This window comes from Helicobacter muridarum (assembly GCF_000765805.2).
GTDB lineage: Bacteria > Campylobacterota > Campylobacteria > Campylobacterales > Helicobacteraceae > Helicobacter_A > Helicobacter_A muridarum.
On the sequence record NZ_JRPD02000006.1, the window covers coordinates 1 to 57,671 of the forward strand.

Annotated in this window: 50 protein-coding genes (1 of these 50 running past the window's edge); 27 read left to right on the forward strand and 23 right to left on the reverse strand. The window is 32.6% G+C overall.

The features are described from left to right. The first annotated feature begins 309 nt into the window (after positions 1 to 309). The 4 genes from LS73_RS03950 to LS73_RS03965 all read left to right on the forward strand — a co-directional run bounded on the left by LS73_RS03950 (position 310) and on the right by LS73_RS03965 (position 4,422). Positions 310 to 963 (forward strand): CoA transferase subunit A, encoded by a 654-nt coding sequence (locus tag LS73_RS03950; RefSeq protein WP_034558697.1) that lies wholly within the window; start codon positions 310 to 312, stop codon positions 961 to 963. Position 964: 1 nt separating this feature from the next. Beyond that, on the forward strand, positions 965 to 1,630 hold the full coding sequence (locus tag LS73_RS03955) for a 3-oxoacid CoA-transferase subunit B (RefSeq protein ID WP_034558699.1): 666 nt from the start codon (positions 965 to 967) through the stop codon (positions 1,628 to 1,630). Between the two features lie 13 nt (positions 1,631 to 1,643). Continuing rightward, a complete protein-coding gene (locus tag LS73_RS03960; RefSeq protein ID WP_034558701.1) occupies positions 1,644 to 2,828 on the forward strand; it encodes an acetyl-CoA C-acetyltransferase in 1,185 nt (394 codons plus the stop codon). A gap of 232 nt (positions 2,829 to 3,060) precedes the next feature. Beyond that, positions 3,061 to 4,422: a short-chain fatty acid transporter gene (locus tag LS73_RS03965; RefSeq protein ID WP_034558703.1), complete on the forward strand. Its 1,362-nt coding sequence runs from the start codon at positions 3,061 to 3,063 to the stop codon at positions 4,420 to 4,422. 704 nt (positions 4,423 to 5,126) lie between these two features. On the opposite strand, the gene LS73_RS03970 is transcribed toward LS73_RS03965, so the two are convergent. The 7 genes from LS73_RS03970 to LS73_RS04000 form a co-directional block, all read right to left on the reverse strand. Next, positions 5,127 to 6,107 (reverse strand): iron-sulfur cluster assembly scaffold protein NifU, encoded by a 981-nt coding sequence (locus LS73_RS03970; protein WP_034558403.1) that lies wholly within the window; start codon positions 6,105 to 6,107, stop codon positions 5,127 to 5,129. Positions 6,108 to 6,222: 115 nt separating this feature from the next. Next, positions 6,223 to 7,392, reverse strand: coding sequence for a NifS family cysteine desulfurase (locus LS73_RS03975; protein ID WP_034558280.1), 1,170 nt, complete (start codon positions 7,390 to 7,392; stop codon positions 6,223 to 6,225). A 193-nt stretch (positions 7,393 to 7,585) separates the two neighbouring features. Then, positions 7,586 to 9,643 carry a bifunctional indole-3-glycerol phosphate synthase/phosphoribosylanthranilate isomerase gene (trpF, locus tag LS73_RS03980; RefSeq protein ID WP_052089692.1) on the reverse strand — a complete coding sequence of 686 codons (2,058 nt, stop codon included), beginning with the start codon at positions 9,641 to 9,643 and terminating at the stop codon, positions 7,586 to 7,588. Positions 9,644 to 9,863: 220 nt separating this feature from the next. Continuing rightward, positions 9,864 to 12,893, reverse strand: coding sequence for a translation initiation factor IF-2 (gene infB, locus LS73_RS03985; protein ID WP_081955597.1), 3,030 nt, complete (start codon positions 12,891 to 12,893; stop codon positions 9,864 to 9,866). Further along, complete coding sequence (locus LS73_RS03990) at positions 12,872 to 13,156, reverse strand: DUF448 domain-containing protein (protein ID WP_052089693.1); 285 nt, start codon at positions 13,154 to 13,156, stop codon at positions 12,872 to 12,874. The genes infB and LS73_RS03990 overlap by 22 nt, the downstream gene beginning before the upstream one ends. A gap of 6 nt (positions 13,157 to 13,162) precedes the next feature. Beyond that, complete coding sequence (gene thrB, locus LS73_RS03995; RefSeq protein WP_034558282.1) at positions 13,163 to 14,059, reverse strand: homoserine kinase; 897 nt, start codon at positions 14,057 to 14,059, stop codon at positions 13,163 to 13,165. Between the two features lie 587 nt (positions 14,060 to 14,646). Further along, complete coding sequence (locus LS73_RS04000) at positions 14,647 to 16,734, reverse strand: 6-hydroxymethylpterin diphosphokinase MptE-like protein (protein WP_138069984.1); 2,088 nt, start codon at positions 16,732 to 16,734, stop codon at positions 14,647 to 14,649. A gap of 89 nt (positions 16,735 to 16,823) precedes the next feature. Here LS73_RS04000 and LS73_RS04005 point away from each other — a divergent pair, with 89 nt between their 5' ends. The 8 genes from LS73_RS04005 (at position 16,824) to LS73_RS04040 (ending at position 26,417) form a co-directional block, all read left to right on the forward strand. Then, complete coding sequence (locus tag LS73_RS04005) at positions 16,824 to 17,555, forward strand: hypothetical protein (protein ID WP_052089698.1); 732 nt, start codon at positions 16,824 to 16,826, stop codon at positions 17,553 to 17,555. Positions 17,556 to 17,604: 49 nt separating this feature from the next. Continuing rightward, a complete protein-coding gene (gene trpS, locus LS73_RS04010) occupies positions 17,605 to 18,582 on the forward strand; it encodes a tryptophan--tRNA ligase (protein WP_034558284.1) in 978 nt (325 codons plus the stop codon). A gap of 21 nt (positions 18,583 to 18,603) precedes the next feature. Continuing rightward, entirely contained in the window at positions 18,604 to 18,789 is a 186-nt protein-coding gene (locus LS73_RS04015; RefSeq protein ID WP_034558285.1) for a hypothetical protein, read from the forward strand. 59 nt (positions 18,790 to 18,848) lie between these two features. Continuing rightward, on the forward strand, positions 18,849 to 20,222 hold the full coding sequence (locus LS73_RS04020) for a TrkH family potassium uptake protein (protein WP_034558287.1): 1,374 nt from the start codon (positions 18,849 to 18,851) through the stop codon (positions 20,220 to 20,222). A gap of 33 nt (positions 20,223 to 20,255) precedes the next feature. Further along, positions 20,256 to 20,906, forward strand: a complete 651-nt coding sequence (locus LS73_RS04025) for a potassium channel family protein (protein ID WP_034558289.1) — start codon at positions 20,256 to 20,258, stop codon at positions 20,904 to 20,906. Between the two features lie 65 nt (positions 20,907 to 20,971). Further along, entirely contained in the window at positions 20,972 to 22,087 is a 1,116-nt protein-coding gene (locus tag LS73_RS04030; protein ID WP_233708785.1) for a glycosyltransferase family 2 protein, read from the forward strand. A gap of 355 nt (positions 22,088 to 22,442) precedes the next feature. Continuing rightward, on the forward strand, positions 22,443 to 22,640 hold the full coding sequence (locus LS73_RS04035) for a hypothetical protein (RefSeq protein ID WP_138069985.1): 198 nt from the start codon (positions 22,443 to 22,445) through the stop codon (positions 22,638 to 22,640). A gap of 585 nt (positions 22,641 to 23,225) precedes the next feature. Further along, the gene (locus LS73_RS04040) at positions 23,226 to 26,417 is read left to right on the forward strand and encodes an efflux RND transporter permease subunit (RefSeq protein ID WP_034558291.1); all 3,192 of its coding nucleotides are present in this window, start codon (positions 23,226 to 23,228) and stop codon (positions 26,415 to 26,417) included. A gap of 113 nt (positions 26,418 to 26,530) precedes the next feature. Here LS73_RS04040 and lptA read toward each other — a convergent pair whose 3' ends face one another. Further along, positions 26,531 to 26,995, reverse strand: a complete 465-nt coding sequence (gene lptA, locus LS73_RS04045) for a lipopolysaccharide transport periplasmic protein LptA (RefSeq protein WP_233708784.1) — start codon at positions 26,993 to 26,995, stop codon at positions 26,531 to 26,533. 21 nt (positions 26,996 to 27,016) lie between these two features. Further along, on the reverse strand, positions 27,017 to 27,586 hold the full coding sequence (locus tag LS73_RS04050) for a hypothetical protein (RefSeq protein WP_052089700.1): 570 nt from the start codon (positions 27,584 to 27,586) through the stop codon (positions 27,017 to 27,019). Between the two features lie 129 nt (positions 27,587 to 27,715). Here LS73_RS04050 and LS73_RS04055 point away from each other — a divergent pair, with 129 nt between their 5' ends. Beyond that, on the forward strand, positions 27,716 to 28,909 hold the full coding sequence (locus LS73_RS04055) for an MFS transporter (protein WP_034558293.1): 1,194 nt from the start codon (positions 27,716 to 27,718) through the stop codon (positions 28,907 to 28,909). Positions 28,910 to 29,018: 109 nt separating this feature from the next. On the opposite strand, the gene LS73_RS04060 is transcribed toward LS73_RS04055, so the two are convergent. The 7 genes from LS73_RS04060 to LS73_RS04090 form a co-directional block, all read right to left on the reverse strand. Then, positions 29,019 to 29,480, reverse strand: a complete 462-nt coding sequence (locus LS73_RS04060; protein ID WP_081955598.1) for a DMT family transporter — start codon at positions 29,478 to 29,480, stop codon at positions 29,019 to 29,021. 82 nt (positions 29,481 to 29,562) lie between these two features. Then, on the reverse strand, positions 29,563 to 31,617 hold the full coding sequence (locus LS73_RS04065) for a mechanosensitive ion channel domain-containing protein (RefSeq protein WP_052089703.1): 2,055 nt from the start codon (positions 31,615 to 31,617) through the stop codon (positions 29,563 to 29,565). A 66-nt stretch (positions 31,618 to 31,683) separates the two neighbouring features. Continuing rightward, positions 31,684 to 32,661, reverse strand: a complete 978-nt coding sequence (gene prmC, locus LS73_RS04070) for a peptide chain release factor N(5)-glutamine methyltransferase (RefSeq protein WP_233708783.1) — start codon at positions 32,659 to 32,661, stop codon at positions 31,684 to 31,686. After that, complete coding sequence (locus tag LS73_RS04075; RefSeq protein ID WP_034558294.1) at positions 32,658 to 33,878, reverse strand: M48 family metallopeptidase; 1,221 nt, start codon at positions 33,876 to 33,878, stop codon at positions 32,658 to 32,660. The genes prmC and LS73_RS04075 overlap by 4 nt, the downstream gene beginning before the upstream one ends. A 136-nt stretch (positions 33,879 to 34,014) precedes the next feature. Next, positions 34,015 to 34,446, reverse strand: coding sequence for an acyl-CoA thioesterase (locus LS73_RS04080; protein ID WP_104692299.1), 432 nt, complete (start codon positions 34,444 to 34,446; stop codon positions 34,015 to 34,017). A gap of 249 nt (positions 34,447 to 34,695) precedes the next feature. Continuing rightward, entirely contained in the window at positions 34,696 to 35,322 is a 627-nt protein-coding gene (locus LS73_RS04085) for a hypothetical protein (protein WP_034559764.1), read from the reverse strand. Positions 35,323 to 35,393: 71 nt separating this feature from the next. Continuing rightward, positions 35,394 to 35,924: a lecithin retinol acyltransferase family protein gene (locus tag LS73_RS04090; protein WP_052090014.1), complete on the reverse strand. Its 531-nt coding sequence runs from the start codon at positions 35,922 to 35,924 to the stop codon at positions 35,394 to 35,396. 197 nt (positions 35,925 to 36,121) lie between these two features. Here LS73_RS04090 and LS73_RS04095 point away from each other — a divergent pair, with 197 nt between their 5' ends. The 5 genes from LS73_RS04095 to LS73_RS04115 all read left to right on the forward strand — a co-directional run bounded on the left by LS73_RS04095 (position 36,122) and on the right by LS73_RS04115 (position 39,288). Then, positions 36,122 to 36,670, forward strand: a complete 549-nt coding sequence (locus LS73_RS04095) for a hypothetical protein (RefSeq protein WP_034557731.1) — start codon at positions 36,122 to 36,124, stop codon at positions 36,668 to 36,670. A gap of 198 nt (positions 36,671 to 36,868) precedes the next feature. Further along, positions 36,869 to 37,633 carry a hypothetical protein gene (locus tag LS73_RS04100; RefSeq protein ID WP_052089569.1) on the forward strand — a complete coding sequence of 255 codons (765 nt, stop codon included), beginning with the start codon at positions 36,869 to 36,871 and terminating at the stop codon, positions 37,631 to 37,633. 140 nt (positions 37,634 to 37,773) lie between these two features. After that, positions 37,774 to 38,073, forward strand: coding sequence for a HypC/HybG/HupF family hydrogenase formation chaperone (locus LS73_RS04105; protein WP_034557728.1), 300 nt, complete (start codon positions 37,774 to 37,776; stop codon positions 38,071 to 38,073). Between the two features lie 82 nt (positions 38,074 to 38,155). Continuing rightward, the gene (locus LS73_RS04110) at positions 38,156 to 38,344 is read left to right on the forward strand and encodes a hypothetical protein (protein ID WP_034557725.1); all 189 of its coding nucleotides are present in this window, start codon (positions 38,156 to 38,158) and stop codon (positions 38,342 to 38,344) included. Continuing rightward, positions 38,344 to 39,288: a hypothetical protein gene (locus LS73_RS04115; RefSeq protein ID WP_052089568.1), complete on the forward strand. Its 945-nt coding sequence runs from the start codon at positions 38,344 to 38,346 to the stop codon at positions 39,286 to 39,288. The genes LS73_RS04110 and LS73_RS04115 overlap by 1 nt, the downstream gene beginning before the upstream one ends. A gap of 140 nt (positions 39,289 to 39,428) precedes the next feature. Here LS73_RS04115 and LS73_RS04120 read toward each other — a convergent pair whose 3' ends face one another. Next, positions 39,429 to 40,730: a hemolysin family protein gene (locus LS73_RS04120; RefSeq protein WP_081955544.1), complete on the reverse strand. Its 1,302-nt coding sequence runs from the start codon at positions 40,728 to 40,730 to the stop codon at positions 39,429 to 39,431. A 283-nt stretch (positions 40,731 to 41,013) separates the two neighbouring features. Between LS73_RS04120 and ychF the strand changes: the two genes are divergently transcribed. Further along, positions 41,014 to 42,114 (forward strand): redox-regulated ATPase YchF, encoded by a 1,101-nt coding sequence (ychF, locus tag LS73_RS04125; RefSeq protein WP_034557722.1) that lies wholly within the window; start codon positions 41,014 to 41,016, stop codon positions 42,112 to 42,114. A 51-nt stretch (positions 42,115 to 42,165) separates the two neighbouring features. After that, entirely contained in the window at positions 42,166 to 43,290 is a 1,125-nt protein-coding gene (locus LS73_RS04130; protein ID WP_034557720.1) for a hypothetical protein, read from the forward strand. A gap of 804 nt (positions 43,291 to 44,094) precedes the next feature. On the opposite strand, the gene LS73_RS04135 is transcribed toward LS73_RS04130, so the two are convergent. Together LS73_RS04135 and LS73_RS04140 are read right to left on the reverse strand one after the other, a co-directional pair. Beyond that, complete coding sequence (locus LS73_RS04135; protein WP_233708837.1) at positions 44,095 to 45,153, reverse strand: Mur ligase family protein; 1,059 nt, start codon at positions 45,151 to 45,153, stop codon at positions 44,095 to 44,097. Positions 45,154 to 45,619: 466 nt separating this feature from the next. After that, positions 45,620 to 45,907, reverse strand: coding sequence for an acylphosphatase (locus tag LS73_RS04140; protein ID WP_034557716.1), 288 nt, complete (start codon positions 45,905 to 45,907; stop codon positions 45,620 to 45,622). 206 nt (positions 45,908 to 46,113) lie between these two features. Here LS73_RS04140 and LS73_RS04145 point away from each other — a divergent pair, with 206 nt between their 5' ends. The 4 genes from LS73_RS04145 (at position 46,114) to LS73_RS04160 (ending at position 50,746) form a co-directional block, all read left to right on the forward strand. Beyond that, complete coding sequence (locus tag LS73_RS04145) at positions 46,114 to 46,845, forward strand: (Fe-S)-binding protein (protein ID WP_034557713.1); 732 nt, start codon at positions 46,114 to 46,116, stop codon at positions 46,843 to 46,845. A 66-nt stretch (positions 46,846 to 46,911) separates the two neighbouring features. Next, complete coding sequence (locus LS73_RS04150) at positions 46,912 to 48,375, forward strand: LutB/LldF family L-lactate oxidation iron-sulfur protein (RefSeq protein WP_034557712.1); 1,464 nt, start codon at positions 46,912 to 46,914, stop codon at positions 48,373 to 48,375. Then, positions 48,368 to 49,024 carry a LutC/YkgG family protein gene (locus tag LS73_RS04155; RefSeq protein WP_034557709.1) on the forward strand — a complete coding sequence of 219 codons (657 nt, stop codon included), beginning with the start codon at positions 48,368 to 48,370 and terminating at the stop codon, positions 49,022 to 49,024. Before LS73_RS04150 ends, LS73_RS04155 begins: the two co-directional genes overlap by 8 nt. A 576-nt stretch (positions 49,025 to 49,600) precedes the next feature. Beyond that, positions 49,601 to 50,746, forward strand: coding sequence for a hypothetical protein (locus tag LS73_RS04160; RefSeq protein ID WP_138069986.1), 1,146 nt, complete (start codon positions 49,601 to 49,603; stop codon positions 50,744 to 50,746). 176 nt (positions 50,747 to 50,922) lie between these two features. Here LS73_RS04160 and LS73_RS04165 read toward each other — a convergent pair whose 3' ends face one another. The 3 genes from LS73_RS04165 to LS73_RS04175 are packed head-to-tail and all read right to left on the reverse strand — an operon-like array spanning position 50,923 to position 53,598. Beyond that, positions 50,923 to 51,222, reverse strand: a complete 300-nt coding sequence (locus tag LS73_RS04165; protein WP_034557704.1) for a hypothetical protein — start codon at positions 51,220 to 51,222, stop codon at positions 50,923 to 50,925. Between the two features lie 56 nt (positions 51,223 to 51,278). Beyond that, a complete protein-coding gene (locus LS73_RS04170; RefSeq protein WP_034557701.1) occupies positions 51,279 to 51,974 on the reverse strand; it encodes a response regulator transcription factor in 696 nt (231 codons plus the stop codon). Next, entirely contained in the window at positions 51,952 to 53,598 is a 1,647-nt protein-coding gene (locus LS73_RS04175) for a sensor histidine kinase (RefSeq protein WP_052089567.1), read from the reverse strand. Before LS73_RS04175 ends, LS73_RS04170 begins: the two co-directional genes overlap by 23 nt. Before the next feature lie 116 nt (positions 53,599 to 53,714). Between LS73_RS04175 and LS73_RS04180 the strand changes: the two genes are divergently transcribed. After that, positions 53,715 to 55,460, forward strand: coding sequence for a M3 family oligoendopeptidase (locus tag LS73_RS04180; protein ID WP_034558120.1), 1,746 nt, complete (start codon positions 53,715 to 53,717; stop codon positions 55,458 to 55,460). A 248-nt stretch (positions 55,461 to 55,708) separates the two neighbouring features. Here the strand turns inward: LS73_RS04180 and LS73_RS04185 are convergent, their stop codons facing one another. Then, positions 55,709 to 56,206: a peptidylprolyl isomerase gene (locus LS73_RS04185; RefSeq protein ID WP_034557698.1), complete on the reverse strand. Its 498-nt coding sequence runs from the start codon at positions 56,204 to 56,206 to the stop codon at positions 55,709 to 55,711. A 159-nt stretch (positions 56,207 to 56,365) separates the two neighbouring features. Here LS73_RS04185 and LS73_RS04190 point away from each other — a divergent pair, with 159 nt between their 5' ends. Both LS73_RS04190 and LS73_RS04195 read left to right on the forward strand, forming a co-directional pair. Next, positions 56,366 to 57,346: a hypothetical protein gene (locus tag LS73_RS04190; protein WP_052089566.1), complete on the forward strand. Its 981-nt coding sequence runs from the start codon at positions 56,366 to 56,368 to the stop codon at positions 57,344 to 57,346. A 172-nt stretch (positions 57,347 to 57,518) separates the two neighbouring features. Continuing rightward, positions 57,519 to 57,671: the 5' portion of a TolC family protein gene (locus tag LS73_RS04195; protein WP_104692173.1), read on the forward strand. 1,434 nt of this gene lie beyond the right edge of the window; 153 of the gene's 1,587 nt are visible here — the first part of the coding sequence; its start codon is at positions 57,519 to 57,521; its stop codon lies beyond the right edge, outside the window.

A 57,671-nucleotide genomic window follows, 5' to 3' on the forward strand; every position in this document is an offset into this window, starting at 1 on the left:
AAAATCTTGACTTGCTTCAAGATTACTTTGCTTTATTATCTACCTAAAATTAGATATTTCTTAAGATCATATATCTAGCTTGCATATGAGCTAGATATATTGCGTAATCAAGATACAACCTTGTTAAAAATATCTGATGTCATATTTTAGAATCCTATGTTCTTTTTAGTGCTTCTCTAGTTTGTTTGCTAAGTGTAATAATTTATGCAAATGAATACATAAATTGGTTTTATAGTTATGATTTAAACTTTAAATATTGTAATTTTATGCTAGATTGAGAATTATCACACTAAAAAGTAAGGATCAGACATGAAACTTATATCAAGTAAAGAAGCCGCTGATCTTATTCCTCATAATTGTGTATTAATGATGGGCGGTTTTTTGGGATGCGGAGCACCACATCATACTATTGATGCTATGATAGAGGCAAAAATACAGAATCTTTGCTTGATTGGCAATGATACGGCGTATGAAAATTATGGTTGCGGTAAGCTAATTGCCACAAAGCAAGTTAAGAGTTTGATTGCTTCTCATATCGGGACTAATAAGGAGACAGGTAGGCAGATGAGTGCTGGGGAGCTTGAGGTAGTGATAGTTCCGCAAGGGACTTTAGTAGAACGTATTAGGGCTGGAGGAGCTGGGCTTGGCGGCATACTTACCCCAACTGGAATTGGAACTGATATACAAAATGGTAAGGATATTATCAAGGTAGACGGAAAGGAATATTTACTTGAGAAACCATTAAGAGCAGAAATAGCCTTGATTTATGCCACATATGCGGATAAGTATGGCAACCTATCATATAAGGGCACGACAAGGAACTTCAATACCGTAATGGCGTTAGCAGCTGATTTAGTAATAGTGGAGGTAGAGGAAATCTTGGATACTGCATTAAATCCAGATGAGATTATAATCCCTGCTACATGTGTTGACTACATCGTAGATATTAATAAGGGGAAATGATATGGGTGAATTAAATAGAGATCAAATTGTTAAGATTATTGCAAAACGTGTAGCAAAAGAGCTAAAAAATGGCTATTTAGTGAATCTTGGTGTTGGTATTCCAACTGCTGTAAGTAACTATGTTTCAGATGATATGAAAGTTATTTTGCATGCTGAGAATGGCATGCTAGGGCTTTGGGAAGATGATGATTTTTCAAGACATGTCATAAGTCCGGCAGGCACTTATTCATCTTTGCATGATGGAGGCATGTTTTTTGATTCGGCTTTTAGCTTCTGCCTTATTCGTGGTGGACATGTGGATGTTACCATTCTTGGGGCATTAGAGGTAGATGAAAAGGGAAATCTAGCAAATTGGATTATACCCAATAAGCTAGTCCCAGGCATAGGCGGGGCCATGGATCTGGTTGTAGGTTCAAAACAAGTTATTGTAGCTATGGAACATACATCTAAGGGTAAAAAAAAGATTTTAAAACAATGTAATTTGCCACTTACTGCGGTAGGGCAGGTTAATTTGATTGTTACAGAAAAAGGTGTTATGAAGGTTACAGATAAGGGTATTGTTTTGCTTGAGATATTTTCTACATCTTCGCTTGAAGATATACAAAGCAATACAGAAGCTACTTTGATAGTTCCAGATGATATAAAATATGTTGATATAAACCTATAAAAAGGGGGTTATTATGAAGAAAGTTGTAATAGTTAGCGCGAAACGCAGTGCAATAGGTTCTCTTGGAGGAACTCTTAAAGATGTAAATGCATGCCAATTAGCCACAAAGGTTTTATCTGCAACCATTCAGGCTGTAAATCTTGATAAGAGCCTTGTTGATGAGGTAATACTTGGGAATGTAATATCTGCTGGTTTAGGGCAGAATCTAGCTAGGCAGATTGGCTTATATGCTGGGCTAAGAGAGGATTCTACTGGCTCTTGTGTAAATTATGTATGTGGTTCTAGCTTAAAGGCATTAATGTTTGCTTATCAAAGTGTAACTCTAGGGGAATCAGAAGTCGTTGTTGCTGGTGGCGTAGAAAGTATGAGCAATGCTCCATACATTGTAAGAAATGCACGTTTTGGCATTAGAATGGGCAATACAGAGTTTATTGATAGCAACTTAAGCGATGGACTTACTTGTGCTATAAATCACTATCATATGGGAATCACTGCTGAAAATCTAGCAGATAGCTACAATATTAGCCGTCAAGAGCAAGATGAATTTTCGCTAGCATCTCAGCAGAAGGCAGCAAAAGCAAGAAATGATGGGAGATTTAAAGATGAGATTGTGCCTATTGAGGTGCAAAATAAAAAAACAACAAATATATTTGACGCAGATGAGTTCATAAAAGAAAACACTACCAAAGAAAAATTAGCAGCATTAAAGCCAGCTTTTAAACAAGGTGGTAGCGTAACTGCTGGAAATGCGCCCGGAGTTAATGATGGTGCTGCTATGCTTTTGCTTATGAGTGAAGAAAACGCTAAAAAATTTGGACTTAAGATTCTAGCAAGCATCGAATCTTTTGGCGTTGCTGGAGTAGATCCTGCTGTGGTAGGGCTAGGACCTATCAAAGCCACACAAAAGGCATTAAAAAAGGCTAAATTATCTATCAAAGATATTGATTTGATTGAATCTAATGAAGCCTTTGCCGCGCAAAATATCGCTGTAGCTAGGGAGTTAGGCTTTGATTATTCCAAGCTCAATGTAAATGGCGGTGCTATTGCGCTAGGGCATCCAATTGGCGCAAGTGGTGCTAGGATTGTAGTTACTCTATTGCATGAGATGATAAAACGTAATAGTAAATATGGGCTAGCTACACTTTGTGCTGGAGGTGGGGCTGGTATCACAGCAATATTTAAAAGGGATAATACATAAGGTGCTAGATTGCCTTTTGTGATAGTGTGATTATTGCTAGCAGTAGTAGGAATCTATCCTATAAATTGCTTATATGTGATTGTTAGCGTATGTAGTTGTAATGGTTGTTATTGTAATTGCATGATATTAATCTCATAAGTTATTATATTGATACTTAAGATAGATATTTTCTTGCTATCTTGCTACCTTTTAGAATCTATTGTTCGATGTGCATCTTAATAGGATAATTGTTATGTTTTTGATACGAAAGCTTACTCATTACTTTGTGCTATTAGCATCTAGATTTTTGCCAGATCCATTTGTGCTTGTAAGTATGCTAACTTGCTTTGTATTTGTGGTAGGCATTTTTCTAACCAATCAAAGCCCTATTCAAATGCTTAATCATTGGGGTAATGGAATATGGGGATTACTTGCTTTTTCTATGCAAATGGCTTTAACTCTTGTGCTTGGACGTGCTGTTGCTAGTGCTCCTGTAATTTCTCGCATATTAAACACTCTTGCCTCTATGCCAAAAACACCAAGTGGAGCAATCATACTTGTAACAATGGTTGGTATGATTGCTAGTTATATAAATTGGGCATTTGGTCTTGTCGTTGGCGCAATCTTTGCTAGAGAGATAGCCAAAAATGTCAAAGGTGTGGATTATAGGTTATTAATAGCTTCTGCATACTCGTCATTTATAATTTTTCAAGGCGGATTATCTAGCTCTGTTGCGCTTATTCTTGCGCAAGGCGGAGAGACCTTATATAAAACTACTGGGGGTATTTTAAGCGACCCCATACCTGTTAGCGAAACTATTTTTGCTACTTATAATATTATCATCATTGTGATTATATTTATTCTATTGCCAATAGTCCTAGCCTCAATACATCCTAGCAAAGAAGATACCATACAGATAGATTCTGCATTGCTTGAAGATAAACAAGATATTGAAGTCATTAGTCATAAAGATGACCACACTATAGCACAGAAGCTTGAAAATAGTCGCTTACTATGTTTTTTTACAGGTGCATTTGGGATTGTATACTTGGTTATGTATTTTTACAATGGTGGAACATTGGGGCTAAATATAGTCATAATGATATTCTTATTTGTTGGAATCTTGCTACATAAAACCCTTATTGACTATGTAAAAGTTATATCAAACTCTACAAAAAGTTCTGCTGGCATCATACTACAGTTTCCTTTTTATGCTGGTATCATGGGCATGATGGTTGGTAAATCTCCTGATGGAGATTCCCTAGCTAGCGTTATTTCTATTATCTTTAGTAATATATCCACACAAGAGACATTTCCATTATTTTCATTCCTTAGTGCTGGGATTGTAAATATTTTTGTGCCTTCTGGAGGTGGGCAGTGGTCTGTGCAAGGTCCTGTAATGATTGCTACAGCACAATCACTAGGGACTAATCCATCAGTTGTAGCTATGGCAATTGCATGGGGAGATGCTTGGACAAATATGATTCAGCCATTTTGGGCTCTGCCTGCGTTAGCAATTGCTGGGCTCGGCGCAAAGGACATTATGGGTTATTGCCTTATTACATTAATACTATCTGGCATAGTCATTTCGTTCGTATTTTATTTTCTTGTGTGATTGTTATTTTGCAAAGTATTGTTTAAAAGCAATATGAGGAAAGTATTAAGGAAATGGCGTATAATTGTGAGGGTTAGAGGCGTTACCAATGCGTTGTAATTTAACAAAACACTTAAACAATAAACTCTTAAAGCCTTAAAAGGCAAAAGATGAGTGGGAGATGAATTGCTTACTCACCATTTAGGTAGCTTGTATTCTTTGCATTATGGGCAAAATTAAAGTGTAATATTTGCTATAGTGCTTTTCTACCATTTCTTTCTACCCTCTACTTTCTTTGGTTGTCATTTTGCTTTTTTTGTCCTTTGTTATTGTGTGTGGCAAATAGAAATTTCTTATTGTTTGTTTTTCCAGCAAAGCGTAGGAACTTTGCTTCGCTTGTTTTCTATTTAGTCGTTTTTATCGGAACATAGAAACTTCCTTCTCGCTCGTTTTAAGTTATGATTAACCTATTTAGATTCTAAACATTAGCTTCTAAACAAAAGTCTTGTTAATTAGCTAAAAATACGTTAAGAACATATATACAATACTTAACTTTAGTTTGTCGCCCACGCAACTTAAAATGGGGGGGGGGGGGTAATTCACCATTTGCAAGAATCTTATGTGCTTTTCTATGATTGTGCAAATTAAAAATATAGATTGAAATGAGGATTTACATCATTGTCGCAATAGTTTGGCGCATTGTGTGGGCACAATGCTAATCGCTCTTAAATTGGCAAAACTCTTATGTTTTCTGCTAAATGCTGCTTTAGCACTTCTTCTATGGCATATAATGTTCCAGTAGCAGCACTAGCACAGCCATCGCATGCGCCCATATAACGAATGTATATATCGATGAAATCATCACTTGAATCTTTAATATCAAGTATTTCCATATCTCCGCCGTCCATCATTAACATTGGACGAATATGCTCATCTATTGTTTTATCCACTGCTTTTACCTTTTGTGCTATTGTCATATCCTTGAAAGATAGTTGATTATTTGCCATTTGGTTTGCTCTATTTTTCAAGGCTTCTCTATCTATTTCACCTCTAACATCAGCCAGAATATCCACCAAATAATACTCTCGTTTTTCGTGCCCGCCAGGTTTAATGCAAGATTTGCAAAATCCACCAGCTTTAGTATATTGAGTAATTTCTTCAATGCTCTTTAAATCATTAAGCTTTATAATTTCCTTGATAGTTGAGAGACTAACCCTTGCGCATTCACACACAATTATTTCTTCTTCAAAGTCTTCAGCATCTTTACCTAAATAGATTCCAGCAGCTTTCTTTATGACATCATAAGCCATTACCGAGCAGTGCATTTTTTGTCCAGGGACTGCAGGCGTATCAGGATCATCACGCAAGGCATGTTCGACATCTATATTAGTAATTTTGACTGCTTCTTGCACCCTTTTGCCAATACATAGCTCTACCATCATATCGCTACTAGCAATAGCAGTTCCGCAGCCAAAACTCTTGAATTTTGCTTCAATTATTTTATCATTCTTATCCACAAGCCAATATAGTCTTACTGCATCACCACAAGATTCCGCACCATAGTCAGCCACTATTAGCTTTGCATTTTTTTCATCTGCATCTTTTTGCGTAAGCACTCCTAGGTGTGTAGGATTATCCATTCTTTCACTAACTTTATTTGAGTAGGCGTCCCAAAGCGCGCCTCCAATTAAATCATTCTTTGCCATTATCTTTCCTTAATTTTTGATTTTATTATTTCTAAATCATGAAAATCTTGACTTGCTTCAAGATTACTTTGCTTTATTATCTACCTAAAATTAGATATTTCTTAAGATCATATATCTAGCTTGCATATGAGCTAGATATATTGCGTAACCTAGATACAGCTTTGTTAAAAATATCTATTGTATAGTCAATTTCTGCTTGCGTTGTGAAACGACTAAGCGATAGTCTTATTGCTGTGTGTGCTAACTCTTTGTCTGCACCAATAGCAACCATAACAGGATTAGCCTCTAGATCCTCACTAGCGCACGCACTACCAGTAGATGCAGCTATGCCTGCTTTGTTCAAATCCCATAGCATTGCCTCTCCCTCTATGCCTCTTAGACTTATAAGTGTAGTATTTGGCACTCTGTGAATCTTATTGCCAATTACAAATACATCTTTAATCTTAGTTAGAGCATCTTCTAGAGAATCTCGTAGTTTTCTTACTATTGAATTCTCAAAATCTAAGAAATCAACAGATAGCTTCATAGCTTCTCCCATACCAACAATATAGGGGACATTCAAAGTTCCACTACGTCTACCACGCATATGCTCTCCACCATGTAGTAGCGGTGTAAGCTCAATCCCCTCACGAATGTATAGACCGCCAATTCCCTTTGGTCCATGGAATTTGTGCGCGCTAAAACTTAGAAAATCTACTTGTGCCTTTTGCACATCTACTGGGATTTTCCCAATAGCCTGCACTGCGTCAGTGTGGAATAAGATACCTTTTTCTTTGCAAACCTCTCCTATTTCTTCGATTGGGAATATAAGTCCTGTTTCATTATTAGCCCACATAATTGTTACTAAAGCTGTTTCATCTGTAATTGCTTGTGCTACTTGGCTAGCAGTAATTACGCCATCTTGGTTGATTGGCAATCTTGTAATTTTCACTCCTAGGCTTTCTAAAAATGAACAAGTAGCACCAATTGCTGGGTGTTCGACTTCTGTTGTTATTATATGATTTTTGTTTTTATTGTGAATAAGATCAAAATACACACCTTTTAGCACCCAATTATTTGACTCTGTGGCGCAACTTGTGATAATTACATCATCTTTATCATTTGCATTAATGCTTGCATATATCTTCTCTAAAGCATCTTGTATTGCTGGATGTATCTCTGTCCCGTATTTGTGTAGGCTGTTTGGATTGCCAAATTTATCACAGAAGTAAGGTTGCATAAGTTCCTTTACTTGCGGATCCATCATTGTGGTGGCATTGTTATCTAAGTATATCCTTCCTTTCATTGTATTGCTCCTGATTGCATATTGTTATTTTATTCTTAATTAATAGTATTGCTAATTAGTTGAAAATATACCAAAATTTTACACATTTTAATTGATAAGTGAGAATAAAACATTTCAAAACTTTAAATGTGTAAAATAATTACACATTTGATTTTGACTATAATGGACTCTAAAATGCACTAGACTATTTTTGTTATGATTTTAGTCTAGTAGAGATTCTGTATCTCAATTCTTTGGGATTAAAGATTGATTCTATGGTATCAAAGAATGCATTTAGTTTTGATATATCCTTTATTCCTCTTTCACTTTCAAGCCCAGAACAAATATCTATTAGCATTGGATTGAGATTTAAGATATTGATGAGATTTTTCTCATTTATTCCACCAGCTAGCCATAGATTGTTTGTAAATTGTGGGAGATCTTGTGTAATTTGTAAAATCATATTTGTATCTATGGCGACATTTTTTCCTTGACTGCTGTCTATAAGAGTAAAGTATTGTGTTTGCAAAGATTGTTCTGTATTTTTGGCTTGTATATCAAGTAAAGACATAGCCTTTAGGGCATGATAACATGGAAAATAATTTTCTTGGCTATTTATATTCTCTTGCGTAGCATTAGCGTTGCTTGTTTTTTCTTGTGGTTTATTATTCTGATTTGTTATGCTTTGTTTATTACTTGATATCTCGTTCTCATTATATGGCTCATGTAACTGCAAGGCATCTAGGAGTCCTTCTTGCAATAATTTTAAGCCAATTTGTAATGAATCTTTTCTCACTACCCCAATTCTTAGCGGAAACCTCTTAGTATATTCACTATGATTTGCAAGCCCACCTTCATTAATCATTTTATTTGATTTAAGACTAGAATCACAGCCATATGTCAAGTCCCTAGATAATATATAGTTTCTTATTTTTTCATTTGCTTTTTTCACAAAGTCATTATCAACAAATCTAGGGCTTTCTTCGATTAATATAAATCCAATTAAATCTGCCTTATCTAGCGCATTATCAAGAAAATCTAGATTGTTAATGCCGCATATCTTTATAAGCGGGATTTGTGCTTTTATTATTTCATTACTGGCTTGTGGTTTATTTTGTGTGTTTTCTTGTTTTGTGTTACTATAAGATTTAGTATTTGCTCTTTCTTCATTTTTTAGATGGAATCTAAGTAGCAGCTCTTTATAAAATGGCATATAACGGTATTTGCATTTTGATTTTATACTGCCTTGCTTTAGTGCTTGTTGGAAGAGTGTAACGCTTTGGTTTTGTTGGTCTATTTGTTTGCTTTGCTTATTTTGGCTTGTATTCATAACAGATGACACAAGGAAGCTTCCACACAAAATCCCATTAAATCCACTATTAGCAATTATGTAGCATTCATTGGCATTTGTTATACCTGATTCAAATATTACTGGTATATTGCTTGGAATATGTGATCTAAGCTTTAGGGTATTCATTTTGTTGATATTAAAGCTACGCAAATCTCTGCAATTAATTCCAACAATAGCACCTCTTAAATCAAGCTTGGATATAAAGTCCCATTCTGTTTCATTGTGGATTTCAAGTAATGGTGTGAGATTAAATTTTATTATCTCATCATAGATTCCTTTAAATTGTTCAAAATTATTTAGGAATATCCCTGCAATAAGTAGCACCATGTCTGCACCAGCAAGATAGCTAACCTCAATCTCTTCTTTACATAGAATAAAGTCTTTACGCAATATGCAACTATAAGGGATTGCAGATTTTACGTTTTGCAAGTCTTTGATACTACCTTGGAAGTAGTCTTCTTCACATAAAATAGAAATAGCATTTGCACCTTGTCTTATATACTCTTTAGCTAGATTAATTGGATTTGGTATAGAGGAAATCTTGCCATGTGTTGGGCTTGCACGTTTTATCTCTGCAATGATAAAAGTAGATTCTTGGCTTTGCATATTATTTTGATTTTTTGCAAAATCTTGTTTTATATCTTTTGATATGCTTTTTGTCTCTTCTTGTGTATTGTAAGAGTTTAAGTCTAATTTCTGCGACATATTGTTAATTATGTTATTTATTTCTTTTTGGCTTGTTGTATCTGATTGTAATATTGTTGGCTTTACTAATGGTAGCTCTCTTTGTGTTGGAATCTCATACCCTAGATTAAAGCCTAGCGATTTCATTCTTGATAGCTTGGTTTGACATATTTTCTCTAGTATTTTAATATCGCTAAATTGATTTTTGTTTTGTTGCTTAGTATCTTTTGTTAGCATGTTTAACCTTTATGCAAATTTGCTAATTCTATCTTAAAGTCTTTGTTATATCTGTTTCGTTCTTGTTTGATTGTAAATTTTTATGATTAGCAGCAATAACATAAAGGCTTTTTTACAACATATGGATAGTTTTAAGCACTTTGCAATATTATCTGTTGTATTTAATTAAGACTTTATGCTAATGAGTTGTCATGAATGAATGGCTTTATTTTGTGTAAGCTTATAGCGTTCTTTGTTTTAATATCTCCTTAAAGACTTCCACCTCGTCTTGCACCACGATATCGTTAAACCCATCTAGCATAATTCCACATTCATAGCCCTTTGTAACTTCTTTTACATCATCTTTGAATCTTTTTAGGCTTGCTATCTTACCATTCCACACGACAACACCATTTCTTAATACTCTAACGCTCAAATTTCTCTCTACCTTGCCATCTAGCACCATGCAACCTGCAATAGTCCCAATTTTTGCTACTATAAATGTCTCTCTTACGCTTAAGATTCCAACAACTTCCTCTTCTGTTATTGGCGACATTAATCCACTTAATAGAGCCTTCATGTCATCTATTAAGTCATAAATTATTGAGTAGCTCTTTATTGTAATCCCTAAATCTTTGGCAAGATGTTTTATATCACTTGTAGGACGCACATTAAATCCTAAAACGATGCAATTATTACTTGCGTTTGCTAGATTGATGTCGCTTTGGGTTATGCCACCAATACCAAAGCTAATAACATTTATTTCAACCTCTTTATTGTTCAAACTTTCAAGGCTAGCCTTAATTGCTTCAAGACTTCCTTGTGTATCAGCCCTAAGCACTATTGGTACACTCTTTATTTGCCCTTTTGCTACCATAGAGCTTAATTCATCAAATGTAACCTTTGTGCTTCTGCTTAGCTGCTTCTGACGCAAGTAAGCACTTCTTTTATTTGCTATCTCTCTAGCAATAGAATCATTTTCTACAACCTGTAATAATGCTCCAGCTGATGGAACTTCAGATAATCCAGTAATTTGTGCTACACCGCTTGGTTCAAGCTTAGTAATTGACTTGCCCGTATCGTCTCTTAATGTTCTAACTTTTCCATAAGCAGTATCAGCTACAATACATTGTCCAATCTCTAAAACTCCCTGTCTAACTATGATAGTAGCCACAGATCCCTTACCAACTTGCTGGCTACCTTCTAGCACAATAGCTTTTGCCTTTGCCGTTTTACTTGCTTTTAAGTCTAGAATCTCAGCTTGTAAAAGAATAGTTTCAAGTAAAACATCAACACCTTCACCTGTTTTTGCGCTAATTGGAATGAACTCATAATCTCCTCCCCAATCTATAGGCGTAAATCCTAGCTCGGCGCATTCAGATTTTAACTTGTCTAGGTTTGCTCCTTCTTTGTCTATTTTATTCATAGCTATGATAATTTGCACATTGGCTGATTTTGCATGATTTAGAGCCTCAATACTTTGTTGTTTTACGCCATCGTCTGCGGCAATAACAATAATTGCGATGTCTGTTACTTGTGCCCCACGGCTTCTCATTTGTGCAAAAGCCTCGTGTCCGGGAGTATCAATGAAGCTAATCCACTTGTCGTTTTTCTGCACCATATATGCCCCTATGTGCTGTGTGATGCCTCCTGCCTCGCTATTTACTATGCGAGAATTGCGGATATAATCAAGCAGTGATGTTTTACCATGGTCTACATGTCCCATAATAGTAACAACTGGCGGTCTATGTGTTAAATCGGATTCTAAGATCTCATCTTGATCGCTATCTAATGGGGTATTTTGTTGTATTGTTACATCAATATTGTATTCGCCTGCTAGAATCTCAATTGTATCCTTGTCAAGAAAATCATTCTTTAATACTTTCATACCAAGTAAGAATAGCTTTCCTAACACATTTCCTAATTCTAAATTAGCTTTTTCTGCGAATTCATATACTCTTATTTCTTCTGGCAAAACAAGTGATGTTATTACATCATTATTTCGTTTTGCTTTCTGCTCTTTGCTCTTTCTGCTCCTGCCTCTTGATGGTCTTGCAATTGATCCTTCTTTTATCCAAGGGCTATAATGGCTAACTTTGATTTTTTCATCAATCTGATTTTTCTTGTTTTCTTTTTCCTCAAGATTTTCTTGGGGTGATTCATACATATCAATTAGCATAATTTCATCTTGTTCATAATCATAGCCACTAACCCCCATATCTCTTTCCATATTAATGATTTGGTGAGATTGTTGCTTTTGCTGTTTTGCGGCGGTTTTTTCCTTTTTCTTTTTTGTTTTGCCTTTATGTTCTGTATGTTTTAAACTATCTAATATTTGTGCGGCTTCTCTTTCTTTTTTTGGATCATTAGATTCCGGTTTTTTGTTATTTTTCCTAATAACTCTAACTAAATTAATCTTTGGCTTTTTATTTATGCTTGGATCAAATCCCTGTGGCAAATTACCTAGTGTTTGCATATCTTGGCTTGTGGATACAGGAGATGTATTTTTATTGTTTGTCTCGTTTATTTTAGAATCTTCTAAACTTTTTTTCTTGTCTATTTCTTTAGCAGGTTTTATAGATTCTGTCTTTATACCCTCATCATTATTTATAGCCGTTGTCATTTCGTCTTTATTTTCTTGTATAGCTAATTTTATATCCTGCCTTGTTATATCTGTATATGCTTGATTTTCTCTATCTTCTTTATCTAAGTTAGAATTTATCTGATTAGATTTTATATCTTTTATATCTAGTTTGCTTTCGTTATGTTTTCCTTTGCTAATTATATTTGGCTTTCCTGCTTTTTTTGGCTCATTAAAAATCACAGGAGTAACCTCTGTTTGTAATATAGTTCCCTTTATATTGGCAGTTTCATTTGCTCTAGCAGATCTTGCTTGTTTGAGCTCTTGTTGTGCATTAGATGCTTCATCATCTTTGATCTGGCTTACATCTATCTTAGATTCTAAATTATCAGTTTTGCTTATTACATTAATTGCATTCTGTGATGTGTCTTTTTCTTTGGTAGGTTCTTGTGTTGGAATCTTTTCTTTGCTATATGCTTTCTTAGGAGATTTTGGTTTGGATTTACTAGGCTTTTTATATCCATCTGGCAGCTTGCCAGTCGTTATATATTGATAGAGAATATTAGATTCTTCTTCTGTGAGATTTGTAGAAACACTTTTTACGCTTATTCCAATCTCTTTTGCTTTTTCTAGCACATCTTTTTCTCTTGTGATTGCTGCCTCTAATGCTATTTCTTTGATACTTGCCATATTTGTGTTATCTCCTTAAGTTGTTCCTTGATGTCTTCATTATGTTTGATATATTTTTTTATATGGTTAACTGTTTTTGGCTTAATAAGACATTCATTGCATATATAAAAACTCCTTCCAATTCCATTATATGGTGAAAGTTTAGTTTCTCCTGCCTTAAATCGTATAAGTTTACTTTGTAAAAATCTATTTTTACATGTTATACACATTCTTATACTTTTTGCAGAATAGAATCTAACTATAACACTTTTTTCTTTTTTCAATACACTCTATCCTTTTTCAAGCTTTATTCCATCATTATCAAAATCTACCCCTATTGTTCTAAATCTCGGAAAATTTTTCCTTAGTTTGCGTTCTAATTTTTTAGCTTCATCTGCATAGCAAAGACTAAATATTGATGATCCGCTACCTGATAGAGAGCTCATTAATGCCCCATTTTCTAGAGCAAATTTCTTAATATTAAAAAGAATTGGGAAAGTCTCCATGCGCTGGGATTCGTGTAGTCTATCTTTGGAGCTCTCTTTTAATAATTCCCATTTATTTAACGAAAATGCTAGGCTTAATACACATGAACGAGATAGATTATATACGCAGTCCTTTATAGAATACTGTTTTGCTAGTATGCTGCGAGATTTCTTGGTTGCCATAGGGTGATTTGGTATTACTATTATTGCCTTTATACTGTTTGGGATTCTATGCCTAATAGACATTACTTGATTTTTGCCATTGTCATCATTGTATATTAAGCTTGCATTAAATCCACCCATAACAGCAGGGGTAATATTATCTGGGTGTTTCTCATATTGCAAGGCAAGATTTAGTATTTCTTGTTTATTTGGAATAAAATCTGCCATTTTATAAGCAGAGAAAATAGCTCCAACAATGATCGCACTCGAAGATCCAAGTCCTCTTGAGATTGGTATCTTATTGTGAAATGTAAAATGAAATTTAGAATCTCCCCCAAGACTAGTATAGACTTTGGTAAAAATTTTAACAAACATATTATTTTCAGCAAATTTTATAATACGCTCACCCTCACCACAGATTTTTATTTTTTGCTCGCTTGATTCTGTAATGCTAAAGTGATTTCTAAAATTAAGAGACAAACCTAAACAATCAAATCCAGAGCCTAGATTCGCACTTGTTGCTGGCACAGAAAAATGCAAGTTTATCTCCTAGTCAAGAAATATTATCAAATTGTTATTATAGCAAATATCGCGCTATGTCGTTAAGTTTCGCTATAAATATAATAATGAACAAGAAACAAATAGCCCAATATTAAAAACACAACAAAATGCGACTAGAGCTATGAATCCAATAGTCTTTGCCCACCATACATCAGAGCCTAAAATTCTGGTTGATAGATTAACTTTATTATATCTTTTTTTGCGTTTTTTTGGCTTATTTGAGATAATACTTATTATATATAAAATAAGAATGATTACACAACTTGCAAAACTTAGAATTATTTGAGAATTTATAGATATGCTAAGTGCCTTAGTATCTACATTATCCATTGCTAACAATAGCAAAGTAACCAAGCAAGAAATAATCCATGCAATAAGCAATCTAAAGCTAAATATCATGTATCTTGAGAAAACATATATTAATAGACATATACAACAAAATAACGCTACTATTATAGTATACATAAAGGGAGCGGATTGTAGCATTATGGAAATTTTAGAAATGCTAACTGTGCTTAGAATGGAATATAATATGCTCATCGCTACCTTTCCATTAAGATATAATGCTAACTGCATTCAATTTTGTTTATGCCTATATCTTGCGTTATACATGCAATCACATCGCAAAACCACTGCTTAAAAGATGTCTTCATTATATAATATGATTCCGTATTGCCTACAAATAAGTTTGCTTGTAGCATACAAAAGCATAAATGTAATATACTTCCCTCAACAAGTATTACTCCCTTGCGCATATTGTTATTTGCAATAAGGTTTTGTAATGATGATTCTATGCCATCAATGATTTCATATAAATCTCTTATATTTCTTACTTCCCTATCAAGAAAAATATAAATTTGTTTGACTAATGTATTGATTGGTTTTAGAATTTCATGTTTATCTAAGTTAAGTGCAAATGGCGAAAAGTTGTTTTTTAATTTGCTTATCGCTCTTTTTTTATCAATTTCTTGTAAGAAAAATTCATCTTCATTTAAGCTTAAAGCCCCTGATATTTTTGCTCCGTATCCTATATTAATAGTCATATTTGGCTTATATAGCTTAATGCTAGATTCTATATTTTTTATACTTAGATAAAATAAATCATTGCTATACACTTCTAAGCTTTTGTTTGATTCCACCTTGAAGCAATCATGTGGAATCTCATTTGCCTCATTTCCATAAAAACTATTTTTTGCATGTTTGCTATAGCCTCTAATGTATCCGCAATCAATGCCGCACAGTATCACATCGCTACCAATTAATGTTGCTAGAGCAACTCCAGCATTGCCTACAAATGGCGCACCAAAATCAAGAACAAATGCCCCAGAATCCAAATACGCGCTAGCACTGCCTGCACGCATGAAAGCAAAGCTCTCCTTAGCTAGATTCACAGCTTTGCAATCTGTCATTTGTCCAAATATTAGCGGTATGTCTTCTAGGTTTGCTTCTTTCAATACATCTGATAGATAAGATACTCTCTCTATTTCTATTTGAAAATCTGGTTTAATGCCATGATGTCTTAGCACCTTTAGGGCTGTGCCACAACTAAAAATAATCATTCTATTTTTATATACTTTTATAAAGTCTATGCATAAATCAAGGCTCGCACCATTTCCAACTACACAAATTGGAGCATTTACACGTTTGGCATTATTATTTAATATGTTGCATGATTTTAGATTCTCCAAAGCATTGCTAAAGCCTATTTTTTCATCTTCAAATGTCCCCCAACCACGTAAAGCAACCTTTGTTTCTTTATCTATTGTCTCTTTTAATTTTTGTGTGTTGCTGCTTGTATATTGCTTTAATTCAAGTTTTATAGAATTATTTGTAAGTCTCTTAGAGTGTAAAAAGGTCGATACTATTGGGATAGAAAAATCTTTGACAAAAATTAAACAAGAATTCGCTCCAACTTTACTAAATAATAGCTCATAATCTAAAAAATAAAGCGATATTCTAAATAAGTCGATATGTTCTTCATATATAATTATTGAGTGGAAATAAAAGCCTTGTAAAAGCAAATCATGTAAAAATAATCCTCCCATTAAGCCATATATTGTTGTTTGTGGCAGAAATTTGGAATCAGAAAATGATTTGTTTATATTATTGCTTGCTAATTTGTTTATATGTCCTGCTAAATCCTCTTTAGACATAATATCTTGCGGATTTATTTGATTGTTGCTAGATTGCATTAGTAGATTTTGTATAGCATCTAGTGATATTTTTAGAATCTGGTTGCCATATTTTCCTGTTATATGAAACATATCTTCATCAAAAAAGGCTGTTTTCATACATAACGGGAAGTTGCATTTAATATGCCATTTGGGATTTTGCATTGGATTCTTGGCTAAATCTGCATGGGCATCTAGCATAGCAGATATTGATTTTTCTCTTGTATTCTTGCCTATTGATTGTATATTCTTTGTATTTTCTATTAGTGGATACTGAAGGTTTTGGCTAGGTAGATGTATGATATTATATCCTAATGAATCTATATGTAGATTATATACCAATGGTGCTTTTTCTAGGGCTTTGAATATCTTTGCATTGTATTGTTGAAAGAACTTCATATTATTATGATAGTTGATTTGGATTTGCTCCTTAGTATATCTAGTATATATGGTTTCTTGATTATTTTGACTAGAGTAATGCACAATGCCCTCTTAGTGTTGTTATTTTATCGCAAATAAAAATTGTAACATAATAATATATGTGTTTTTGATTGTTTTATGGGGGTTTATGCTTGAGGTATTTTAGTGGATTTGGTTTATGTAATGAATCTTATATTTTTATTCCTATAATAAAGAGCTTTGGCTTTAGATTAGGTGAGTTTGATATTGTGGGGTTTGATTATGGTGCGCAAATAGCATTAGAATATGCCAGTAATCTTATTGATAATAATAGAAGAATAGGGAAGCTGCTATTAATATCGCCTTGTATTTATTTTCATAATTTAGGCTTTAATCAAATATTAAATATGAGAGTATCTCAAAGTAATTTGTGTTTTGATTCTAAAATAAATGATGTAATGTCTTATATAGATAGTAAAGCGATTTATGATATTGCTAATAATGAATCGAATCTATGTAAAACCACCTCAAATCAAATTATCACTCATGTTTGTTCGAATTTAGAAACCCCTCATATAGAATCTTGTCTAGCTAGTTTTAGGCATAATCCAGTTGAATATATGAGTATTATTTATAAGCATTATGGACTTTTTGCTAATGATGATTTGCTTAACTATAAGAGGTTTGAGGCATTTTTTGTTATGCCAAATATTAGCGATTTAGAGAATTTGTTAAGCTATAAATGGACTAAAATAGAAAAAGTTGCTCAAAAAGTAAAATCGATAGTGGTTTTTTGTGGAAAAAACGATAGAATCATCAATGCAAATTTTATTTCGAGTTTTTTTTCTCATTTTGGTTATTGTTTTTTGCTAGATTCTTGTAGTCATGCGCTAAGGCGATGCTAATTTGAGTTATTAATAATAAAAGCTTATATTCTCTAACGAGGCTTTAGGAATGAAAAAGAGAGCATTCTCTGGCATACAACCAACAGGAAAGTTACATTTAGGAAACTATCTTGGTGCAATTAGAAATTGGGTAAATAATCAAGAGCAATATGAGAATATTTACTGTGTTGTTAATTCACACGCAATCACAGTATATCAAGAACCAAAAGAGTTGCAACAAAGAACAATTGAGTTATTTGCTATGCTTATTGCTTGTGGATTGGATTTTAAGTATTCCAAACTATTTGTACAAAGTAGAATTGATTATCATGGTGCTCTTGCATGGATTTTAGATTGCAATATTGCCATCGGGGATATGAATCGTATGACGCAGTTTAAAGATAAGTCGCAAAAGAATCCTAAAAATATCAATGTTGGTTTATTTAATTATCCTGCTTTAATGGCAGCAGATATATTGCTATATCAAAGTGATGTTGTGCCAATAGGCGATGATCAAAAACAACATTTAGAGCTTACACGTGATGTTGCAATGCGATTTAATGAGAGATATGGAGAATGTTTTATAGTCCCAGAGCCAATCATTCCACAAGTTGGAGCAAGAATTATGTCGCTTGATAATCCAGAATCAAAAATGAGTAAATCAAGCAGTTCTGATAATGGAATCATATATATGTTGGATTCAAAGGATTCTATTGTAAAAAAGGTTAAACGCGCAACTACAGATAGTCTTAGCGATATTTGCTTTGATTCTAATCGAGCTGGGCTTTATAATCTCTTATGTATTTATGAATGCTTGACAGATAAGTCAAGAAATGAAATTGAGAAGAGTTTTAAAAATTATGCAGAATTAAAAATTGCATTGGCTGAAGAAATATTTAGTAAGCTAGAGCCAATTCAGCATAAATATTATGAGCTTACTAAGGATCCAAATCACATTTGGCAGCTTTTGGTGCAGCATGAAGAATATATTAAGGATATTGCAAGTGCTACATACCACAAGGCTAAGTCTTTAGTTGGCTTAATTTAATCTTTAATTTAGGAGTTATATATGGACGATATTGTTAAGGAAGATATTTCTACGATTATAGGGCAGATTCAGGATTATTTAGATGAGCTTGAAAGTCATTTTGAGAAGTTAGAGTCTAAAAGTGCAAAGAATTCCGAGACCATTCGTAATATGATTGAGGAAATGAGATTGAATCTTGAAACATTGCAGGATTTCCAAGATAACTAGAATTATTTTGTAATGATTGAAATGTGTATATTTGCATATACAAAACTTTAAGGTAATATATGCAGCTTCAAAGCATTAAGGTTTTATTCGTAGGGTATATAGCAATGATATTGCTAGGCACGTTTTTATTGACTTTGCCGCCTATGTTTTCTAGTCATGTAGGTTTTTTAGATGCTTTTTTTACTAGTGTGTCAGCAATTACCTGCACGGGATTAATCATTAAAGATACTTCGCTTGATTTTACATTGTATGGGCAGATAGTTATACTTGTGCTTATACAACTGGGCGGATTTGGCTATATGACCATAGTAGGAATTCTCTACATAGTCATTAAGAAGAAATTAAGCACATCAGAAAAAAACGTTATAAATGTTGTTGAGAATCTCAATAATAATTCGCTAAGTGGCATAGAAAAAGCAGTGCTTAATGCTCTTTTCTTTGTGCTTCTTGTTGAGTTTGTTGGTGCGCTTATCTTATCTCTATACTTTTGCTGGAAGCTAAACGATATAAAAATGGGTATTTGGGCTGGTATATTCCATTCTATTGCAGCTTTTAATAATTCTGGATTTACAATATTTAATAATAGTCTAATTGATTATCAAGCAGATATTTTTGTTAATATTGTAGTTGCTTTACTTGTTATTATTGGTGGCATTGGATATGTTTCTACGCTTGAGATTTCAAGATTCTTTTATTCACAGCTTAATCATAAAGTTTTTCGCAGAGATGCTTTTGTCGCTAGGCTAAGCCTTAATTCGCGAGTTGTAATAGTAGTAAATACTTTGCTTGTAATATTTGGTATGCTTAATATACTTATCTTTGAGTGGAATAATCCAAAAACTCTTGCAAATATTCCGTTTTGGGAAAAAATTATTAACTCATTTTTTACATCTATTTGCTACCGCACTGCTGGCTATAATATATTTGATATGAGTGGGTTTAATGATAGCACTATGTTTTTCTCTGTATTTTTTATGATGATTGGCGGTAGTCCAGGTGGCACAGCTTCCGGGATTAAGGTAACTACATTTGCTGTTTTAATTGCGCTATCTGTTGCGATTATCAAGAATAGAAAAGAAACCATTCTTTTTAATCGCACCATTTCTCAAGAGATAGTATCAAAAGCCTTTAGTGTATTTGCGATTGCAGCCATATATCTTTTGGTGGCTACATTTTTGCTTTCAATATTTGAGCCAGACATTCGTTTCTTGCCTTTATTTTTTGAAACGTCTTCAGCATTTGCTACAGTTGGAATGTCTATGGGAGATGGTGGCGTTCTTAGTCTTTGCTCCAAGTTTGATACAATCGGATTATGTATTATTATGGTTTTGATGTTATCAGGTAAAATTGGAGTTTTAAGCTTTACTCTTATATTTGTGGGTGGAGCAAAGCATAGGCATATACAATATCCACAAGAGAAGGTATTGATATAGAACATTGATATTATTTATTAAGGAGATTGCCATATGGCAAAGAGTTATGCTGTATTGGGGTTAGGTAGATTTGGCTATAACGTAGCATTAGGGCTTGTTGAAAATGGTGAAAATGTTATTATATGTGATAATAAAGAATCTAGCTTTATTAGTTTACGTGATAAGGCAGAGCAAATTTATGTATTAGATTGCACAGATAAGATGGCGTTAAAAGAAGCTGGTGTAAGCGATCTAGATATAGTAATAGTAAGCATTGGGGAGCATATTGAGGCTAGTATTTTAACTGTTATGGCATTGCAAGAGCTCAATAATAAAAAAATAGTTGCTAAGGCTATTTCTCATACGCATGGCAAGATTTTGGAAAAATTGGGTGTAGACGAGGTTATTTATGCCGAAAGACAGGCAGCTAAAAGACTATTGAGTGAAATTACTGAATTTCATATCGAGGATATTGAGCTAAGCGCGAATATGAGGGCATGCAAGGCTGTTGTAGTGAGGTATTTTGTAAAAAGAAGTGTAGGTACAATTAGAGAGGAAGATAATGTTAAAATAGTTGCAGTTCGTAGAAATGATAAGTGGGATATAGATATAGGATCAGATTTTATTTTACAACGAGGCGATGTTGTACTTTTTTTAGGTTCCAAAGCCGATGTAGATAAACTTATGAAGACCATTGAAGCCTGATTTGATAATGTAATTATGTCTATTAAGGAATGACTACATAAATGCTAATGCTTAGGAGAATTTAAATGATTGCTGAAATGATTAAAAGTGATGATAATGCAAAGACTTTAGTAATGCAACATGACACTCATAGCAACACTCCTATTTTATATTTAGTATTGCCTGCTTTTAACGAAGAGGAAGTTATAGAAAAAACTTTAGACGTATTATCAAATAAACTTTGTGCATTGATTGCTGAAGGTATCATCGCTATTCAGAGCTCTATTGTAATCATTGATGATGGAAGTAGGGATAGAACTTGGGATATTATTAAGAATAAAGCTAAAATCAATGCGCAACCTCTTCAATCAATTAACAATTATGATATTCAATTAAACAATAGTTCTATAAATTCTACCAAGATAAATATTCAATCACCACATATAGTCGCTCTCAAGCTTTCCCGTAATTTTGGGCATCAAAATGCTCTTTTAGCTGGTTTGCACTATGCTACTAATAAATGTGATTGCTCAATTAGTATGGATTGCGATTTACAACAAGATGAAGAAAAAATATTTGAATTTATAGAGAAATTTAATCACGGCAGTGATATTGTGATGGGCGTTAGAAATGATAGGCAAGGAGATTCTGGATTCAAAAAGTATAGTGCGCTTGGGTTTTACTGGTTAATGCAATCATTAGGCGTAAAAATCGTAAGAAATCATGCTGATTTTAGATTGCTAAGCAATAAGGCATTGCAACATTTAGCAAGTTATACAGAGTTTCATTTTTTCTTGCGTGCTCTAGTGCTTGATATGGGATTTAAACAAGATGTTGTGTATTTTGATGTCAAACCTCGTTTTGCAGGAAGTTCTAAATATTCATTATCAAAGATGCTTGCATTTGCATGGAATGGTATTACTAGTTTTTCTATTAAGCCCTTGCGTATAGTTAGCACGCTTGGAGCTATGATATTCTTGTTATCAATATTTTTTGGTTTGTATGCATTATATGTTAAATTCTTTACCAATAATGCTGTATATGGATGGGCATCCACTTTGATTCTACTTTGCTTTTTTAGCGGATTGCAGTTGTTGAGTTTGGGAATTATTGGAGAATATATTGGAAAGATGTATCAAGAAGTTAAAGCTAGACCAAAGTATTGTATAGATGAAATCTTAGATTCTAAAAGGATTGAATAAATGCTAATATGTTTTTACTTGCCATATAAATTCAAGATTTCATATTGCAAAGTTTAGAATATCGAGCCATTATTATTGAGAGTTATAACTTAAGCAATCTACACTATCGTATTAAGCAAACTTTGTGTTAAATAGTGTAAGTGTCCGATGCTAATTTTTGTAAGGATAAATATATATTTTATATTATTCTTCATATTTGGTTTTGATTGTGCCTAGCGCATAATTTCATATATTATGAATACATAAATCTATTAATAAAAGAGCAAGGAAAAAGATTCTATTCTTGCTGTTATGTCTTACCTGATATTAGTCATTTTGTCATTCTGAACCTGCTTTAGCAGGTGAAGAATCTCTATTGATTAGATGTTTCACATTTTGCAATGCTCAACATGACAAGAGGGTGGTAGCCATTCTTAAGGCTTTATCCACAGAATCTTTAACTCGCTCTTTAAATTTTTCACTTTCGCTTTGTTCAAGTTCAGTATATAAAGTAGTGGTTCAATATAATAATGTGGCGGGCAGCTCAATAGGTAAAGTAATTACTACTAAATAACAAGAGTTTAGCAACTAAACAACAAAAATGTATCTTAAATAACAAGGAATTTGATAAATACGACTTTCTTCACATTGATACAAAGCATTTTACGCAAAGAACAAAGATTAAGATTTTGGTTAGCTTTGAGAATCTATAATCCTTGCAAATGTCAATATACTATATTACTTGATGATACAATTTACCTAGACTTAATATATTAGGCTTATTATTTAAAAGACAAGCAAATTATTGCTTTTTATATTTGTAGAGATAAAGAATTTAGCCCATTTATAAAAAAGCACTTTTGGAGAGAAAAGATATTTTGTAGCAATGGATTCTTTGTTTGTAATCATAAACAAGCAAATCGGCAAACAAATCATAAAAACAATTAAACTTACAATAGGAAATCCAGGATAATTACTTGCTATGCCTTTATTTAGCCTAACTGCTAAAGTAACTAGGCTAAATGCTTGGGAGGGGAAATATATTTTTTAATTCTCATTTCTAAATTAATTCTACTTTAATATTAAAATACGAGCTAAATATAAGCTTACTAGACTAGATTGCCTTATTAATCTCTAATACTACAAAAAAAGGATAGGGATGATAGATTCCATTATTTCTTATAGTGTCAAGAATAGAATTATTGTTGTGCTTATGGTTATAGTGCTTACAGGGATTTCTTTATTTTCTATCCAAAAGCTTAGGCTTGATGCTTTGCCAGATTTGAGCCCACCGCAAGTTGTTATTGAGATTAATTTCCCTAGTCAAGGACCAAAGATTATTCAAGATCAAGTAACCTATCCTCTAGTTAGCGAGCTTATGGCGATTTCTGGTGTAGAAACAGTGCGTGGAATTTCTGGTTATGAAAGTGGGCTTATTTATGTGATTTTCAAAGATAAGACGGATTTATATTGGGCTAGAAGCAGGATATTAGAGCAGCTAAATCAAGTTCAAAATATTCCTTCAAATGTAAAAATTACATTGGGCAGTGATTCTACAAGTGTGGGATGGGCATATCAATATGTACTTAATTCTACAAGTAAAAATCTAGCAGAATTAAAGAGCTTACAGGATTTTTACTATAAATATGCTTTGCTTGGTATTGATGGGGTAAGTGAAGTGGCTAGCATAGGCGGATTTCTGCAAAACTATGAAGTTAGAATCGATAATTCCAAGCTACTGCGTTATGATTTAAGCTTGAAAGAAATAGTAGATTCTATATCTCGTGCAAATAATGATAGCGGTGGAGGCGTAATTATAGAGGGCGGATTTGAGAAGATTATTCGAGCAAATGGTTATATAAAGAATGAAGAGGATTTAGAAAAAACATTAGTCAAAATGCAAGGCAATATTCCAATTACATTAGGAGATGTAGCAGATGTTGTCCTTGTTCCAAAGCCTAGGAGAGGTGTAGCAGATGTAAATGGCAATAGAGAGGTTGTAGGCGGTATTGTCATGGTGAAATATAATGGTAATACATATGATACGCTCAATAAAATCAAAGAAAAAATCGCATCGCTAAATGCCAATAATCCAGAAGTGCAAATAGAATCAGTTTATGATAGGAGCGAGCTTATACAAAAGGCAATCCTTAGCCTAATCTCTACACTAATTGAAGAAAGCATTATTGTTTTAATTGTAAGTTTAATATTTTTGTTACATTTAAGAAGTGCGTTAGTAGTGGTTATCACATTGCCATTGTGTGTGCTTTTCAGTGCACTATTAATGTGGATATTTAATATTGAATCTACCATCATGAGCTTAGGTGGTATTGCTATTGCTATTGGTGCTATGGTTGATGCTGCTATTGTAATGATTGAAAATGCACATAAGAATCTATGCCTATCAAACCAGAAAAATGGCAATTCTACATTGCCTAATGTATCTGTGCTTGATAATATTAGGCGACAAGATATTATTATTCAGAGTGCAAAACAAGTAGGCTCTCCTATATTCTTTGCCCTTATGATTGTTGTTGTTTCATTTTTACCTATATTTGCCTTAAATGGACAAGAGGAAAGACTTTTTGCACCACTAGCATATACAAAAACATTTGCTATGTTGATTGGGGCTGTGCTTTCTATTACTGTTGTGCCGTTATTAATGCTTGTATTTATAAGAGGTAAGATAATAAGTGAGGAAAATAATCCAATTAATAGATTTTGCATTTGGGCATATAGTAAGTTTTTGCTTATTTCTTTGCGCTTAAAATGGCTATTTCTTGGAGTCTGCATTCTTATGTTGGGGTTGGGATATTTTGTATATAAAAATATGAATTGGGAATTCATGCCCCAAATCAATGAGGGTGTAATCATGTATATGCCTGTTAGCAATGTTGCTCCAAGCATTGATACTAGCCTTGCATATCTGCAAAAGGTCGATTCTATCATTAAAAGTTTTGATGAGGTGGAAATGGTCTTTGGTAAGGCAGGTAGAGCAAATACTACAAGCGATCCAGCACCCTTATCTATGTTAGAGGTGTATATTCATCTAAAGCCGGAGTTTAGGTTTGATTCTAAGAAGTGGGCATTATTGCGTGATAAATTAGAATCAAAGCTAAAGATAGCGGGCATTACAAACTCATGGACATATCCAATTCGTGGACGCACGGATATGTTGCTTACAGGTATTCGCACACCGCTTGGCATCAAAATCTATGGCAGTGATACACAAATACTGCAACAATTATCTATTGATATGGAATCAAAATTAAAGTCTATGAATGAGAGCCTTTCGGTCTTTGCAGAAAGAGCAAATAGTGGATATTATATTGATATTGATATAAATGATTCTAAATTAGCACGTTATGGAGTAAGCAAAGATTCTATATTTTCTACCATTAATCTAGCATTAGGAGGTGTTGAAATTACCAAGAAGATTAATGGTATAGAAAACTATCCTATTTCATTGCGATTGCAAGACATACAGCGCAATGACATAGAATCCATTAAAGAGCTTTATATTAAAACAGCTCTAGGATTTAGACCCTTAAGAGAGTTGGCAAATATTTCTTATGCTAGTGCGCCTATGGAATTGAAGAGTGAAAAGGGATTAAGTGTGAATTTCATATATATTACACCAAAGGAGGGAGTAAGTGCTAAAGCCTACAAGCAAAAGGCTATACGAATCTTACAAGATGTTACACTTCCTAATGGTTATTATTATGAATTTAGCGGAGAGAGTGAGTATATAGAAAAAGCACTTGGGACATTGAAATATATTATTCCATTAAGTCTTTTTGTCATTTTTGTCCTGATATTTTTTGCTCTAAAAAATTGGGGCTATACTTTGCTTTGTTTTTTCTCCCTTCCCTTTGCTATCCTTGGAGGATTATTAGCAATTGATTACTTAGGATTTAATCTAAGTATTGCCGGCGTTGTTGGGCTTTTAGCATTGCTTGGTGTTGCAAGTGAGACAAGCATTGTTATGTTGCTATATCTTGAGCAAAGCTTTAATGATGCAAAAGATAAATTTTTTGTTAGTGAGGTTAATTCTAGCAGCAATAATCAACCTCTTGATTCTGCAAAATTTAGAACTCTTCGCTCAAATTGGCTAGAAATATTGCAAGAGTGTGTTTTGAGTGGTGCAGCAAAACGAGTTAGACCAAAGCTTATGACAGCATTAAGCATTATTGCGTCATTATCTCCTATTATGTTCTCCCATGGTGTGGGAAGCGAGATTATGCGCGCTATTGCTGCCCCTATGCTAGGTGGTATGATAACTAGCACTTTGCTTACGCTTTTTATCATTCCTATATGTTTCTACTTGATTAAAAGGAAAGAGCTTAGTTGATTGTAGATTTAGATTCTATCTATTTGGCTTCATAGTATATGTATTTGAATTTTAGTAGAGTTGATTAAAAAATAATAATAGAATAATGAATAATTAAGAATAATTAATTTAAATCATTTCTCAAGTGAGAAAATAACTCTAGCTGGAGCATTCTTCTTTCCTACAACATCTGCGTAGTTTCCATCTCCTGTTAATATAATCTCATCACCTCTTAGTGTATTTGGCTTGCCAATTTCTTGCACAAAGGCATCATCATAGAATCTATACTCATCTTTAATCACATTATAAATTAACCTCTTGCTTTTACCCCTTAGCTCGCGGTTATCATCAGTGATCAATGTAAATTTCACATTCCCTTTTGCTTCATATGATATTGGCTTTCTTTCCTTATCAGTATATACGATGACTGTATCGGCATTTAAGGTATCTCTACCTTTTGTTATCTTTACATTGCCTGTAATTGTTGTGGTATTGCCGACGCTCTTGAATTGCTGGGCTACTATATCAATAGTATCTTTTTTACTGTTGGCATGGCAAATTTCAAGAAACAATATTATAAAAAGGATTCTATATATCATCATTAACCCTTATTCTTGTTATTAGTTACTTTTATGATTGAAGTTTAGGATTTGGGAATGTATATCCTTAGCTATGATTGTATCAGTTTTTTTATCATAAAGTATATCCTTGCCATTTGTTATTCCTTGTGTGTTTGTGATTCTAAAATTTCCGCTTCCAGTGAATATTTGAGTATCAACATTATAAACACCAGCTTCTGAAAAAAAATTAATATTATGGAAATTGTTATATTCTACACCTAGCGGAAAGTCGTAGGTATCTCCTTGATGAATAGCTTCTGTTCCTCTTAGTATTTCAATAGACTTAGCAGAATCTTCTGTTAGTCGTTTAATCTCAAAGTCATTATATATTTCTTTGTTTTCATATCTGTTGGCAACTTCGCCGCTTACCTCAGTACTCATATATTCTTTGCCTATTTCGTATAGCTTCCAATTATGGAACTCCAACAACGATATATTTTCTTGTTTATTGTTATATTGATTTACAGAAATATCAAAAATAAAAAATGAAGTAAATGTTAGTGCGATCAAGCATACAAAAAATATTACAATAGGATTTAATTGTTTCCATATATTTCGTAATGTTTGCATATCAAGCCTTAGCCATTTGTTTATGTTTAGTAGAAATTGTATAACAATTTGTTTATAAATCTCTATATTTTGATATACTTTTAAGCTTTTTGTATAATTTAAGATTACTCTATATTGTCAAGGTATGCTATGCCTAGTCCAAAACGCACTATAAAATCCATGAATGCTCTTTTTATAGGCATGTCATTCTTATTTATTGGCAACTCATTGATTGTAAGCTCCGTTGGGGTTATCTTAAAGAGTTCGGGCATGAGTGAAATAGCTATTGGAGCTATTAGTTCATGTTTCTTTATTGGTGCGTTAGTTGCAACAATTGCTGGGCATAGGATTATCTCGCGTGTAGGACATATACGCTCTTTTGGTATATTTGCGGCACTTTTTGCTATTGCCAGCTTATTGCATAGTCTTTTTGATGAGCTTTATTTATGGGCTATTTTTAGATTATTGCTCGGATTTTGTTACTACGGTGTATTAATGGTTATAGAATCTTGGCTTAACGAGAAAGCAAAAAACTCTGTAAGATCTAGGGTGCTAGGCTTTTATGAAGTAGTTTATTATATAGCTTCAGGGTTTGGGGTGTTAATTATTGCTCTAAATTTAGAGACACATTCTGTATTTATAATCGGCGCATGCCTTATTATGTTTTCTACTTTACCATTATATTTGATACGGATAAAAGAGCCTCTACTTCCAGAAAAAACCCCAATATCTTTACCTAAGATCTTAGATATAGCTCCTTTAGCCCTTGTTACAAGCTTTATAGCCGGTATGCTTGTGAATGGATTTTTCTCTATGGCAAGCGTATTTATATTGTTACAAGGTTTTGATGCTAGGACTGTATCCTACTTTATTGCATCGGCTATGTTTGGTGGTTTCATAGCACAAACTAGCATAGGTTTTGTATCTGATAGGCTTGGTAGGAAATTTGCTATTATGCTCTGCGCGGGGCTTGGTTTTTGCGTTATGTTGTTATTTGCTCTACTAAATTTATCATTTATATTTCAATGTATTTTGGCTGTATTCTTAGGTGGTGGAATATTCTGCCTTTATGCCCTAGCACTTGCTAGGGCAAATGATATGCTAACTGATAAGAATAAGGCTGTTGAGCTAGGTCGTGCTGTGTTATTTTGTTATTCTCTAGGCTCTTTGTTTGCGCCTCTACTTTTGGGTGTGTTAATGCAATATCTTGGATTTCATGGATTTATTTGGTTTTACTTATTGGCACTTGCATTTTGCTTTATATTCGCTATTAATAAGCCAAATATCTTAAAGCCTAAGAAATACAAAAGTAATCCGGGTAATATGGTAATGCTTGATGAATAAACTTCTAGTATTCTTTTTGCTTTTCCATTATATGAAGTTTTAGATTTTTTATACTTTTTATCCCCATTTTATAATGAGATTAGGAATCTTTTCAATGATTATGCATGTATTATTTTGTTCCAAATATTTCCTTGTAAAAAAATATAATTAGCCCTATTATGATAATTGAAAGCCCTAGGATTTTTTGCCATGATATATGCTTTATTTCTAAACCAAATGCCCCTATATTATCAAGTATTAAACCCATGATTAGCTGTCCTATAAGAACGATTATAAACATATTGATAAGTCCTATTTTTGGTGCCACTAGCGTTGTTCCAAAAACAAAAAATGCTCCCAAGATTCCACCTAAGAATTTCCACCAGCTTTGATTTGATAAGTTTTTTATACTATTTAGATTTAGATCTCCGTTTATACTAGCAACTAATATTAAGCAAATGCTACCTACCACAAATGAAACAGTGGCTGCCATAATGAAAGAATTTTCTATGCTTTTAGCTAAAGAAGCATTAATTGGTGCTTGGATAGCAATAGTAAGCCCTATGGTGAAAGCCATTATATAGTAAAACAATAACTCCCCCTTTTTAAGTAAATTGCCTATATGGTCATTAGTTTAACTATGTTATAGAATCTAATCTATTTTCATAGTCAATCTAAAAATTCTCTGATTTTATAATATCACTTTGAGTTTTAAATGGCGGAAGATTCTCAACATATACGCTTTGGCTAGGAAAGGCAAAGCTTAAGCCACATTTATCAACAATGTCCATAATCTTAAATATAATATCTTCTCTAACCTTAACAAACTCCATTTTGCTAGTGCTTTTTGTAAAACAATCTATGGCAATATTAATTGAGCTATCTGCTAGCTCATCTACATTTACATACAGGGAATTTTTATAGCCTAGATAATCATCTATAGATATTATGTCCTTGCGCAACGACAACATTTTATAATTGTCATTATATAGAATCTCAGATGTATCGTTAGACTGTGCTATACCCTCATGATTTTTTAACATTGTTGTGATTTGTTCTACACAGAGTCTTAGTTTGTCTGGTGTGGCATCATAAGTAACGCCTACTACCATTTTCATTCTACGACCTTCTTTACGTCTATTCCAATTTGTTATCGCCTTATTTGCAATTTCAGAATTTGGCACAAATAGCAAGGCATTATCAAATGTTCTTATAGTTGTGCGTCTTAATCCAACCTCAACTACATTCCCCTCCACGCCTCCAGCCTGAATCCAATCCCCTTGTGAAAATGAGTTATCCAAAAGAAGCATGACAGAAGCAAAGAAATTAGACAACATATCTTTTATAGCTAATGCTACGGCAAGCCCTCCTAACCCTAGCGATGCGATAATAGCGGATACATTAAATCCAAGCCTTTTTAGAATTATTAGTAAGGCTATGATGCATACAACTGTATATAACACCTTTAAGATAAGATTGATTATTTCTTTTCTAAAACCATCTGTGGATTTTTGTGCTATAGTGCTAATTATAGCTGCCCCATAGCTTTTAATTATAGCGATAAATAGCCATGCTATATTGATAATATAAAATATAACAAACCAATTAGCAATGCTCTCTGGTTCTAGTTGTGGATAATATAGAATCCCAATTGAAACATTAATGCTCCAAGCAAGTAAGAATAGGGATATAGGCTTTATAATTCCCTTTTGAATATCTGAATGTATAGCTTTATCTTGTTTTGATATATGCACAATGAAGTCCATTACAAACATAACTAAGCGAGCTATTAGCTTTCTCCATATCCACAATATAAGGAAGATTCCAAACGATACTATAATCTTGGCTACGATTAGATTTGAGTGATCTAATGGTATAAAACCAGCAATTCCTTCTAAAATCCATTGCATAGCGAGATTTATCATGGTATTTTGTGGTAGCAATTCAGTTGATTTTAACTCTAAATATGAGGCTATTTCAATGTAGCTTGCAAGAGAATTTAGATATTTCTCTTTTGCTAGTTTTAGTGATTTGATTTGTTTTTGTGTTAAGTCTTTAGGTAAGTCAAAGCTATTTGGTAGTTGCTTTAGATTCTCTATTGCTGGATTAATAATCTCAATAACCTTTGATTGCTGTGAAAAGAAATCTAGCTTTTTTCGTAAGGATATTATAGTAGTAAGTAATATATTTTGAGCCTTTAAAAGTTGCATTGAAATGCTACTTGATATTTTTTCATATTCATCATGCATGATGGCAGACTCGCTTAGTAGCATTTCACCTTTCTTGTATGCAGAGAGATTTGATTTTAAGTTAAATATAATTGGTTTTTTATTGTTAATAATATCTAGTGGTAATGATTGCAGCATTAACTCTTTTTTATTTATTAGTTCTTCTTGACTTATGGCTTTTAGGTGGTTATTTGCTATCTCACTATCATTTAGAAGCTCATTTGATTGTTTTAGGTGAATATGCCAATTTATTTGCACTATTGCGTCTATAATGCTATCTATACTTTGAACATTTTGCTGTGGCTTTTCAATTTTAGATTCATTGCCTATTTTTGTTTGCTTGTTGGCATCTTCGCTAGCTTTGAGTGGGCTAAATACAAAGTAACATAGATTTATAATAAATACTAGCATGGCTATATGTGGCAGTAGCTGTCTTATGTATATAATATTCGTATTAACTTTTTGCATTTTACGCATTAACATAGAATCAATATATAACATTGTTTTTCTCCTTTATTGTTTCTTTTTTTTGTGTTATGCGATAATTAATTGCTACTTTTATTAAAGTTAATTTAGTGATCTTAGTCTAGCTATAAAGCCTCTATCAAACCCTGCATAGTCTTTATAAAACTCGGCTATATATCCCATTTGTTCTAGTATTTGTGCCATGCTATCTTTTTGGTCATATCCCATCTCACAGATTAGATAAGGAATATTTTTATTGCTTGCTTGCTTGATAAGCTCCCTTAAAATCTCATCTCCTTTTTCTCCTCCAAATAGTGCTATATGTGGCTCACATAATACTTCTTGGCTAAGTGGATATTGCATAGCAATATATGGTGGATTTGATATTAATAATTGAATCGATATTGATTCTGTATAGAAATCTAGCAAATTGGATTCTATAAAATTGCACCTATCTTTTACATTTTGTGCATCTGCATTGTGATTTGCAATACTTAGTGCCTGTGGACTTATATCTGTAGCTATAGCCGATACATTGAAGAGATTTTTTAATATAGATATACTTATTGCTCCACTACCTGTGCCAACCTCAATAAAGCTTGTAATTCCATTTTCTTGTATAAATTTTATTGCTTTTTCCACTAGGATTTCTGTTTCGCTTCTTGGTATAAGTACTAAGTTATTTACATATAGCTCAATACCATAGAATCCGGTTTTATTAATTAAATATTCAATAGGTGTGCCATTCTTTCTCATTGCAAGTAGCTTAAAATATCTTTGTTTGTCGTAGTCTTTTATTTCTTCTTGGCTTTTTGCATGTATTTCTACTCGAGTAAAATTTAATATATGACATAATAACAGTTCTGCTTCATATCTTGGGTTATGTATATAAAATTCTCTAGGATTATGGCTTGAGTTAGAATCTTGAATACTAGAATCCCTAGGAATCTTTTCATTCTCAAATGAATTAATATCTGTTATCAAATATTGTGTTTCATAAACTAATTGCTTAAAGTCTTCTAGGTTTATATCTTTTAGGAATGCTACTGCTATTCGTAAAACTAAATCAATGCTTATCATGTATTTTTCTCTTTCTCATCATCTTTTAATGCATTTAACCTGTCAATTAAAGGCGGATGCGAAAAATAGAAAAATATATATGCTGGATGTGAATGTGGGAATGTTTTATTTTCGTTTACTAATCTAATTAGTGTTTCCCTTAGAGTTTTTTTACTAACGCATGATGCACCAAATAAATCTGCTTTATACTCTGCTTTACGACTAAAGTAACTCTGAATTGGCTTAATAAGGAATATAATGGCTGGCATGATTAATATAGTAATCATTATGACATTACTATTTGCTTCTTGAATCCCCATATAACTACAAATATCATGGAATAATAGTTCCATAATTGCAAAGCAAATAAATATTACAATCCCTACAAGTATGATGTTTTTTATTATATCGCCATTTTTAAAATGTCCTAACTCATGTCCCAATATAGCAATTAGCCCATCTTGGCTAATCTTATCTAGCAGAGTATCAAATATAACTACTCTCTTGGATTTACCAAGTCCTCCAAAGTAAGCATTTAGCCTACCATCTCGCCTACTAGCGTCCATAACAAAAACGCCATTACTTTTGAAACCAACTCTCGTCATGAGTTCTTGAATTCTTGTTTTTAGCTCTTCATCTTGAAGTGGAATAAACTTATTAAACATTGGAGCAATTATAGTTGGATGTATTAGTTGAATGAGTATAATAAAGCAAAACACCACCGAAAAGCTTATTATCCACCAAAACTTAAATGTTTCCATAATCCACAATAACACGGCAAACACTATTCCAAATAATATTAGGCTAAGAATTGATTCTTTTAGCTTATCACAAAGAAATGACTCTATGGATTGTTTATTGAATCCAAATTTTGTATCTATTTTTAGCCCAATTATATCAAAAGGTAATTCTAGTAATATATTTATTGCTACAAAACACATAAGTGCATACCAGCCAATTTGAAATTTGTTATCAATTCCTAGTGATGCAATATATCCATATAGATATTCAATGCCAAATGCAAACCATAAAACCATAAATATCGCTGAGCAAATACTATTCAAGATCTTTACTTTGCATTCAATAATATTATAGTTAGCTGCGATTATATAGTCTTGTTTATTTAGAATCACTGGCTCTTTATTCGCATGTAATCTTATGTGATAGATTTGCAATATATTAAGAAAGATTGTTGGCAAAAGATAAATAATGCAATATATGGCAATTATGCTATACAAGTATTTCTCCTTTATACTACTATAATTGTTAGTCTATTATATTTTTCTAAATACTCCTTTATTTGTTTGGAATGTGAATGCCAACTATCTTAATAATATTGTTTAATTAAGTGCTTAGTATTTCTATTTCATTCAATTAGCCGCTTTGGAAAAACATAAATATAGAGCGAAGACTATCTGGAATTCTCTTTGGCTTTTTCTTAATATCGATATAGACCATAACTGCTTTCATCTTAAAGACCAATAATGGTTCGTCACCTGTAATGCCAATTTGCCTTAACCTATAAATTTCATGCAAAATAACTAGAGAAGTGTTTTTTATTGAATCAATCTTTGTTCTAACCTCATAATAATCTCCGAGTTTTAATGGAGCTAGAAAATTAGATTCCATTGTTTTCATAACAAAACCATCATGTGTTGGCGATTCATCTGCACATGGGAAAGTGTTGTTCTGGAAGAATACAAATGATCTAGCTCTCTCGCAAATTGTAATGTAATTAGCGTGATACATAATACCACCACAATCGGTATTGTCATAGTATACATAATCTGATAGGTTAGTTTTCATATTTATTCTCCAAAATTCCACAATATAGTTCTGATAACTTGTAATATCTAAATGAAGTCAAAATGATATTAAGTTATAGACGTTTTTTAACATCTAATTAAGTAAAACAATAAATAATCTTAAAATTTGCATATTATATTATAATTAAGCTTTAATGCTAATTTCTATATTCATAGAAAATAACCACTTAAGCATCAAATACTACAATACTAATGTTGTATTTATTGAATTTAATTTCAATCTAGATTCTTATCTTTGCCAAACACTAATAGCCGAATATGTTTCTCTAGGATATGCATCGCTTTTTATCTTGGTTACTAGACCATAAAATCTACTAATAACTTCGTCATGATTATAGAATCTTTGTCCATTAATAACTATTGATGTATTAGGGTAATTATTATCTCCTATCTCAATTGTGATTATATTTTGCTGATTATTTGGATTTCTGTAATTAACTAGTATTCTAATGATATTGTCTATAGTGTCTAGTTTTGGTGTTAGATGAATTTCTTTTAGCTTGCTTATAGTATGCCAATATTGATATGGCTGTAGTTCAAATAGACTTAGTCCAATATCTCCACGATAGCATCCACTTAGCAGTTCTTCTCTACTAGCATAGTAGTATTGTGGTCTTCCTGTGATTGCACATATTTCCATAACCATTGGAGAATAAGGCAAGAAAGCGTTTATTTCTTGCTTTTTATGTGGCATTAAAAAATAGCTTATAACATCAGGTAGCACTATGTCATATACTTGTGGGAGGGCTGGTGGCTCTTGTAACTCACGATTATTTATAGAGAAATCAGGTTGATCTGGTTTGGAAGCTAGGGCTAATTGCAGTGTCAAGCATATACAAATAAGAATATTTCTCATGATAATCTTCTCCTTATAATATTTACATTGACGCTTAGTTTTTGGAATCTAAATCGGCTTTTTACGCGATTTTATTTCTCTCTGCTTGCGACAAATATACCAATCACTATAAATGCAGCTGCCCCCCACCCCATCACTTGTGTGCTAAACTCTTTGTCATAAATACACCAATTTACAAAATGCTCACAATTATTAAAAATAAGATTATATTTATCTTCTCCTAATCTATCTCTAGCCCTCTGCACGATTTCTTTAGCTTCAAAAGGGCTATTTTTATGGTATCTAATCTCGCATTTATTCTCTTGCATAAAAACCTCTAATGACGTTTCACAAATGCAACTCTTCTGCCCCAAAGCAAGCACATCGCCTAAAATATTATCACATTCAGTAAATCCAGCATAATGAATCACCTTACCTTCCCCAGCATAAATCCCATGGTGCTTATAAAGCCCTTTGTCTACCACCAAGTGGCAACCTTCTAACACTTTATCTTCTATCTTTTCCTTGCTATCTGTTTCCATATGCCATTCATAGGTTTTTTTAGCCCCCAAAGCACCCACTATCAAAGCTGCACCACCTGCCACTATCCAAGGCAACGCCATTTAAACTCCCTTAAAACAATCTAAAATATATCTAAAATTTTAGCTGAAAAAATATAAATTCTAATAGATTGTTTCGCTATGCTCGCAGTGGGGGAGGGGGGGGGGGGGTGTAATGACGCTTAATATAGACATTTTTGAATTAGAATCTACTAATTTACACTATAATAACGATTTGAAAATTTAATTAGGAAATAAGTATGATAATTACTAAAAAAAATTGGATGCAAATTCACACATATCTAAGTTTATTTTTCCTACCAGCTGCAATTATTTATGTTTTAACTGGCGCATTGTATATATTTGATGTAAGAGAGGGTGCTGGATCTATTGTATATAACTATAAGCTTGATATACCTCCAAAAAAAGGAGATGAGTTACAAGTAATGCTAGATGTGCTAAAGGAGAATGGGTTAGAGATTCCAAAAGATATTGAAGTTAAAATTATGCGTGGAAATCCAACTATAGGAAATATATACTACAATGTTTCAATAATTAAAGAAAAAAATGGCGATCATTTTGTTCGTGCAACAAAAAGAAGTATATATGGAATCTTGCTACTCATGCATAAATCAAAGGGTAAATTCTACTTTGATATTATTGCTATAGGATTTTCTATATCTCTTATGCTGTTTTATCTATCCGGGCTTATTGTTACATCATTTGCTAAGAGAAATCGTAAGGCAGCCTTTGGCACTATGACTATAGGATTTATCATAACAGGTTTAGCAACCTATTTTAGCATTTAGCTATTTCTTGCTGTGTTAGTTGGTATTTATATGTGATTATAGAGCTTTTTAATTTTTCTATAGAAATGCTATAAGCTAACAAGCCTAGAGTTTAATCCATTTGCTAAAAAAGTCAAAGATATGAGGAGTTCGGTACAAATGTTAGGGCTTTGCTTTCTATATTTGTTTCGTTGCTTTCATTTATGAGGAGTTTATAGTATGAATGGTGATAAGGCATATTTAGCCCTAATCAGCACGCAAAGCCCTGTTTTGCTTGGTATATATTATGAAAATATTATTAGAGATTTTAATAAGAGATTAGATAGTTGTGATGCTTCGTATAATGCAAGTCGTCTTTGTGGCTTGGATTCTAAAACAAATAATCTTAAAGAAAAGAGGCTTTTTGCTTGGTTTAAGATTTCTGGGCTAGTAAGTGATATTTTACCCTTTATCTTTGGCAATATATTGATATGTAATAAGGCTTCCTTGCATTCTATGAATTCTAGATTTAGAGATTATGATTGTAGACTTTGGCTTAGTGAATCTATGATTTGTTCTAACTCCAAGTTTTATCCTATTCGCGATTATGCATCTTCTAATGAGATTATAGATTCTAGTGCTCTTCATGACTTTTATATTAGTGATATAGAAGGAATTATAGCCTTATTGCAGAGTATTAATTCTATTGGTAGCATTTACTATGCAAGGGGCACGGGTAGCCTTAGTGCTATTAAGTTTACACATATATTTTTACAGACATTAATCATTGCAAGAGGTATTCCACTTCGTGCAACCAATATATTCTACTTTAATACTCATGATGAAATAAAGGCTTTTGGAAATCAGTCTTTTTTTTATAAAGATTCTCAAATAAGACTAGGCAAATCATGTAATCCAAAGACAAACTTGACTTTTCCTACCGTATTGCATGACTTAGATTTTTGTGAAGCCTGCGAGCCTCTCTATGTAAATGATCCATTATAAAATTCTAGTGCTTGTATAAAATTTGTCATGTTTATACAAGCTATAATCTTTATTGGTTTAAATTAATATAGAGACATGAAATTTTATAGCTATTATTTTTAAGTTATGTTAAGATTCTTATTTTTTATTAAAGGATTGATATGTGTCTTGCTATTCCTTCAAAAATTGTTAGTATTAACACAGAAAACAATACAGCAATCGTTGATACGCTTGGCGTTCAAAGAGAATCAAGTTTAGATTTAGTGCAGGATAATGTTTGTGTGGGCGATTTTGTGCTATTACATGTAGGATATATTATGGCAAAGATTGATGAAGAGGATGCTAAGGAGAGCTTAAGATTGTATGCAGAGATTGTAGAAACCATGAAGCAAGAAGAGATGCAAGATGAGCTAGTTTTTTCAACCAATGATTTATCAAAACATACAATAGAAGAGTCATAATTAAGTAAGCTATTATGTAAGATAACAAGATAACTAATAAGTTTAATAAACTTAATAACTTAAATATCAAGGCATAAACCAAATGATAGAGAATCTAAAATCACATTATCATGAAATTCTTTTTAGTTTAGATTGCGGTAATGATGTATTAGATGAGATTGTTTGCCAAATTATTGTAGATAAGATTTTAGATAATGGTGAGGCTGTTGAATTTTTATCAAGCGATATGGTTGATGTATGCAATTTTGATGATGAAGTAATCCTAGATTAATGTTAGATAAGATATTAATTCGCTTTTTATATTGTTTTTTTGCCGCATTTGTTTGGGCTAATGGGGTCAATATTTCATATTTCACAAAACCTAAGGTAGATACAAACGACAATAAACGAGGTTGGGAACTCGATTTGAATCGAGTTTCACTTAATTTCTCACAATCTTCACTCAAAAATCAAGCATTGTATAGCAATTTTTCAGATAGCAATTTAAAAGGCAATTCACAGTTATCATTGCAAGTTTTCTTAACATTTAATGCAAGTTATTATGCTAGGCGATTTGTTATGTTCAATTCACTCGTTGGTGAATATGGATTCACAGAGGTTAAGCAAAATAATAATACAGCTGTTCGTAATAAAAACCTAGATAAATTTTTAATGTCTACTGACTATACACAAAGGGTATGGGATTTTGATTGGGGGTTTGAATCGTTTGAGGTTGGTCCTTATGTAAAGTTTGCTTATCAGAGCGAATTTGTAGCTACGCAGGGTATAGGTAGGAGGCAAATCTTTATATACACATTGGGGGCTAAGCTTTTTGATGGTTCTTATATCAAGAGTTTTTATGTCAATATGTTTGGCGAGCATGATGCAAATCCAAACATAGCCTTGAATAGCTTAGGCGTTGAGATGGGCATTGAGTTAGAATATAAATTTAATAAAAATGTGCGTTGGCTATACCTAACTAGCTTTAAGCAATATTTATTTAATGGAGAAAACTCTCTAATTAAGCCGCGATACCAGTTCCTACTTGAAACAAGGATTGATGCTAAACTTTTTAAACGTTTTAGTATATCTCCGCTACTTAGATATTACATGTTAAAAGCAGATAATATTGAAGTGCCAGCTTCTAATTTTATACTTGGAGTTTCATTTAATTTTGGAGTATTGCTGCTAGCTCCAAACCAAGTATCTAAAGGTGTATATGATTTCTCAAATTAGATAATTTTAGAAATTTTGAATTGATTGTTATTCTTAAGAAATATCAGTCGAGCATTATTTTTGATTTATCTGCTAATTTAAGAATCTAAAAGCATTTATTATTTGTATAGGTTAGGCATATATAGGTTAATGACAAGAGATTACAGCAATGTGATTTTTAATTTCTTGATTCTGTGTTCTTCCACACTTAGAACTTCATATTGACACAAGGAATCGCTAATCTTGTCACCCACATTTGGCATATCACCAAATAGATTCAACACATAGCCACCAATTGTAACTTGCATGAAATATTCTTCATATTCAAATTTGAATAGCTCCTCTATTTTTTCTAACTCTATTTTGCCATCTACTTCATAAGATTTGTCATCTATCTTTTTTAGCTCATCAGCTGGAGTTGGACCTACTATTATATTGCCCATGATTTCGTGCATAATATCTTCTGCTGTGATCATACCTGCTGTCCCACCATATTCATCTATTACTAGGGCTGTGTCTACTTTCTTCTTATTCATTTTTAGCATTATTTGCGATATTGACGCGCTTTCTGGGACTACTAGCATCTTTTTTACAAGACTATCAAAAGGTGCTGATTGATTGTTATTCTTAATGCTAACCGATATAATGTCGCGAATATGAATAATTCCTAGTATCTTGTCCTTGCTTCCTTCGCAATATGGGTAACGAGTGTGATATGGTGGAGAGGTGATGATGTCAATGTTTTTTTGATAGTCAAATGTTTTATCAAGGCAAATCATATTCTTCCTAGGAGTCATGATCTCCCTTGCAAGCGTGTCAGAGAAATCCACTGCATTTTTTATAATCTCTCCCTCTATAGAATCTAAATATCCACCTTTAAGACTCTCACCAACAATAATCTTTAATTCTTCATCACTGTGCGCCTCATGATGAGCCTCTACCTTTAGTAATTTCAAAAACATAGCTGAAGCAAAATCAAAGAACTTTATTACAGGATAGAAAATTGCCCAAAACATATACAAGGGACGTGCTATAGCAAGGCAAGCTTGCTCACTTCTAGCAATTGCAATGGATTTTGGAACAATTTCTCCCAATATTACATGCAATAGTGTTACTAAACTAAATGATATTAGTAAGCTCATAGCATTTATAATATCTTGATTATTGCTAAAAACTCCAGCTAAGCTATGTAGTATTAATGCTGTTATATGATTACCAACCCAACCCAATGCCAAGGAGCTAAGCGTTATTCCTAGTTGTGTGGCGGAGAGATAGCTATCAAGCGAGTGCGACATTTTTAAGGCTAGCTTTGCGGTTTGATTGTTTTGCTTTACTAACTCTTCTAATTTTGATCGTCTAATCTTGACTAAAGCAAACTCTGAAAGGACAAAAAAAGCGTTGAGGAGGATTAAAATAAAAGCTAGAATAACCATTCCCAGCGATTGATAAGGATCCGTATCCAAAGGTATCTCCTTAGAATGTTAGGCACTAGATTAATAGAATCTATGAGTGATTTTTGATTGTATCATAATTTGTTTGCAAAATCTATTAAAATAATCAATATGTGCTATAGTAGCTTTTAGTATAATTTAACATATATTTATATATTAAATTGATTATTTTATACTCAAAAAGTAATAAATAACACAATATTTGTTGCAATAAATAATGTATTATTAAATGGTATATACTTTATGTTAAAATATAATTCTTCTTTCATTGTCTATTAATTTTTTAAGGATTTGTATGGGATTATCAATAGGTATTGTAGGTTTGCCAAATGTAGGCAAATCTACAACTTTTAATGCACTCACAAAGGCGCAAAATGCGGAGGCAGCCAATTACCCTTTTTGCACGATTGAGCCAAATAAGGCGGTGGTGTCTGTGCCAGATACGCGTTTAAATGAATTAGCAAAAATTGTGAATCCTCAAAAGATTCAGCATTCTGTCGTGGAGTTTGTAGATATTGCCGGGCTTGTGCGGGGTGCGAGTAAGGGCGAGGGGTTAGGTAATCAGTTTTTAGCAAATATTAAAGAATGCAATATGATTTTGCATATTGTGCGCTGCTTTGAGGATTCTAATATTACGCATATTGAGGGTAGAATCGACCCTATTAGTGATATTGAGATTATCGAGCTTGAGCTGCTTTTTGCCGATATTTCCACGCTCAATAAACGCATTGAAAAACTCCAAAAAGAGAGTAAAGCCCAAAAAGGCACAAATGCTCAATTAAGCCTAGCACTTGAACTTTTGACACATTTAGAATCAAATAATCCTGTGAGGAGCTTTGCTAAACGTGATAGCGAAGAGTTTATCACACTCAATAAGGATTTAAGATTTTTAACTAATAAAGAAGTGATTTATGGAGCAAATGTTGATGAGGCTGGTTTAGAATCTGATAATGAATTTGTGCAAAAAGTGCGTGAGTATGCAAAGGTAAATGGTGGTATAGCTATAAAGCTTTGTGCGAAAATCGAGGAAGAAATGGTGGATATGAGCGATGATGAGCGCGCAGAGTTTTTGGCAAGTCTTGGAGCAAAGCAGAGTGGATTAACGCAAATTATTAGAGAGGGATTTAATAGACTAGGACTTATAAGCTATTTTACCGCAGGAGTCAAAGAAGTGCGCGCTTGGACAATAAAAAAAGGCGATAGCGCACCAAAGGCTGCAGGTGTGATTCACAAAGACTTTGAAAAAGGCTTTATTCGCGCAGAGTGCATTAGCTATGCGGATTTTATTAAATATGGTGGTGAAGCAAAGGCAAAAGAAGCTGGAGCTATGCGTATTGAAGGCAAAGAATATATCGTGCAAGATGGCGATGTGATGCACTTTAGATTCAATGTGTGAATCTTGTTTGCAAGATTCAAAAACCTTACACAAATTTTACAAGGAGAGGCAATGAGATATATTTTAGGCTTAGTTTTATCTATGGTGGTGTATGCAGCTGAAATTACTCCCCCGCAGTTTAAAGAAACGTTTATGGAAAATGCTTTTTTACGAACAAGCAATGCAGGTTTAGGTAGCGCACTTACCTGTGAGATAGGTGCATATAAAAAAGTCAAGGCAAATTATAATGCAAAGGCTGAATCTAAAGCTCTTTCTTTAATTGCGGATTCTATTATGAAAACACGCACAATGTATATAAGAGAAGCGGAGAAAATACCTCATATCAAAGAGCTTGCGACATTGGCAAAAGATTCTACACTTGCTAGAATGTATCTTATGCAGTTGGCAAAAGTGGATTATCATAACCCCTGTTTGACCTGTCTAAGAGTTGTAGAGGAACAAATAGGCTTTCTTTTAAGCTCTATGCCTTCAAAAATAAATGATAGAGAAGTGCGGGGTGTTATAGATTTTACACATTTGCAACCAAGCAAGGCATTTTTGGAGCGACTCGTGAGCTTAGATTCTTATGCATTAAGTGGTGAAAAATTGCTTTGTGAGGGATTAAATAAGCAAGATTCTCTCTTGCTTGTGAGTGCTTATGCGCATTTTGCACTCTCTGGGCTAAATACTCGCGCTGCAAATGCGCTCATACAAGCTGTTATGTTAGGCAATAAGGACGCTGCGGTAATGCTTGTTTTCTTGTTTGATAATGGAATCTATTTCCCACAAAATAGGATAGGCGCACAAATGCTTGAAAATGCCATCAAAGCAGGGGATTATCAAAACACTATAAAGAGTAATCCTATGATTACAGGAAGCCTTGCAGTGTTTGAGGGCAATGCTTTAAGTAATGTTTTTGAGAATATCGCTCATTGGCGTTATGTCGCGCTAGGCATTATTTTACCAGTAACTGATAATAGATACGCAAAACTTGATGATAGTGATAAAGAACATATAAGGCTCATTTGGTCTCATCTCATAAGTGCAGGTATGAAGGCAAGAGAGAGTATTTATGAAATGGGTGATTCTAAGCAGCAGCAAGCGTATAAGGATATTTTAGCATTCAAAATGCGTTTAAAAGAGATAAAGGTTTATCCATTTGTGAAAACTTATTTTCATAATAAATCAATGGATTAATCAATATAATGAGTTTTAATAGACTAAGCTTTAAGTAAAGCTTTTCACTATAAAAAACAAGTATATAATCCATTCAAGACTTAAATATCAAAAGCAAAATTGAAAAGAGTGTGTATAAGGTTTTTAACTTTAAAGAATCTTAAATCACATAAGAAAGTAAAAATATTTTAAATATTAAAAAAGAAATTAAGATAATAATAAAAGCTAGATAGATGAATAGCAGAGCATATAATAAATGCTAGTTTTTTTACTTTACTCATAACAGCAAAGCTAAGGATATATTAAACTAGTCTAAAGTATATAGGAAGTAGTCAAAAACTACTCTAAGCTATCTATTTTAAAGAGCTTTGCAGAATTATAAAATTCTACAATGTTATAACTATTCTTTATAGTAACTCTTTATAAAGCATATGATATATTAGTTGATTATGAAGTAAAGACTTAAACTATCAAGTAAAGCAGAGCAATGACAAGTTTGATAATGGTAAAATACATAAATGGAATCAAGAATTCTTTGATTTATGCAAAGCATAATACTTTAATAAATCTAAAGACATAAAGCAAGAAAATTTCACTAAGTTTTATCTAAAGTTTTACTCTGCATTTAAAGGAATGTGAATTTAAGCAAAATACAAAAATTCAAGGCAAAATTTATACAAAATTTTATAAGATTAGTTAGAAATTAGATTAAGGTGAATTGAGCCTTTAATAATTAAGCATTCTTGATTAACTCCTTAGGCTTTATATTATTTGATTCTATTGTGATTATATCTACAATTTTAGCCTTAATCCATTTAGGTAATACTAAATATAATTTGGAGCATCATTTGCAAATAACACTAAGTCTCCATTCTTGCCTGTTTGTGCTAGCGTATCTTCTAATACAGATTTATCTTCTATGAAAATTTTTTCTGCCCTAGAAATATGAGAATTAAATAATCTAGCATTTAGAGAACTTGTAATGATTGCTAAGTCAAATACATCATCTATTTTTTCACAAAGCTTAATATTGCTTTCCTCATCATACTCAACTAATCCGGGTGTAACGATTATTTTGCGTCCTTCATGCAATGAAGCTAGTCTAATTGCTTCAGTCATACCCTCAAGATTCCCATTAAAGCTATCATCAAGAATGATTTTGTGCGGGGTAATCATTTTGAAAAGTCTATGCGGGATTGGTTCTAGATTCTTTACGTATTCTTGAATTTTGCCTAATGGAATTCCAAGCTCTAAAGCTAATAATATTGCTACTGCTATGTTATCAATATTGAATCTTCCAAGTAATGTAGTGCTAAAATAGCACCAATTAGAATCTATTAACATCTCAAAGCTAATACCACTAAGATTTGCTTCTTCATTTCTAATTTGAAATGGATATAAGATTAGATTCTTAGATTGCGATATATTAGAATTGTATTTAGCTATGTCAATTTGATCTGGAAGCTTATTATCTTTTTGCAAAAATAACTTTTTCAATCTTGGAGAGCATAGAATCTCAAATTTAGTTTGAATGGTATTTTGTATATTTTTAAAGTATTCAATATGCGCATTTCCTATCTTTCCAATGACTGCGTAATGTTGATTTAATAAATTGGAAATTTCAGCTATATCGCCTTTATTCCTAGCTCCAGCCTCTGCTATATATACTTGCGTATCGCTAGGTAGGGAAGCATTTATATCAATTGCCAATCCTTTATTTGTGTTCACGCTTCTTGGTGTAGCATAGGCTTTGAAATCATATTTAATTATTTGATATATAATATTTTTAATGCTAGTTTTGCCATAGCTACCCGTGATAGCTATTACGATTAAATCTGACATATCCAATATTTTCTTTTTTGCCAGTCTAATATAGATTCTCAATGCTATCCATTCATAACATATAGAGCAAATTATGCCTGCTATTATTGGGGTAAATATCCAAGCGTGCCATAAGAAATAATTAGAATTCAAGTTAAAAGATAAAATAATTTCATAACACACAAGTAGAATTAACACAAATGCAAATAGCCTTTTTATTCTTTTGGTCCAAACTAACTTTTTATCCATTTGGTGATACCACAGGAATGACAATGGCAGCATGATGAAAAGGAAATATAGATAGAAGATTAGTCCATTGTAAAGTGGGTAAAAAATAATGAATAATATTATTGGCACAGCAAAATAGTATATATGCCATTCAAATTTGTGATGTTTTGTAATAACACGGAAAAAATTATAGTTATACCATTGTAGGTTGATAGCTAGATAATATGTAAGGATAAAAACAAATAAAAAATGAGAAAGAATATCAATCCAATGGTAAAAATATAGCATAGTTATTTAAATATTATGAAATGACTTGAAAATCTTTAGAATCTTTGTGCTCAAAATTGGATTCTTTAACAATCTCTACTTCAAATGTGTTTGTTTGCATTCTACCATTGCCCGCCCATAATAATTCTAAGAATTCCCCTAAATGACTATAATCTGGTAAGCCAATATAAATTTCCACATTGCCATTCTCAAGATTTTGCACTGTTCCTATATAGTGTCTTTTGTCCGCTTGAAGTTTTGTAAAATTTCTATAACCAACACCCTGTACCTTACCTTTTGCTGTAATTTTATAATGTTTCATTAGTTATGCCCTCTATTTATTTTTTTTAACCTATGTATAAATAAGAAAATTTTAGCCAAAAAAATTTGTTAGTTCGCTTTATTATAATAAAGTAATGTAACTTTATTATACATAATTTTATTTTAACTTATCAATTAGTATCTCACTATACCATAACCATAGATTTTTGATAAAATCTATATAATTAGCTTAATTTAAGGAAGTTTATGTCGAAGGTATATTTTTTTGCAACTTGTTTAGGCGGTGCAGCTTATGCAGATACTTGTTTACATGCTATTAAGCTTTTGCAAAGAGAGGGTGTTGAGGTTGTTTTTAAGAAAGATCAAACATGCTGCGGTCAACCTAGTTACAATAGTGGCTACTACGAGGAGACCAAGAAAGTAGCATTGCACAATCTTAGGTTATTTAGAGATGAGTATCCAGTTATAGTGCCTAGTGGATCTTGCGCTGGTATGATGAGAGTTGATTATGCTGAGCTGTTTAAAGGAAGCGAATATCAAGATGATTTTCTATCCCTTAGTAAACGCGTTTATGAGTTAAGTGAATATCTAGATAAAGTGCTAAATGTGCGTTACCATGACATTGGTAGCCCAATTAGAATCACTTGGCATTCAAATTGTCATGCTTTGCGAGTAACTAAATGTATTCCAAGTGCAAAGAATCTATTAAGAAGATTACAGAATGTAGAGCTTATAGAGTTGGATAAAGAGGAGGATTGCTGTGGTTTTGGAGGAACATTTAGTATAAAGGAACCAGATATAAGTCGAGCAATGGTTATTGAAAAAATAAAGGATATTGAGACAAAAAATGTTAAGTGCTTGGTGTCAGCAGATGCGGGTTGTTTGCTAAATATAAGCGGTGCTATGGCAAAGATCGGTTGCAATATACCATCTAAACATCTCTATGATTTTTTGGCAGAGCGCGTAGGTATTGCATAAATTAATAATACATAATTTTAGCTTTGAATTTATACATATTTTGTTAAAACTAACAAAGGAGCATTCATGAGTGCAAATCTCTATCATTCTGATAAAGAATATCAAGATTCAATTGTAACACATTTAGGCGATTCGCAATTAAGAGTGAATCTTAAAACTTCTATGGACACATTAAAGAGCAATAGGCATAAGCTTATTAATACCAGATATCGCAATTGGGAAGGTTTGCGTGATGTTGGGAAACAAATTAAGCAAAAAGCATTAAAAAATCTTCCTGAACTATTGGAGCGATTTGAATCTAAGGCTAAAGAGCGCGGAATTAATGTGCATTGGGCAAAGGATTCTAAAGAAGCAAATGAAATTATTTTCAATTTAGCCAAACAAAAAGGCATTACAACAATCCTTAAGGGTAAGTCTATGGCTAGCGAGGAAATCCATCTAAATGCTTATTTTAAGGAAAAAGGTATAAAGGCTATTGAAACAGATTTAGGAGAGCTTATTATTCAATTAATTAATGAACCACCAGTTCATATTGTAGTGCCAGCTATTCATAAGAATAGAAATCAAATTGGTGAGATTTTTGCAAAGAATCTAAAGGTAAAATTTACTAATGTCCCAGAAGAATTAAATGGCATTGCTAGGAGTTATTTGCGCAAAGAGTTTAAAAATTTTAAGATGGGGTTAACAGGCGTTAATTTTGCTATTGCAAATGAAGGAGCAATTTGGTTACTAGAAAATGAGGGCAATGGCAGGATGAGTTCTACTGCCTGTGATATTCATGTTGCTATTTGTGGGATAGAAAAAATAGTAGAAAGCTTTGAAGATGCTTGTATATTAGATACTTTGCTAGTCCCATCTGCCACAGGCGCGCCAATTACATGCTATAACAATATTATATCTGGTCCAAGAAAGCCAAATGAGTTAGATGGACCAAAGGAAGTTCATGTTATCTTACTTGATAATAATCGTTCCAATATGCTTTCACAACCGCATTTCCATGAGGCTTTAAGCTGTATTCGCTGTGGGACATGCCTTAATCACTGTCCTGTGTATGATAAGATTGGCGGGCATTCATATCTTGTTACATATCCAGGGCCAATTGGCGAGGTTATTTCGCCACAAATATTTGGACTTGATAATTGTGGATATATGACAAATCTTTGTAGCCTTTGTGGTAGATGCTCTGAAAAATGTCCAGTTAAGATTCCATTAGCCGAACTCATTAGAGATTTGCGTAGCGAGAAAGTAGGGCAGGGCAGAGGTAAGGTAATTGGATATATGAATACTAGGCGCGATAGCAAAGAGCAAAAGATGATGACAGAATTTAGTAAAGTTGCTACAAGTGGTATTAAATGGCGCATTGGATTTAAGCTTTTACATATTGCTTCACCATTCATTAAATTTTTTGCCCAGATGCAAATAGCAAAAAGAAGTATATTTGGCAAATGGTTGCTGAATCATGATTTGCCAGAACTTAATGGGAATTTGCATGCAAAAGTTAAACGACTAAAAGGAGTGATTTATGAGTAAAGAAGAAATACTACAATCCTTGCGTAATGCAAGAAGCCATAATCCAATAGCGCAAGTTAGCCCTAGACATTTTGATTCCATGATATATGATAGGAATGATTTAGTCAATGTTTATTTACAGTATCAAAAGGCAAATATGGCACAAATCTCTATTACCAACAAGCAAAATCTATCTAAAACTATTAATGAAATTTTAGAGGCTCAAGATATAAAAGAGATTTTATGTGCAAAAAATGTGCTTGATATTGAAACTAAATCTGGTAGCCTTGTAGATTCCTTGCAATCTAATGCTGTAATATATAAAGATAGCATAGATAATAATAGGGATAAGCTATTTGAAATAAAGGCTAGTATTTTACATGCTGAAGTTGGTGTAGCAAATCTTGGCATACTTGGGCTTGCTACAGGCGAAAATAATCCTCGTTTAGCTTCGCTAATTGTTACAACTTGTATAATCTTATTGAAGAAACAAGATATAGTAGCAAATCTATTTGATGCTTTTGCTAGATTGAGAATAGCTGGCGATAATTATGAATTGCCAACTAATATTGTTTTTTTAGCGGGGCCTAGTAGGACAGCTGACATTGAGCTACAAACGGTATTTGGTGTTCATGGACCACAGAATATATTTGTTATCTTATATGAGTGATTCTAATCTTTGTTTTTGTAAAGTATTGTTTAAATCAAAGTGAGTGAAGAATTTGAACTTCATATAAAGAATCTTATACATTCCTTTGCATTGTCCTATATATGATTCTAAAAAATGTTAGAAAAACATGATTAAGGGGATATAAACAATTTTAATAGAATCTTTAAATTTAGAAATTAAGAACTATATTTTATGCTATTAATGGGTAATGCTTATGAACATTATTGGGTTATTTGATATAAAGTCTAAGAGATGTTTTGCTATTCACATTATGTATAAGTGTGTTTGTCGTGGCTTAGGCTAAAGAATCTCTTCTTATTCTTGTCCATGTCTATACATAGCCTAAAGCTAGATGAGGAATCTCTGTTGATGAGTTTTACCTACGGGAATTTAGTAGCTCAAATCTCTCGCATCAGACTAAAGTCTCAACATGACAAGGTGAGTAAGGCGTAACATGATAGTTTTATTAGTAATTTGAATTTTTTGCTTTCATTATAGTTTATAATAGCTAGCATGAATAGAGATAATATATATTTTGCATTGGCTTTGTTATGTTTTCTATGGCTGATGTTTGGAATGTTAGTATTTAGTGTCCCACCCACCCAAATTCATAATAAAGAAAATACTCAAAGTAGCAATCAATCTATAATCTTAAAAACGGAAATATTACAGAATATTAAAACCTTATATAAGGAGCAAGCATTAAGCAATAGCTCTACTATAGTTCCGCTATCTTGCATGCTATCTAGCAAAGATATATCTAGGATTGATGTCTCATATAATAAACGTGATATTCTTGCATATGCAATAGCCATTTCAGAAGCTAATGCTTTAATGCTAGAATCTAGATACTCTATGGATTCTAATCACAAAAAAGAGATACCAAAATCATCTCAAAGTATTTTAATTGAAAGTGCTAGGAGTCTTAATGCGCCCTCTATCTTGCTTACATTGCAATTATATTTCTCTAGACAATGTCCTAGATGCGATGTTATAAGGGATATAAGTAGGGCTAATTTCTATTACAAAAGGGGAGTTTCATTTACAGATGTTTTAGAATCTGAAGGGCTATTTGGTACACACCTTTTATTTGATTCTTATGTATTCAAGGGAGAAGCATTTTTATGTAGGGCATTAAAAACAAGAGAACCACTAGATTTTGTTTTTGCATATGCAAATCTATTTCTAGCTGGACTTCATACTAGAGCTATTAATGCTATTTTAGAGGGATTAAGTCATAGCTATAACGTTTCTTATGAAAGTAGAGTATTGCTTGATACATTTTTATTTCTGTCTTCAATTAACTATATTTTACAAGACAACCATCTATTAACTCCAAAACTTAAGGACATAATTCTTAGATATAGCAATAACTCAGGAAATATTAGTTTGCTTAAATCTATACAATCAATTCCTAATTTTAAAAGCATTGTTGTGCTTGAATATGATGTTGGCTCAAACTTCATTTTAGCAGGTTCTCTAGCAAGAGATATGGAATCAAAAAAACTCATCTCACCTCTTAGTAAGCTTAGTTCATATGATACCATAGATGAATTTTTGTCATATAAAGAAAAATATATAAGGCAAATATCTAATTCTATATTTGAGATGTTGCCAAAGGCTAGTCTAAGCCAACTTAGAGCTTATATAAATATTCTAATGATGAAAGAGAAACTAAAAAGATTAAATCAATATCCGCATGCAAAGAGATATATTTATTAAATTATTAAGTAATAAATATGCATAGCTTAATAAAGTTAATGCTATGTTAGGGTTTGACGTTTTTGATAATATAAGTATCAATCCTTTGCAATGTAAATTTTGTAATATAATTACAACAGATGTGTATATTCAATATACTAAATGTAAAATTTATAGTTTGCTACAATATAAGATATTTAGTGATCACTAGTTTGACAATCACTATCTTTTAGACTATGTTTAGAATCTTTATATCTTATAGCATTAAGAGCGTTAGTATTTTCATGTGTGCCACATGATGCATCAGTAATTACTAATGTATTTCCACGTATTTTTACTTCTTTGTGCTTATTGGTAGAATTATCTTCATTTATGTTGTGCTTTACTGTATTTTTTGCTGGTGCTAGACTTTGGTTAATATTATTTTGGGCATTAAGCATAGATATTAGAGCAAAAGCAAATATAGCACAAATGGCATTGAGTCTAAATATTGACATACAATCTCCTTGAATTTTTAGCGATTATATAATTAAGTATACAATCAATGCGTAATCTATGCATTATTTTTTAATTGTTTTGATTCTGCATTTGCCTTGATTAGATTGGTGTTGATGTGATATGTTTTGTTGCGAACTTTAACTAAAAGTTTAAGATCTATCAGTTGCTGAATTGTTTTAGCGACTGTTGTTCGTGTAGTTCCGCACGAATCTGCAATTTCATCGTGCGAGCCATAAAATATACTTTGAGAATTACAATGCTCCAATATATATTTGATGACTTCAATCTTCTTGCCACCTATAAATACATCTAAAAATTCAAGCAATATATTCTTAGAGAGAATCTCTTTTAATTGGATTCTAGGAAGCATTGCGCTATGAATAACTTCTAACAAATTATCTATATTGATAGGTTTTAATACATAACCATCACATCTAAGTTTGATGCTATCAAGGAGATATTCTGTATCCGTGAATGCGGTAGCAAATATAATTGGGACACTATCAATATTTGTTTGCTTTTCCTTGATGATTCTAGCTAGCTCAATTCCATTGATCTTTGGCATTAAAATGTCCGCGATTAATAAATCAATCTTATTTGAGCTAAATAATTTTAATGCTTCTTTGCCATTCTTTGCGGTTATAATATTTCCTATATAGTCCTCCAAAACCATAGACAATGCTTGCTGGGCATATTCGTCATCTTCTGCATATAGTATAGTTAGATTTTTAAGGTAATCTAGCTTGTGCATATATTCTCCTATCTTTGTTTAGCTTTATGGTGATTGTAAATAGTGCTCCGTTGTATCGTTTTTGCCTATATGTAAAACTATGATTGCTAGCTATTATATCTGCGTTTAAGTGATTATTAAGCAGCTCTCTTGCCATATATAAACCAATACCTGTTCCTAAGCTTTTGTGCTTGGTTGTGAAATATGGCTCAAATATCTTATCTAGTATTTCTTCTGTAATTCCTCCACAATTATCATAATAAGACATGCAAATATAGCCTTTGTTTTCTAGATCATCTCTTGTAACCATAATGAAGCATTCTGCGTATTTAATGTTTCTTTCAATAAATGCATCTTTTGAGTTGCCAAATAGGACTAGCAAGACTTGTATTAAAACTTGCTTGTTGCCATATAAAATAATATCATTTGGGCATTCCACGTTTATATGGATATTTAGCGATTGAAATATTGGCTTGCTTATTGCAATGGAATCTTGTATTGTATCCTTTAGGTTAAAGTTATGTATGGTGCTATCCATGCGGAAGAAACTTCTAAAACTATCTATTGTTTTGCTCATATTTTCAGCTATATTTAGAGCTAACTTGGTTTGACTATCAATCATTGTTTGATTTAGCTTACCTTTGTCAAATTTGCTTTTAATAGCTTGTATAATTAATATTATAGAATTTAGAGGTTGACGCCACTGATGTGCAATATTTTGTATCATTTCTCCCATTGAAACTAGCTTTGATTGGGCATACATGATTCTATCTTTTTCCCTTATTATTTCTACTTGGGCTTTGACTTCTTGCTGTAGTTTGGCATTTAGGTTTTGTAACTCTTCTGTAGCATTGTCAAATAGTCTCTTTAGGTATGTATTTAATCTTTGCATGAAGTTTAAAATCACAAAAGTAAGACCTATTACAATTATAAAAATAAGCATAGCTATCATGCAGAGAATATTAATTGTAGCTGCAAAAAAACTATTTGTTATATTTTTCTCAATAATTCTAATGGAAGTTTCTATATTCATAATATTTGTGGTTAGTTGACTTATTTGCTTTTTATCGCGCAGTGAATCTAACTTTTGATCTTTGCCGTTGACTTGAAAGCCTACTATATTATTTAGCTCTTCAATCAATGCCACCTTTTGGGATTCTAATAGTTTTATCTCTTTAAAACTAATTTTAAAAAAAATTGACTTGTATAGTTCGCGTATAAAGTTAAATCCTCCTTGATTACGTCTTATATTATTATCAACATATAGATTTTTGTAAAGATTCCATAAATACGCGCTTTTGTTATGATTTTCTATATGTTGATATTGTAAGAAGTCCATGGCTTCAAATATATATTGATTTTGAAACTCATTTAATAAATTTATTTCATTTAAAACACTTGGAAAATTATTATCAAAATCAGATTTAAGTCCTTTGAGTGCTATATATCCTACAATAAAGATTAAAAATAGTCCAATAGAGAATACCAATGCTAGGAATTTGGTATGAAAACTTAGGCGTAAGTTTTCATCTGTTATGTCATTGTTTGTTAGGTTTAGTAGCATGTGTGCCTCGTTTTGCAATGGAATATTTACTAATGTTATATTAATCGCAATATACTTTTTGCCAAGAAACATAGACTGCATTCGTAAATTGCTTATTCTATGATTTATTTTACCATTATATATTAGGAGAGAATATGTCCAATTCCCAATCCTTAGTTGTTACAGATACGAAAACTCATAAAAAACAAGATATAGAAATAAAAGAGCTTAATTTCAATTTAGATTCTCTATTTAAGAGTGAAGAAGATTTAGATTCGTTTTATGCTAGTTTAGATTCCAAATTTAGCACGTTTGAATCAAGCTATAAGGGTAAGTTATCCTCTTTAAATGCTAGTGAATTTCAAAAATCTATAGAAATATATGAAAATTTGTGTGAAGATATAGGTTCAATTATGACTTATGTATTTTTGCGCTTTGCTACTAATAGCGCGAAATATGGGGCTAAATATGCTGATTATGAAATGAAATGCAATGATTTGTATTCAAAGATTATATTTTTTGAGCTTGAGCTTGCTAATTTAGATTCTAACAAGATGAAAGACTTTAGTGAAAATGCCAAGAAATACCAATTCTTCTTGTCCAATCTAATGGAAAATAAGAAGTATAAACTAAGTTTGCCCGAAGAACAAATCATTTTGAGCTTATCTCCTGTTGGAGTTGATGCATTTTCAAGATTATTTGATGAGAGCTTTGCAAATATGCGCTTTAAATCAACTAGTGATAATAGTGAGATAAGCGAGGAGCAAATTTTAGCCCTATTGCATGTAAGCGACAGAAAGACTCGCAAAAAGGCACAAAAGAATTTTACCAAAGGATTAGAGAAGCATTCCCACTTGTTAACTTATATATTAAATATGGTTAGAAAAAATGTTGCTATAAATAAAAAGCTACGTGGCTATGAAAAACCAGAATCTTTTAGACATGTATCTAATCAAATCTCTCAAGAAAGTGTTGATAGTATGATTGAATGTGTTAATGCTAATATGGATTTGGTTCATGGTTATTACAATGTTAAATCGCAGATATTAGATATTAGGCTTAAAGATTATGATCGCTATGCTCCACTTGGATTTTCACAAAAAGAGTCTAATGTAGGCTTTCAAGAAGCTTTATTGCTCACGTTGCAATCATTTCAGCAATTTAGTCCTATATTTCACGAAATAGCAAGTCGCGCTATAAATGAAGGCTGGATAGATTCTCACCCTAAGCCTGCAAAGCGAGGCGGTGCATTTAGCCATGGTAGCACGCCTAGTTCGCATCCTTATGTGTTGCTTAATTTTACTGGAAATAGGCGCGATATATTCACCATAGCGCATGAATTGGGTCATGCTATTCATCAAGAGCTAAGCAAAAGTCAAGGGGCGCTAAATCATGATACTCCACTTACTACAGCAGAGACTGCATCTGTATTTGCAGAGATGCTTCTTTTTTCGTCTATGAAAAATCAATTAAGTAAAAAAGAGCTCCTAGATATGTATGCAGGTAAGATTGAGGATATTTTCTCCACTTTGTTTAGACAGATTGTAATGACGAATTTTGAGCGCGCAATCCATGATATAGATGGTGAATTAAGTAAAGATGACTTTAATAGAATATGGCTTCAAGAGAATGAACGAATGTTTGGCAATAGTATTAAACTTACTAAGAACTATTCGCTTTGGTGGAGCTATATTCCACATTTTATCCACTCACCATTTTATTGCTATGCTTATTCGTATGGGCAACTGCTAGTTTTGGCTCTATTTGGCTTGTATAAAAATAGCAATGATAAGGAGAATTTTATTCAAACATATATTTCATTCTTAAGTGCTGGAGGAAGCAAGAGTCCTAGGGATTTAATTCTTGATTTTGGTTTTGATGTGAATGAAAAGCAATTTTGGGACATAGGTATGAATGAAGTTTATAGTTTGCTTCGGGAGTTTGAGGATTTGCTTAATAGCTAATATTAAATGCAATTCTTTCGTCAATTATTTTGGCTTTGTATCTAAGCCTTGATTCTAGCCTATACTATTTGATTTTAAATTGAATTTCTTTGGTCAAACACCTGCTAATACTAATATTTAGTTTAAATTTAACTTATCTCTAAATTCTTCATGGCATAAAATCAATCTAAAATTAGATGGCTTTATCATAAAATCTTTGTGCTTAGTTTAATATAGTTTAAAATATTTTCTTTTGCTTGATTTTTAGGTTATTCTAATTCTTTCACAACCTTAATGTCTATTATTGAATCTCCCTCTGTTATTGAATCAAGCACAGCATAAGCCTTTCTATCTCTAATAGAGATTCTACCAAATGCGGTATGCTCTCCATCTAGATGGGGCTGTGGTGCAAAGCAAATAAAGAATTGACTACCACCTGTATCTCTACCCGCGTGTGCCATAGAAATTGTTCCTCTATTGTGCTTTGTAGGATTGTTTTGCAATTCGCATTTGATTCTATATCCGGGACCGCCTGTCCCATTTCCAATTGGGCAACCACCTTGTGCCATAAACCCGGGAATAACTCGATGGAAAGTTTTATCTTTATAAAAATTTTCATTTGCTAAGCTTGCGAAATTTGCGACAGTTTGTGGGGCATGCTGTGGAAAAAGCTCAACATTTATAATCCCCTTTGATGTTGTAATTATGGCATATTTGTAATTGTCTAACTCTTCTTGAGAGATATTAAATTCTTTTATTGCTTCCATAAAAATATCCTTATAAATTAAGTCTAGGTGTGGAAATTCTAGCAATTTTAATCTGATTTTTCAAGTTAGCGAAGTTGTTTAAGTGTGAAATGTTACATTTTTTGCTTATAAACAAATGAGAATAGAATCTTTTAACTAAATAATCTTTAAGGATTTATGATGTTTCGACTACTCCCTTTGTTCATATATATGCTAGGACTAATAGTTAGCATAATCTTTATTCAAGCCGATACATTATATATTGATTGCAATGATTTATATGGTGAATGCAATCCAAATGCTATACATAATGATGAAAGTTCTAAGAATAATAAAGAAAAAAATATAAATCAAAAAAGAGAATCTTTAATCAAGAATACAAATGAGACAAAAAGACCAACAAGCAATACAGCATCTAGCCATAGTAAAAATCATGATTCTTCTCACCAATCCAATAAGCAGCCCAATACTAATATAACTAACTTTATTCCAAGTGGTTCAATGCCGCCTCTTGGTGGTAAGAAGAAGGGTTTTTTATATTCTGTAGTGTTTATTAGCGCGCTTTTTGACAATGGTGTGCAAAAGCAGGGTTATGGAATATTGCTTAAAGATGGCTATGTGCTTGGCACAGCTGATTTACTGAATGAGAGCAACTCTTATTTAAAAAGCATAGTTGCAAAAATTCAAGATGATTCTTCACAATCATTAATGTGCTTTGCTATGCTAAGGCTTAGGGCTACTGACGATAAGCTTGCCTTGCTTCGTGCTGAAAATTACACAGATATTTATTGCAATACTAGACCTGAAAGCTTTTATCATCAAAGAGTTAATTTGCACTATTGGACTCCAATTCAAAAGGGAATGCTAAAAAAGACATTGCTATCACGTTCGGATAAAGTTCTATTCCCATTTGTTACTGAAAACAATACTCTAAATTATACAAGCTCAAGTATTGGATCTATACAAAAACGCAATCCAGGCTATGGAATTCCCTTGTTTAGTACTAATGGAGATTTTGTCGGATTCTTACATTCTACTGGGGATTCTAAGAATCCTAATGCAGTAATTTCAAGTGATGAGGTGCATCAATTTATATGTAGCATTGCTAAACGTAAACTTTTACCTATTACTGACTTGATACGTCCATGTCTAAAGTTATGATAAATTTGATATTTATATTATGATTATTTTTACTAATAATATATTATAATCCATTATTTATTTAGTCTTAATACTAATTTTTATTAGAGTTTAAGGATATGATAATGTTATTATTTTTTGTCAAGCAAAACTTATTTCTATATTTAATTAACTTATTTTGGTGATTAATATCATGTTTGGCGATATAAGATATAAACTTTCTTATATGCTTAATTTATGCTACATATATTGTGTTTGCTTATATATTCATCATGTTGCTTTTTTAGCCATTTTGTGTTTGGCTTGGACTGCATGCGTTAAGCTGCCTACAAATGAAGAGTTAGCC

Excerpts from the sequence above, each read along its gene's own strand:
- LS73_RS03950 (WP_034558697.1), top strand. The coding sequence starts at position 310 with ATGAAACTTATATCAAGTAAAGAAGCCGCTGATCTTATTCCTCATAAT.
- LS73_RS03955 (WP_034558699.1), top strand. The coding sequence starts at position 965 with ATGGGTGAATTAAATAGAGATCAAATTGTTAAGATTATTGCAAAACGT.
- LS73_RS03960 (WP_034558701.1), top strand. The coding sequence starts at position 1,644 with ATGAAGAAAGTTGTAATAGTTAGCGCGAAACGCAGTGCAATAGGTTCT.
- LS73_RS03965 (WP_034558703.1), top strand. The coding sequence starts at position 3,061 with ATGTTTTTGATACGAAAGCTTACTCATTACTTTGTGCTATTAGCATCT.
- LS73_RS03970 (WP_034558403.1), bottom strand. The coding sequence starts at position 6,107 with ATGGCAAAGAATGATTTAATTGGAGGCGCGCTTTGGGACGCCTACTCA.
- LS73_RS03975 (WP_034558280.1), bottom strand. The coding sequence starts at position 7,392 with ATGAAAGGAAGGATATACTTAGATAACAATGCCACCACAATGATGGAT.
- trpF (WP_052089692.1), bottom strand. The coding sequence starts at position 9,643 with ATGCTAACAAAAGATACTAAGCAACAAAACAAAAATCAATTTAGCGAT.
- infB (WP_081955597.1), bottom strand. The coding sequence starts at position 12,893 with ATGGCAAGTATCAAAGAAATAGCATTAGAGGCAGCAATCACAAGAGAA.
- trpS (WP_034558284.1), top strand. The coding sequence starts at position 17,605 with ATGAAAAAGAGAGCATTCTCTGGCATACAACCAACAGGAAAGTTACAT.
- LS73_RS04015 (WP_034558285.1), top strand. The coding sequence starts at position 18,604 with ATGGACGATATTGTTAAGGAAGATATTTCTACGATTATAGGGCAGATT.
- LS73_RS04020 (WP_034558287.1), top strand. The coding sequence starts at position 18,849 with ATGCAGCTTCAAAGCATTAAGGTTTTATTCGTAGGGTATATAGCAATG.
- LS73_RS04025 (WP_034558289.1), top strand. The coding sequence starts at position 20,256 with ATGGCAAAGAGTTATGCTGTATTGGGGTTAGGTAGATTTGGCTATAAC.
- LS73_RS04030 (WP_233708785.1), top strand. The coding sequence starts at position 20,972 with ATGATTGCTGAAATGATTAAAAGTGATGATAATGCAAAGACTTTAGTA.
- LS73_RS04040 (WP_034558291.1), top strand. The coding sequence starts at position 23,226 with ATGATAGATTCCATTATTTCTTATAGTGTCAAGAATAGAATTATTGTT.
- lptA (WP_233708784.1), bottom strand. The coding sequence starts at position 26,995 with ATGATATATAGAATCCTTTTTATAATATTGTTTCTTGAAATTTGCCAT.
- LS73_RS04050 (WP_052089700.1), bottom strand. The coding sequence starts at position 27,586 with ATGCAAACATTACGAAATATATGGAAACAATTAAATCCTATTGTAATA.
- LS73_RS04055 (WP_034558293.1), top strand. The coding sequence starts at position 27,716 with ATGCCTAGTCCAAAACGCACTATAAAATCCATGAATGCTCTTTTTATA.
- LS73_RS04065 (WP_052089703.1), bottom strand. The coding sequence starts at position 31,617 with ATGTTATATATTGATTCTATGTTAATGCGTAAAATGCAAAAAGTTAAT.
- prmC (WP_233708783.1), bottom strand. The coding sequence starts at position 32,661 with ATGATAAGCATTGATTTAGTTTTACGAATAGCAGTAGCATTCCTAAAA.
- LS73_RS04080 (WP_104692299.1), bottom strand. The coding sequence starts at position 34,446 with ATGAAAACTAACCTATCAGATTATGTATACTATGACAATACCGATTGT.
- LS73_RS04085 (WP_034559764.1), bottom strand. The coding sequence starts at position 35,322 with ATGAGAAATATTCTTATTTGTATATGCTTGACACTGCAATTAGCCCTA.
- LS73_RS04090 (WP_052090014.1), bottom strand. The coding sequence starts at position 35,924 with ATGGCGTTGCCTTGGATAGTGGCAGGTGGTGCAGCTTTGATAGTGGGT.
- LS73_RS04095 (WP_034557731.1), top strand. The coding sequence starts at position 36,122 with ATGATAATTACTAAAAAAAATTGGATGCAAATTCACACATATCTAAGT.
- LS73_RS04100 (WP_052089569.1), top strand. The coding sequence starts at position 36,869 with ATGAATGGTGATAAGGCATATTTAGCCCTAATCAGCACGCAAAGCCCT.
- LS73_RS04105 (WP_034557728.1), top strand. The coding sequence starts at position 37,774 with ATGTGTCTTGCTATTCCTTCAAAAATTGTTAGTATTAACACAGAAAAC.
- LS73_RS04110 (WP_034557725.1), top strand. The coding sequence starts at position 38,156 with ATGATAGAGAATCTAAAATCACATTATCATGAAATTCTTTTTAGTTTA.
- LS73_RS04115 (WP_052089568.1), top strand. The coding sequence starts at position 38,344 with ATGTTAGATAAGATATTAATTCGCTTTTTATATTGTTTTTTTGCCGCA.
- ychF (WP_034557722.1), top strand. The coding sequence starts at position 41,014 with ATGGGATTATCAATAGGTATTGTAGGTTTGCCAAATGTAGGCAAATCT.
- LS73_RS04130 (WP_034557720.1), top strand. The coding sequence starts at position 42,166 with ATGAGATATATTTTAGGCTTAGTTTTATCTATGGTGGTGTATGCAGCT.
- LS73_RS04140 (WP_034557716.1), bottom strand. The coding sequence starts at position 45,907 with ATGAAACATTATAAAATTACAGCAAAAGGTAAGGTACAGGGTGTTGGT.
- LS73_RS04145 (WP_034557713.1), top strand. The coding sequence starts at position 46,114 with ATGTCGAAGGTATATTTTTTTGCAACTTGTTTAGGCGGTGCAGCTTAT.
- LS73_RS04150 (WP_034557712.1), top strand. The coding sequence starts at position 46,912 with ATGAGTGCAAATCTCTATCATTCTGATAAAGAATATCAAGATTCAATT.
- LS73_RS04155 (WP_034557709.1), top strand. The coding sequence starts at position 48,368 with ATGAGTAAAGAAGAAATACTACAATCCTTGCGTAATGCAAGAAGCCAT.
- LS73_RS04160 (WP_138069986.1), top strand. The coding sequence starts at position 49,601 with ATGTTAGTATTTAGTGTCCCACCCACCCAAATTCATAATAAAGAAAAT.
- LS73_RS04165 (WP_034557704.1), bottom strand. The coding sequence starts at position 51,222 with ATGTCAATATTTAGACTCAATGCCATTTGTGCTATATTTGCTTTTGCT.
- LS73_RS04170 (WP_034557701.1), bottom strand. The coding sequence starts at position 51,974 with ATGCACAAGCTAGATTACCTTAAAAATCTAACTATACTATATGCAGAA.
- LS73_RS04175 (WP_052089567.1), bottom strand. The coding sequence starts at position 53,598 with ATGCAGTCTATGTTTCTTGGCAAAAAGTATATTGCGATTAATATAACA.
- LS73_RS04185 (WP_034557698.1), bottom strand. The coding sequence starts at position 56,206 with ATGGAAGCAATAAAAGAATTTAATATCTCTCAAGAAGAGTTAGACAAT.
- LS73_RS04190 (WP_052089566.1), top strand. The coding sequence starts at position 56,366 with ATGTTTCGACTACTCCCTTTGTTCATATATATGCTAGGACTAATAGTT.